General features: G+C 44.0%; 56 protein-coding genes and 1 tRNA gene (2 of these 57 cut by a window edge). 27 read left to right on the forward strand and 30 right to left on the reverse strand.

Annotated features, from left to right (window positions below; translation table 11 throughout):
* The 4 genes in view from GL182_RS21980 to GL182_RS21995 are tightly spaced (at most 12 nt apart) and all read right to left on the reverse strand, a layout consistent with a single transcriptional unit that may run on beyond the window.
* A protein-coding gene (locus GL182_RS21980; protein WP_317167825.1) for a glycoside hydrolase family 16 protein crosses the window boundary here: on the reverse strand, positions 1-787 show its 5' portion. It extends 338 nt beyond the left edge of the window; 787 of the gene's 1,125 nt are visible here — the first part of the coding sequence; its start codon is at positions 785-787; the stop codon falls past the left edge of the window.
* A gap of 5 nt (positions 788-792) precedes the next feature.
* Positions 793-2,280 carry a PKD domain-containing protein gene (locus GL182_RS21985; protein ID WP_163381955.1) on the reverse strand — a complete coding sequence of 496 codons (1,488 nt, stop codon included), beginning with the start codon at positions 2,278-2,280 and terminating at the stop codon, positions 793-795.
* A gap of 12 nt (positions 2,281-2,292) precedes the next feature.
* Complete coding sequence (locus tag GL182_RS21990; RefSeq protein ID WP_163381956.1) at positions 2,293-3,765, reverse strand: RagB/SusD family nutrient uptake outer membrane protein; 1,473 nt, start codon at positions 3,763-3,765, stop codon at positions 2,293-2,295.
* A gap of 5 nt (positions 3,766-3,770) precedes the next feature.
* Positions 3,771-6,851 carry a SusC/RagA family TonB-linked outer membrane protein gene (locus tag GL182_RS21995; protein ID WP_163381957.1) on the reverse strand — a complete coding sequence of 1,027 codons (3,081 nt, stop codon included), beginning with the start codon at positions 6,849-6,851 and terminating at the stop codon, positions 3,771-3,773.
* A 251-nt stretch (positions 6,852-7,102) separates the two neighbouring features.
* Between GL182_RS21995 and GL182_RS22000 the strand changes: the two genes are divergently transcribed.
* A complete protein-coding gene (locus GL182_RS22000) occupies positions 7,103-9,958 on the forward strand; it encodes a triple tyrosine motif-containing protein (RefSeq protein WP_163381958.1) in 2,856 nt (951 codons plus the stop codon).
* Positions 9,959-10,133: 175 nt separating this feature from the next.
* Here the strand turns inward: GL182_RS22000 and GL182_RS22005 are convergent, their stop codons facing one another.
* The 6 genes from GL182_RS22005 to GL182_RS24420 form a co-directional block, all read right to left on the reverse strand.
* Positions 10,134-11,306 carry a PepSY-associated TM helix domain-containing protein gene (locus GL182_RS22005; protein WP_163381959.1) on the reverse strand — a complete coding sequence of 391 codons (1,173 nt, stop codon included), beginning with the start codon at positions 11,304-11,306 and terminating at the stop codon, positions 10,134-10,136.
* Entirely contained in the window at positions 11,306-13,696 is a 2,391-nt protein-coding gene (locus tag GL182_RS22010) for a TonB-dependent receptor (RefSeq protein WP_163381960.1), read from the reverse strand. Before GL182_RS22010 ends, GL182_RS22005 begins: the two co-directional genes overlap by 1 nt.
* A gap of 98 nt (positions 13,697-13,794) precedes the next feature.
* Positions 13,795-14,145: a nuclease-related domain-containing protein gene (locus tag GL182_RS22015; protein ID WP_317167826.1), complete on the reverse strand. Its 351-nt coding sequence runs from the start codon at positions 14,143-14,145 to the stop codon at positions 13,795-13,797.
* Between the two features lie 6 nt (positions 14,146-14,151).
* Positions 14,152-14,298, reverse strand: coding sequence for a hypothetical protein (locus GL182_RS22020; protein ID WP_163381962.1), 147 nt, complete (start codon positions 14,296-14,298; stop codon positions 14,152-14,154).
* Between the two features lie 84 nt (positions 14,299-14,382).
* Positions 14,383-14,580 carry a hypothetical protein gene (locus GL182_RS24415; RefSeq protein ID WP_410267177.1) on the reverse strand — a complete coding sequence of 66 codons (198 nt, stop codon included), beginning with the start codon at positions 14,578-14,580 and terminating at the stop codon, positions 14,383-14,385.
* Between the two features lie 187 nt (positions 14,581-14,767).
* Entirely contained in the window at positions 14,768-14,899 is a 132-nt protein-coding gene (locus tag GL182_RS24420; protein ID WP_262889353.1) for a hypothetical protein, read from the reverse strand.
* Between the two features lie 380 nt (positions 14,900-15,279).
* Between GL182_RS24420 and GL182_RS22025 the strand changes: the two genes are divergently transcribed.
* The 7 genes from GL182_RS22025 to GL182_RS22055 all read left to right on the forward strand — a co-directional run bounded on the left by GL182_RS22025 (position 15,280) and on the right by GL182_RS22055 (position 20,621).
* Positions 15,280-16,641, forward strand: a complete 1,362-nt coding sequence (locus GL182_RS22025; RefSeq protein WP_163381963.1) for a site-specific integrase — start codon at positions 15,280-15,282, stop codon at positions 16,639-16,641.
* A gap of 131 nt (positions 16,642-16,772) precedes the next feature.
* The gene (locus tag GL182_RS22030; RefSeq protein WP_205603708.1) at positions 16,773-16,979 is read left to right on the forward strand and encodes a hypothetical protein; all 207 of its coding nucleotides are present in this window, start codon (positions 16,773-16,775) and stop codon (positions 16,977-16,979) included.
* Positions 16,980-17,010: 31 nt separating this feature from the next.
* Complete coding sequence (locus tag GL182_RS24175) at positions 17,011-17,226, forward strand: type II toxin-antitoxin system RelE family toxin (protein ID WP_262889354.1); 216 nt, start codon at positions 17,011-17,013, stop codon at positions 17,224-17,226.
* A 1,238-nt stretch (positions 17,227-18,464) separates the two neighbouring features.
* The gene (locus GL182_RS22040) at positions 18,465-18,647 is read left to right on the forward strand and encodes a hypothetical protein (RefSeq protein ID WP_163381964.1); all 183 of its coding nucleotides are present in this window, start codon (positions 18,465-18,467) and stop codon (positions 18,645-18,647) included.
* 368 nt (positions 18,648-19,015) lie between these two features.
* A complete protein-coding gene (locus GL182_RS22045) occupies positions 19,016-19,495 on the forward strand; it encodes a hypothetical protein (RefSeq protein ID WP_163381965.1) in 480 nt (159 codons plus the stop codon).
* Positions 19,496-19,623: 128 nt separating this feature from the next.
* Complete coding sequence (locus tag GL182_RS22050) at positions 19,624-20,121, forward strand: hypothetical protein (protein ID WP_163381966.1); 498 nt, start codon at positions 19,624-19,626, stop codon at positions 20,119-20,121.
* A gap of 44 nt (positions 20,122-20,165) precedes the next feature.
* Entirely contained in the window at positions 20,166-20,621 is a 456-nt protein-coding gene (locus tag GL182_RS22055; protein WP_163381967.1) for a hypothetical protein, read from the forward strand.
* 258 nt (positions 20,622-20,879) lie between these two features.
* Here the strand turns inward: GL182_RS22055 and GL182_RS22060 are convergent.
* The 4 genes from GL182_RS22060 to aroQ all read right to left on the reverse strand — a co-directional run bounded on the left by GL182_RS22060 (position 20,880) and on the right by aroQ (position 23,169).
* Positions 20,880-20,954: transfer RNA gene (locus tag GL182_RS22060), tRNA-Pro, on the reverse strand.
* A gap of 131 nt (positions 20,955-21,085) precedes the next feature.
* On the reverse strand, positions 21,086-21,667 hold the full coding sequence (locus tag GL182_RS22065; protein ID WP_163381968.1) for a MarC family protein: 582 nt from the start codon (positions 21,665-21,667) through the stop codon (positions 21,086-21,088).
* A 12-nt stretch (positions 21,668-21,679) separates the two neighbouring features.
* Positions 21,680-22,735, reverse strand: a complete 1,056-nt coding sequence (locus GL182_RS22070) for an aminotransferase class V-fold PLP-dependent enzyme (RefSeq protein WP_163381969.1) — start codon at positions 22,733-22,735, stop codon at positions 21,680-21,682.
* A gap of 5 nt (positions 22,736-22,740) precedes the next feature.
* Complete coding sequence (gene aroQ, locus GL182_RS22075) at positions 22,741-23,169, reverse strand: type II 3-dehydroquinate dehydratase (RefSeq protein WP_163381970.1); 429 nt, start codon at positions 23,167-23,169, stop codon at positions 22,741-22,743.
* A gap of 128 nt (positions 23,170-23,297) precedes the next feature.
* Here aroQ and xerD point away from each other — a divergent pair, with 128 nt between their 5' ends.
* The 3 genes from xerD to GL182_RS22090 all read left to right on the forward strand — a co-directional run bounded on the left by xerD (position 23,298) and on the right by GL182_RS22090 (position 25,348).
* A complete protein-coding gene (gene xerD / locus GL182_RS22080) occupies positions 23,298-24,203 on the forward strand; it encodes a site-specific tyrosine recombinase XerD (protein ID WP_163381971.1) in 906 nt (301 codons plus the stop codon).
* Positions 24,204-24,305: 102 nt separating this feature from the next.
* A complete protein-coding gene (locus tag GL182_RS22085) occupies positions 24,306-24,791 on the forward strand; it encodes a Clp protease ClpB (protein WP_240469927.1) in 486 nt (161 codons plus the stop codon).
* A gap of 92 nt (positions 24,792-24,883) precedes the next feature.
* A complete protein-coding gene (locus tag GL182_RS22090; RefSeq protein WP_163381972.1) occupies positions 24,884-25,348 on the forward strand; it encodes a MaoC family dehydratase in 465 nt (154 codons plus the stop codon).
* Positions 25,349-25,431: 83 nt separating this feature from the next.
* On the opposite strand, the gene GL182_RS22095 is transcribed toward GL182_RS22090, so the two are convergent.
* The 4 genes from GL182_RS22095 to GL182_RS22110 all read right to left on the reverse strand — a co-directional run bounded on the left by GL182_RS22095 (position 25,432) and on the right by GL182_RS22110 (position 30,386).
* Complete coding sequence (locus GL182_RS22095; RefSeq protein ID WP_163381973.1) at positions 25,432-27,867, reverse strand: outer membrane beta-barrel protein; 2,436 nt, start codon at positions 27,865-27,867, stop codon at positions 25,432-25,434.
* A gap of 215 nt (positions 27,868-28,082) precedes the next feature.
* Entirely contained in the window at positions 28,083-28,688 is a 606-nt protein-coding gene (locus GL182_RS22100; RefSeq protein ID WP_163381974.1) for a superoxide dismutase, read from the reverse strand.
* Between the two features lie 115 nt (positions 28,689-28,803).
* Positions 28,804-29,256, reverse strand: a complete 453-nt coding sequence (locus GL182_RS22105; RefSeq protein WP_163381975.1) for a nucleoside deaminase — start codon at positions 29,254-29,256, stop codon at positions 28,804-28,806.
* Positions 29,256-30,386, reverse strand: coding sequence for a hypothetical protein (locus tag GL182_RS22110; protein WP_163381976.1), 1,131 nt, complete (start codon positions 30,384-30,386; stop codon positions 29,256-29,258). The genes GL182_RS22105 and GL182_RS22110 overlap by 1 nt, the downstream gene beginning before the upstream one ends.
* Positions 30,387-30,696: 310 nt before the next feature.
* On the opposite strand from GL182_RS22110, the gene GL182_RS22115 reads away from it, so the two are divergent.
* Positions 30,697-31,899: a Na/Pi symporter gene (locus GL182_RS22115; protein ID WP_163381977.1), complete on the forward strand. Its 1,203-nt coding sequence runs from the start codon at positions 30,697-30,699 to the stop codon at positions 31,897-31,899.
* Here the strand turns inward: GL182_RS22115 and deoC are convergent.
* Complete coding sequence (gene deoC / locus GL182_RS22120; protein ID WP_163381978.1) at positions 31,865-32,533, reverse strand: deoxyribose-phosphate aldolase; 669 nt, start codon at positions 32,531-32,533, stop codon at positions 31,865-31,867. The two genes, GL182_RS22115 and deoC, sit on opposite strands and share 35 nt — an antisense overlap.
* A gap of 32 nt (positions 32,534-32,565) precedes the next feature.
* Between deoC and GL182_RS22125 the strand changes: the two genes are divergently transcribed.
* A complete protein-coding gene (locus tag GL182_RS22125; protein ID WP_163381979.1) occupies positions 32,566-33,153 on the forward strand; it encodes a methyltransferase family protein in 588 nt (195 codons plus the stop codon).
* Complete coding sequence (locus GL182_RS22130; protein WP_163381980.1) at positions 33,150-33,335, forward strand: hypothetical protein; 186 nt, start codon at positions 33,150-33,152, stop codon at positions 33,333-33,335. The genes GL182_RS22125 and GL182_RS22130 overlap by 4 nt, the downstream gene beginning before the upstream one ends.
* 193 nt (positions 33,336-33,528) lie before the next feature.
* Here the strand turns inward: GL182_RS22130 and GL182_RS22135 are convergent, their stop codons facing one another.
* The 3 genes from GL182_RS22135 to GL182_RS22145 all read right to left on the reverse strand — a co-directional run bounded on the left by GL182_RS22135 (position 33,529) and on the right by GL182_RS22145 (position 37,205).
* The gene (locus GL182_RS22135) at positions 33,529-34,089 is read right to left on the reverse strand and encodes a gluconate 2-dehydrogenase subunit 3 family protein (RefSeq protein WP_163382003.1); all 561 of its coding nucleotides are present in this window, start codon (positions 34,087-34,089) and stop codon (positions 33,529-33,531) included.
* Positions 34,090-34,117: 28 nt separating this feature from the next.
* Positions 34,118-35,797: a GMC oxidoreductase gene (locus GL182_RS22140; protein WP_163381981.1), complete on the reverse strand. Its 1,680-nt coding sequence runs from the start codon at positions 35,795-35,797 to the stop codon at positions 34,118-34,120.
* A gap of 127 nt (positions 35,798-35,924) precedes the next feature.
* Positions 35,925-37,205 (reverse strand): MFS transporter, encoded by a 1,281-nt coding sequence (locus GL182_RS22145; protein ID WP_163381982.1) that lies wholly within the window; start codon positions 37,203-37,205, stop codon positions 35,925-35,927.
* A 237-nt stretch (positions 37,206-37,442) separates the two neighbouring features.
* On the opposite strand from GL182_RS22145, the gene GL182_RS22150 reads away from it, so the two are divergent.
* Genes GL182_RS22150 through GL182_RS22165 form a run of 4 tightly spaced genes read left to right on the forward strand, consistent with a single transcriptional unit; the run spans position 37,443 to position 40,873 of the window.
* Entirely contained in the window at positions 37,443-38,609 is a 1,167-nt protein-coding gene (locus tag GL182_RS22150; protein ID WP_205603710.1) for a Gfo/Idh/MocA family protein, read from the forward strand.
* A 15-nt stretch (positions 38,610-38,624) separates the two neighbouring features.
* Positions 38,625-39,680, forward strand: a complete 1,056-nt coding sequence (locus tag GL182_RS22155; RefSeq protein WP_163381983.1) for a sugar phosphate isomerase/epimerase family protein — start codon at positions 38,625-38,627, stop codon at positions 39,678-39,680.
* A gap of 17 nt (positions 39,681-39,697) precedes the next feature.
* Positions 39,698-40,132, forward strand: coding sequence for a c-type cytochrome (locus tag GL182_RS22160; RefSeq protein WP_163381984.1), 435 nt, complete (start codon positions 39,698-39,700; stop codon positions 40,130-40,132).
* 3 nt (positions 40,133-40,135) lie between these two features.
* Positions 40,136-40,873: a DUF1080 domain-containing protein gene (locus GL182_RS22165; protein WP_163381985.1), complete on the forward strand. Its 738-nt coding sequence runs from the start codon at positions 40,136-40,138 to the stop codon at positions 40,871-40,873.
* Between the two features lie 280 nt (positions 40,874-41,153).
* Here the strand turns inward: GL182_RS22165 and GL182_RS22170 are convergent, their stop codons facing one another.
* Together GL182_RS22170 and GL182_RS22175 are read right to left on the reverse strand one after the other, a co-directional pair.
* Positions 41,154-41,549: an endonuclease domain-containing protein gene (locus GL182_RS22170; protein WP_163381986.1), complete on the reverse strand. Its 396-nt coding sequence runs from the start codon at positions 41,547-41,549 to the stop codon at positions 41,154-41,156.
* A 301-nt stretch (positions 41,550-41,850) separates the two neighbouring features.
* On the reverse strand, positions 41,851-44,085 hold the full coding sequence (locus GL182_RS22175; protein ID WP_163381987.1) for an NADP-dependent isocitrate dehydrogenase: 2,235 nt from the start codon (positions 44,083-44,085) through the stop codon (positions 41,851-41,853).
* A 171-nt stretch (positions 44,086-44,256) separates the two neighbouring features.
* On the opposite strand from GL182_RS22175, the gene GL182_RS22180 reads away from it, so the two are divergent.
* The 8 genes from GL182_RS22180 to GL182_RS22210 all read left to right on the forward strand — a co-directional run bounded on the left by GL182_RS22180 (position 44,257) and on the right by GL182_RS22210 (position 51,577).
* Positions 44,257-44,796 (forward strand): CAP domain-containing protein, encoded by a 540-nt coding sequence (locus tag GL182_RS22180; protein ID WP_163381988.1) that lies wholly within the window; start codon positions 44,257-44,259, stop codon positions 44,794-44,796.
* Between the two features lie 139 nt (positions 44,797-44,935).
* Positions 44,936-45,094: a hypothetical protein gene (locus GL182_RS22185; protein ID WP_163381906.1), complete on the forward strand. Its 159-nt coding sequence runs from the start codon at positions 44,936-44,938 to the stop codon at positions 45,092-45,094.
* 61 nt (positions 45,095-45,155) lie between these two features.
* Positions 45,156-45,503, forward strand: coding sequence for a hypothetical protein (locus GL182_RS22190; protein WP_163381989.1), 348 nt, complete (start codon positions 45,156-45,158; stop codon positions 45,501-45,503).
* Positions 45,467-46,270, forward strand: a complete 804-nt coding sequence (locus GL182_RS22195) for a 6-bladed beta-propeller (protein WP_240469930.1) — start codon at positions 45,467-45,469, stop codon at positions 46,268-46,270. Before GL182_RS22190 ends, GL182_RS22195 begins: the two co-directional genes overlap by 37 nt.
* 550 nt (positions 46,271-46,820) lie before the next feature.
* Positions 46,821-47,036 (forward strand): hypothetical protein, encoded by a 216-nt coding sequence (locus tag GL182_RS24180; RefSeq protein WP_205603711.1) that lies wholly within the window; start codon positions 46,821-46,823, stop codon positions 47,034-47,036.
* 68 nt (positions 47,037-47,104) lie between these two features.
* A complete protein-coding gene (locus tag GL182_RS24185; RefSeq protein ID WP_073095581.1) occupies positions 47,105-47,344 on the forward strand; it encodes an AAA family ATPase in 240 nt (79 codons plus the stop codon).
* Positions 47,345-47,809: 465 nt separating this feature from the next.
* On the forward strand, positions 47,810-48,727 hold the full coding sequence (locus tag GL182_RS22205; protein WP_163381990.1) for a sugar phosphate isomerase/epimerase family protein: 918 nt from the start codon (positions 47,810-47,812) through the stop codon (positions 48,725-48,727).
* A 198-nt stretch (positions 48,728-48,925) separates the two neighbouring features.
* Positions 48,926-51,577, forward strand: coding sequence for a PVC-type heme-binding CxxCH protein (locus GL182_RS22210; protein WP_240469928.1), 2,652 nt, complete (start codon positions 48,926-48,928; stop codon positions 51,575-51,577).
* On the opposite strand, the gene panB is transcribed toward GL182_RS22210, so the two are convergent.
* From panB to GL182_RS22240, 6 genes are all read right to left on the reverse strand, one after another.
* Positions 51,571-52,392, reverse strand: a complete 822-nt coding sequence (panB, locus tag GL182_RS22215) for a 3-methyl-2-oxobutanoate hydroxymethyltransferase (protein WP_163381991.1) — start codon at positions 52,390-52,392, stop codon at positions 51,571-51,573. The genes GL182_RS22210 and panB overlap by 7 nt on opposite strands.
* A 1-nt stretch (position 52,393) precedes the next feature.
* Positions 52,394-52,897, reverse strand: a complete 504-nt coding sequence (locus GL182_RS22220; protein WP_163381992.1) for a phosphoribosyltransferase family protein — start codon at positions 52,895-52,897, stop codon at positions 52,394-52,396.
* Positions 52,898-53,035: 138 nt separating this feature from the next.
* Positions 53,036-53,959, reverse strand: coding sequence for a ribosome small subunit-dependent GTPase A (gene rsgA, locus GL182_RS22225; protein ID WP_163381993.1), 924 nt, complete (start codon positions 53,957-53,959; stop codon positions 53,036-53,038).
* Positions 53,944-55,194, reverse strand: coding sequence for a 3-deoxy-D-manno-octulosonic acid transferase (locus tag GL182_RS22230; RefSeq protein WP_163381994.1), 1,251 nt, complete (start codon positions 55,192-55,194; stop codon positions 53,944-53,946). Before GL182_RS22230 ends, rsgA begins: the two co-directional genes overlap by 16 nt.
* Before the next feature lie 9 nt (positions 55,195-55,203).
* Positions 55,204-55,851, reverse strand: coding sequence for an alpha/beta hydrolase (locus tag GL182_RS22235; protein WP_163381995.1), 648 nt, complete (start codon positions 55,849-55,851; stop codon positions 55,204-55,206).
* Positions 55,851-56,339, reverse strand: coding sequence for a cytidine deaminase (locus GL182_RS22240; RefSeq protein ID WP_163381996.1), 489 nt, complete (start codon positions 56,337-56,339; stop codon positions 55,851-55,853). Before GL182_RS22240 ends, GL182_RS22235 begins: the two co-directional genes overlap by 1 nt.
* Positions 56,340-56,660: 321 nt before the next feature.
* Between GL182_RS22240 and GL182_RS22245 the strand changes: the two genes are divergently transcribed.
* Positions 56,661-57,671 carry the start of a SusC/RagA family TonB-linked outer membrane protein gene (locus GL182_RS22245; protein WP_163381997.1) on the forward strand. Its footprint extends 2,085 nt past the window's final position, so the window shows 1,011 of its 3,096 coding nt (coding positions 1-1,011); it begins with the start codon at positions 56,661-56,663; its stop codon lies off the right edge, out of view.

Genomic DNA, 57,671 nt, shown 5'->3' on the forward strand with positions numbered 1-57,671 from the left:
CATCGGCATTGCCTCCGATCATTTCCATGATATCAATCTCCCCACAGGCCGGCCAGGGGATCTCGGTTATATTTTCTCCCAGCATCCAGAAAGCCGGCCAGATGCCCTGACCCTGGGGCAAAGCGGCACGGATATCTATCCTTCCAAACTGAAAGTTTTGCTGCCCCTGGGTTTTGAGTCTGGATGAGGTATAGTTTTTACCTCCCCTACTTTCCTCTTTGGCCGTGATGACCAGATAGCCCTCCTTCAACTCCGTATTTTCCCTCCGGTAATACTGCAGTTCATTGTTGCCCCAGCCGCACAGGTCCGGGCACCCATCACCGATTTCAAATACCCAATCATTGGAAAGGGTCTCTGCTTCAAACTCATCATTCCAAGCCAAGCTATACCCCTCATAAGCCATCGGAGAGGAAAATCCTGAGTCCGGAAAGCCTATGCCCAGCATTTGCTCGGTTATGGTAACGACCAGTTCCTCTTGGATAAAATCTGTTTCAGTCGCATGCGCCTGCACCGTAATCGTGTACTCGCCGGGCGTATTATAACGAAAACTGGCTTCATTACCGCTCACCCGTTCCGGCATTTCGCTTTCTTCTCCAAAGCTCACCCGAAAAAAATTAACCTGATCTGCGGTAAAACTCAGCGCAACCAAACCATTTTCTCCCGCTTCTACGATCACCTCCAGGTTCTGCGGCAGCATCACCTGCTGATCCACTTCCTCCTGACTACAGCTTCCGGCTGTTAATAAAGTGAGTAGAAAAGAAACCATCTGCAATACCTTCATCATCATAAGCATCATGATTCATCTTCAGGAATAAGGACAAAGGTCCAGAAAACCGCACCGGAGTCGGTGATGTCAATGGTCAAAGTCAATTCTTCCTGACCGCCTTCATTGATATAACTGATTACCTCATAGGTAACCGACCTGTCTTCCGCCGGAGGTCCTGCTTCATATTCTCCCTGGTTAAAGGCCTTTGGAAGCGCAATGAATGCGCCGGTACCAGTGACTGTTATTCGGGGGTTTTCAGATTCGCTCCCTTCGGTAAAACTAAATGCATGGGTCCCCGATCCCCAGGCTTCCCCTGCGGTGCCGGTAAGGTTGCCTACAGGCTGGCACCCTTCTTCCAGCCCCATATAAGCCTCTCCAAAGATATCATCCACCGGATCATAGGCATAAATGCCCCCTTCCTGAAAGATAAAACGGTCGTTGAACAAACAAGTACGGTCTCCGGAAATGTCCTGTCCATTGGGAAAGAATTCATCACTTCCAGGAGCTGGGCCTACGCCAAATGCGCCTGCGGCAGGCTTAAGTTTCCAGGCCTTGCTACCCTCGCCTATGAGGCTTGCCAAGGTAAGTGTACCCGGATCTACCGGCTCTGGCTCGGGTTCAGGAATAACTTCTTCTTCAGGTTCAAAATCCTCGGGTATGAGTCGGATATACCATGCCAATTCAGTGTTGGCCTGATCCACAAAGCGGAGGAGTATTTCATTTTCCTCAACGGTAACCAGCTGATAGGTTCTGCCTCCAGCAAAATAACCCAAAAACCCACCCTGGGAAATGGTCAATTCCGGATAGCCGTCCTCAGGCTCGGCAATAGTCCATTTGAGGCCATCCGGAGCTTCGTAGGGCGCAGAAAGGTCACCTACTCCGGGATCGAATGCACCTGAAAACTCACCTCCCTGGGCAGCATTCAGGTATACCAAACCGTTGGTCTCCATATCGAAATCAAAATCAGCCAGATAGAAAGTATACCGATCGGTATACATCCCCGAGCCCTCCTTTTCATTGGGTTGGGCCTGATACCACTCAGGGAAATCACCTGCCTGAGACGGATTAGGACCCACACCAAAATGCCCTGCCCTGCCGGCATCCACTTTCCAGGTTTTTCCTTCGGTAGCTTCCGCCCCTCCGGTCAGCATATTATAAAGGGGTTTGTCGAGCAAGAGCGGGTCCGTTTCGGCGATCTCAATATCCTTACTGACAGAGACACTTCCACCAGCGTTGAATACCGTCAGGGTAACCGTATAGGTTCCTGCTGAAGGAAAAGTGCCTGTAACCGTTTGACCAGTTCCTGAGCTGCCATTCCCCAAGTCCCAATTCATGATAAAGAAATCATTGGCAGCGGTAAACTGAAGGATATTGTCACTTTCTTCCGTGGCTTCGAAACTGAAATCTGCATCTTCCTGAGAAGGCGGGGTTTCCTCCAGGGTATATTCCTCAATACAAGCTGCCATAAAGAATAATGGCAGTATAAATTTGATATAATTGATATATTTTTTCATGGGTATTACTGTTTAATAGCCTGAATTTTGTTCCCAGATACCTCCTGCCAGGTCAATCTCTACCTGTGGTATGGGAAAAACTTCATGTTGACCTGAGATGAAACCACTGATCCTGTCGGCTGCCTGACCGGTCCTGACCAAATCAAAAAACCTGAAGCCTTCTCCGGATAATTCCAAGCGTCTTTCTTCCAAGATGGCCTGGTATAAAGCTTCATCGCTACTGTTGACTTCCGGCATATCGACCCGATCCCTGACTTTGTTGAGTTCTGTCCTGGCTCTGTCATCATTTCCGGATCTTTGGAATGCCTCGGCGGCCATCAACAAAACATCCGCCCAGCGAATGGCCCTGTAGTTCAGGGGACTGGTCAAATCATCATCAGGTAAGCCCCGCTCATTCAGCCTCTTGATGTATTTATTGTTGTAATATCCGGTATGGCCTCCACCTCCAATGGCGTAAGTAATTTCATCCGGATTGGGCTGAGCGGCAATGAACGCTTCCAGGTCCAATATTGTGGCCTCACGGCGGATATCACCTTCCTCAAAAGCATCGTAAAGATCCTGAGTTGGTAGGTTGTAGCTGTTGCCATCGGCATACAGGGGTCCGTCGTATTGTCTGATACTCTGGAATCCTACGGCTGCATTGCCATTCAAGCAAACCAGGCAGCCATAATCTCCTCCCTGCAATCCGCTAAACTGAATGGTAAAAACATCCTCTGACACATTCCTGTTTTCATTGTAAAAGAGCGTACTGTAATCAGAGAAAAGGGCATATCCCCCCTGATTGGTATCTATCAGCTCTCCCAATATTGCTGCGGCTTCAGTATGTTTGCTTTGATACAGCAGTACTTTGCCCAGCATGGCCATGGCAGCACCTTTGGTCAATCGACCGGTTTCATTAGCAGTCCAGGGAAGTACTTCCATGGCTTCCTCTAGATCGGTTTCAATCTGTTCATAGATGGTGGCCTTTGGAGTCCGCGCCGCATTGGTTATTTCATTGATGGAGATTCTCCGGTCTACAATAAGTGGCATATCTCCAAAGTAATTGACCAAATTGAAATAGAAATAAGCCCGCATAAATTTAGCCTCTGCAAGGATAACTTCCTTTCCTTCAAAATCAACATTTTCCTGATTTTCAAAAATGTAATTTGCCCGGGCGATGCCCGTATAATTGACACGCATCACTGCCCTTAATTCTTCATTAACCCCTCCATGCGTCATGTTTTCTATTTCATGCAGTCCTCTGGAATCATTGACACTTTCTCCGCCGGCAATGGCATTGTCTGAGGCAATTTCACCTATCCACATGTTGAGGTACGCCGGCTGCATCATGTCATAAACTCCGATGATGGCCCGGTCAAAATCTTCTTCCGTATTGAAGAAGTTTTCCGCATCCTGGGTAAATTCAGGATCTATATCCAATAAACTATCGCATCCTGTCACCATCCCTAATGTCAGGATCAGTAACCCTTGATATATTTTTTTCATTTCGTTTAGAATTTAATATTTAAACCAGCCATAAATGTCCTTGCCTGTGGATAAATTCCATTGTCAACACCGGCAAATAGGGGGTTACCTGAACCAACATCCGGATCGAAGCCCTGGTATTTGGTCAGTGTAAGCAAGTTATTGGCCGCCAGATAAAAGCGGAAATATTGAGTCCCCAATTTCTGGCTGACCGGAAGTGGTAGCGTATATCCCAGTTGCACATTTCTGAGTCGCATAAAGGAGCCATCTTCAACAAAGAAATCCGAAAAGACATTGTTTCTCGTAGCACCTGTAGTCAATCTCGGGTGGGTATCTGTTGTTCCCGCTCCTGTCCACCGGTTGAGGTTGTAAGCCAACTGGTTGGCAAAAGGTTGTTGCCGCTCGTAATTTCGTATGATTTCCTGGCCTAAGGCAGCATACACATTGGCTCCGATATCGAAACCCTTAAAATCTGCTGTCAGGTTGAAACCCATGACCATGTCAGGTATGGGAGAACCTATCTGGGTACGGTCCGCATCATCTCCAAAGCTGATCACCCCATCCCCGTTATGGTCTACGAAACGAAGGTCTCCGGGCTGTGCACCAGCCTGAACCACCGAACTGGAGGCAATTTCCTCTTGAGACTGGTAAATGCCATCGGTCTGGTATCCGATAAAATAACCAATAGGAAAGCCTTCCTGAAACCTGCTGGCCACATTACCTCCCACACTAAACCCGGCACCCGGAATGAATTCAAATCCTTGCGGCACGGCGGTAACCTCATTCTTTAAAAAAGTCATGTTATAGTCCGCACTGAAATTAACGCCGGTTTCCCTATTGCTAGCATATCCCAGTTCAAGTTCAACACCGCGATTCAAGACATCTCCGGCATTGATTACAGGTGGTGCCCCGCCTGGGCCGTAAGCCCCCAGAAGCGCAGACACATCGGGTTGAAAAAGCAGGTCCTTTGTATTTTTGATAAAATAATTAGCTGTAAAATCCAGGTTACTGAAAAGAGAAAAATCCAATCCAATATTCGTTTGGTAGGTAGTTTCCCATTTAAGATCCGGATTACTGGTGTTACCTATAGCTGCTCCATTGACTATGAGGTCGTTGAAAACGTAGGTTGCAGAGCCATTGAGTAAGCCCCTGTAGCGAAACAGGCCAATTTGGTCATTTCCTGAAACCCCAAAACTAGTTCTGAGCTTCATGAAATCTATGGCCCCGGAATTGAAAAAAGGTTCATCAGAAATCACCCATGCGCCTGAAATGGCCGGGAAATATCCTATCCGGTTGTTTGGTCCAAAATTAGTGGAACCATCCCGCCTCAGTATGGCAGAAAAAAGGTAACGCTGCTTGTAATCATATTCGCCCCTTACGAAAGCGGAGGTCAATCTTTGCCGGCTTTGAAAGGAACCAACTCCATTTAAAAATCCACCCGGTGCTTGATTGGCAGAAATATCTGCAAATGCGAGGTCGTTATTCGGAATATTAAAGCCGGTACCATTCAGTCCTTCACTTCTGTTTCCTACCAGCGAGAGACCTACCATTCCTTTTACCCTGTGCAGGTCAGCAAAGGTCCTGTTGTAATTCAGGAAAGTTTCCAGGTTATAGTCCAGGAAGGTATTTCTGGATTCAAAAACATTGGCTCCCCTTTCAATCTCCAAACCGCCCACATCTACCAAAACCGGATCCAAATCAGCATTTCTCGCTGAATTGGCAAATTTCCCGGGACCATACCAAACCAATGGATTAAAGGTTTTGGCATCTACCAGGGCATAATTGTAGCCGGCTCGGCCGGTCCAGGTAAAATGGTCGCTGATGGCATATTCCAACTCTTCTTTTCCCACCAGTTTATTGACATAGGAATCGTTGTAAGCATTTTCCATTTGAGCCAGGGGGTTGATGATGTCATTGACATTCTCCAGATAGGAATACCTGTCTCCTACCCGAATGGGTTCGGTGGGATAAGCATTGATGGTGTTGTACAAAACAGACCCGATCCCTCCTTGTGGTAAAGTACTGCTCTGTTCTCTTGTGAAAAGTAAAACATTCGTAAATTTAAGTTTTGGAGCAATTTCCGTGGTGAAGTTAATACGGGCATTGTACCTTTCGAAATTGGCCTTTGGCCCACCCACGATTCCTTCCTGAGCAAAATAACTACCGCCTATAGAATAGGAGGTCTTTTCAGAACCACCGGTAACGGTCAGGTTATATTCCTGAATGGGTGATTCCTGAAATACGGCATCCTGCCAGTCTGTACCCTCTCCCAGTTCCACATTATTAAAGGGAAGGGCCTGACCTCCGGCTGCAAAGGCCTCATTTTTTAAAATGGCAAATTCCCTGGCATTCAGCAGGTCCAATCTGCGGGCAGTTTGCTGGACGCCGTAGTAGGCGTTAAAGTCTAATCTGGGTTTGGTACCCAGGTTGCCCTTTTTGGTTTCAATCAAAATCACCCCGTTGGCGGCCCGAACGCCATAAATTCCCGCAGTACCATCTTTCAGTACATTCACCGATTCAATGTCATTTGGATTCAGTGCATTCAGACCTGCTGCATCATAGATGACCCCATCCACAAGGATCAAAGGGTCATTGTCTCCAAAAGTACCGATACCTCTGATCCGGATATTGGAAGTACCACCTGGTGCACCGGAATTGGTACTGATATTTACCCCGGCCATCTTGCCCTGAAGCGCCTGGTCCACCCTGGGCATGTTCATTTTTTCTATGGCTTCACCCTTGACCTGAGCGGTAGCCCCGGTCAATTCCCTTTTGGTGGCAGAGCCATAACCTATTACGACCACCTCATCTAAATTGGAAACATCTTCTTCCAATACCACTTCCAATTCTCTGTTTGATCCGATAGTAATCACCTGGCTCTTAAAGCCCAGGTAAGAAAACTGCAACTCTTCCCCGGAACTGGCATTGATGGAAAAATTACCATCAATATCTGTCACGGTACCTACGGTGGATCCCACTTTAAGAATACTTACTCCCGGTAGCGGAAACCCTGATTCATCTGTTACCTTTCCAACGATCTCATTGGATTGTGCCATCCCGATCAGAGACAAGCACATGGCAAAATACAGTAATAAGACTTTTTTCATTTGAATTAATTTGGATTTACATCGTCCGAAATTAGGGCATTTGGCGCCTCAATAAGAAAATTACTACTACAACAATACTACATCATGTCTGTTTTCTCTTTTTCTCAAAAACCCTACAAATACTCAAAAAATGTCCATTTAAACCCATTAGAACGGTGCTTTTATTGTTGCCTAAATATCATCTTTATTGGAAACTTATTACATCACACTGAAATTTGGTATATTGGCTTTCAGAAAAGATCCGTCCTGAAATGAGAACCACTTCCTGCCTGCTGTTTTTATTCCATCTGATACAAGCTGCCTTTCCGCAGACTCCAGATCTCCCCTTTTCCAGGTACTACTCCAGTCAGGATTACCAGGGGGGTATTCAGAATTATGCGATCACCCAGCACGCCAGTGGTTTGCTTTACGTGGCCAACAATTATGGTTTATTGGTACATGACGGAACTACCTGGAGAAGGTATTCGCTTCCCAATAGCACGAAAGTCCGGCATGTACAGGCGGATGAAAATGGTTTGGTATATGTATCCGGGCAGGGGGAATTTGGAACCTTCAGCCCAAATGAAAGGGGACAACTGGTTTTCCAGTCTCTAAAAGACTCCCTTCCGGAATCTTTTCAAAACCTGGAAGAGGTTTGGAAGGTTTTCCTGGGTAATGAACACATCTATTTTTGTACCTCCAATCGAATTTTTGCTTTCGACCATGAAAACCGCTTTGATTTCAGCTTGGAAAGCCCTTCGGTTTTTGAAAGCTTCCATTTTATCAGCAACACCTTATTTGTCAACGATAGGGATAAGGGTTTGCAGAAAATCGAGAATGAATCTTTTACCCCTGTAAATGCATACTTCAGCAACTTTCTGGTGACCGGTTTACTACAGACTGGATCTGACAGGTACCTTGTTTTTACCAGGGACAATGGCATTTTCTCTCTCAGCGGAGAAACCGTAGAAACCTGGATGGCTGCACCCGAATTGAGCATAAATTCAGTATTGCGTCTCAGTAACGGGAATATTGCCATTGCCACTCAGCTAAATGGCTTACTATTGATCAATGCGGAGGGAGAAGAGTTACTGAAGCTAGATAAGGAAAGTGGATTGAACAACAATTCAATCGTATCCCTTTTCGAGGACCTTTCGGGAAACCTCTGGATTGGACATAACAATGGCTTATCTATGGTTCAATTAAGTCTGCCTTTCAGTAAAATCAATCAGTTTTCCGGCCTTACCGGTACAGGTTACCATGCCTCTAATGTAGATGGAAAGTTATACCTGGGCACCAATAATGGGGTATATGTAACCCCAGCCCAATCGAATGGAACTCACAAAAAGCTGGATTTGATTCCCCATACCAATGGTCAGGTCTATCAGGTCAATTCCATACAGGGTTTAGTGTTGGTCGCCCATAATGATGGGGCCTTCACCATAAAGGAAAATAAGGCAGAAAAAATAAAAGGTCCGGAAGGCATATGGAATTTTCAGCTCCTGAAAGATCATAACGACTTGATTCTTGCCGGAAGCTACCAGGGCCTGCACCTTTACGAAATAAAGGATGGAGAGCTCACTTATCTTAGGAAAATCAATGGATTTGAAGAATCCAGCCGCATCATCGAACAAGATGAAAATGGGGATATCTGGGTAGCACATGGCTATAAAGGATTGTACAAACTTCGTCTGGATACTGCGATGACTGATTTTGAGGTAAGCTATTATGGCACAGAACAAGGTTTACCCAGCAACATTTTTAACAATGTCTGGAAGATCAATAACAGGCTGATCTTTACCACACAGGCAGGGGTATTCCGATACAATCAATCACAGCTTGGTTTTGAAAAAGACCCTATTTTTGACCCTTACTTTGAGAATGATTTTCTGATTCATTATCTGCTGGAGGATCAAATGGGTAATGTATTTTTCATAGGAGAAACTGAAATGGGGGTTTTAGAAAAAAAAGTAGATGGCAGCTATCAAAAACATTTCCAGGTATTCAATCCCCTGCTACCCCTGCTCAATGATGACCTGCCGAATATTTCTGCCGTCAGGGGAAATGAGGTGCTTTTTGCTGCCAATGAAGGGTTTATACGGTTTAACCTTAACGAGAATAATTTTCAGCCTCCCGTGTTTCCCACGCTGATAAGAGCGGTATATCTCACCGGTGCTTCCGACTCTTTGATTTTTGCGGGAAATGTCGGTCAGCAATTAAGCCTGGATGAAATGCCCGAAATCTCCTACAACAAAGCCAATATCCGTTTTGAAATCAGTAATCCGACCCCCAATAATGAAAAAGACCTGAGGTACCAATATTGGCTGGAAGGATTTGAGGAGGGCTATGGAGCTTGGGTAGATAAACGAGAAAAAGCATATACCAACCTGAGAGAGGGTAAATATATCTTCCACGCAAGAAGCAAAAACATCTATCATGCCATCAGTCCTGAAACTACCTTTGAATTTGATATTTTACCTCCCTGGTACAGGAGCAGGTTGGCTTACATTTTTTATGCCCTCCTACTTCTGATTAATTTCTTTCTGGCCTACCGGATCATTGAAAAAAGATACCAAAAGAAAACCTTGCAAATAAAAACAGCTTCCAGGCAGGCCATTGAAGCCAAGGAATCCGAATTGAAGGTAAGCCAAAAGGAAGTGGAAAGGCTGAAAACAGAAAAACTAAAGCAGGAAATTCAAATCAAGAATAAGGAACTGGCAGCTGCCACCATGCACCTGATTAATAAAAATGGTTTTATTGACCACATGCGCAATAACCTAAATGCCATCACCAGAAAAAGCAGAAACCAGGAGGTAAAGCAGGAGATCCAGAAAGTCATCAAAACCATTGAAAAAAACATTGCTGAAGACAGGGATTGGGAGCAGTTTGAGATCCATTTTGACCAGGTGCATGGTGATTTTATGGGTAGGTTTAAAAAGGAATTTGACCAGCTAAGCCCACAGGAAATAAAGCTGAGTGCCTATCTGCGGATGAACCTATCCACCAAAGAAATCGCTTACCTGATGAATATCTCTATTCGGGGGGTGGAAATAGCCCGTTACCGCCTGCGCAAAAAACTGAACCTGGAGCGCAGTGATAACCTGCAGGAGTATATTCTGAAGTACTAAGCTCAAAAATATTCAAGCCCCTCTACCGGGCTGCCAATAGGAACCAATTCCTCTCCCTGCATGGGAGATCCAATGATTCAGTTGTCCTGGTCCGATTCAACACCCATTTTAACCCGGATTAGGTATTAGGTTTCGTTATGAAGACTGAAATGGCAAGAAAATAAAAAGCAACTACTTAATTTAAAACCGCTACTCTTTTCTGTTCTTGATTTTCCACTTTTTCTACTTTTCTGCTTTTCCTGACCTTGACTTTTCTACCATACCACAATAAAAATCCAGTGATGGGCAAAGAGGCAATAATCAGGCTCAGGAAAAATGCCAGGACCTTACCGGGAAGACCTAAAATCGCACCCACGTGTACGTCATAATTGACCCGCATGAGTTTTTGGGCTACCGAGGCTTCATGGAAGCGATTCCACATGTGGTCCACGGGTAATTCTTCCAGGGTATGGGGGTCAAAATACCGGTAGTCCATTTTCCAGTAGGTGCCGGCATCCGGGTTGGCGTTGGCGGCAATCGCCCCGTTTTCCGTTTCAGGAGGATGTACTTCTATCCAGTCGGCATCCGGATATGCTGCTCTCATGTTTAGCCAAACCTGATCCAGTGCCGGTATATCTCCCTCGTAAGATTGGGTAGAAGTGGATTCAGGGGTATAGTATTCCACATAATCCTTCCCTCCCGAAGCCAGGCCGTATACCCCGTCCCTAAACCAGGTAAAACCCCAAACCAGACCGGTAATGGCAAACACCAGACCGAAAGTCATCACATAAAAACCAACTACACTGTGTAAATCATAGTTTTTTCTTTTCCAACTCCCATTTAGCTTTAAGGAAAAGCGTTGACTTTTCGCCTTTTTATTCTTTGGCCACCAAAGTACCAGTCCTGAAATCATCATGACCAAAAAAATCAGGGTAAAGGAGGCCACTACTGGCTGCCCGATCTCAGGAGGAAGCCAAAGGTAAAAGTGACCGTCTAAAACCAGCCGAAAAAAGTCAGCAAACTCATCCTTGACTTTCAGTACCTCTCCGGTATATGGATTGACATAAACGAAATAGTAATAATGGTCTTCAAAACTATAATAAATGGCCTGCGCAGATCTATCCGGTTTGGGATAGAGTACCGCATGCAAATGTTTGTCCGGAAGTGCTTCATCTGCCTTCTCCCAAATTTTTGTAGGAGGTAGAATAGGGGCTTGCTGCGGTTCTACAAACCTGTATGATTGGGTTAAATCCTGAATTTCTGACTGAAACGCATAGATACAACCTGTAATCGCTACAATAAACACCACAAGCCCGGACAAAAGACCTAGCCAAAGGTGAATTTTTCCAATTGCTTTTCTAATCTTCATTAAAATCTGTAATTGAGGCTAAAGGCTACATTTCTTAATTGTTGGGGTGTCACCGTAGACCAACCGGAATAATACCGTTCATTGGTCAGGTTATTGACCTTCAACGACACCAGATACTGATTACCGATACCTGCATAAGACACTGCGGCATTAAATACCTGGTAGGCGGGCAAGGCAAAAGTACCAATATTGGCCCTGTTTAAAGTAAGGTGCTCACTTGCCGCATTCCCACCAAATCCAAGCCCTATACCAGCTAAGGGTCCGGTTGGAATGGTGTAGCTGGCCCAGAAATTGAGCAGTTCGGCCGGCCCTGATTCCTCCGGTCTGAGACCCAGGTATCCACTTTCCATATTGTCTTCCGTTACCTCAGTATGGTTGTTACTGTATCCGGCTACCAGGTTCAACCCATCTACCGGATTGGCTATCAGGCTTAATTCAAATCCTTTACTCACTACTTCTCCACCTTGAATGGAGTTATTGATATTGTCAGGATCTGTCATCAAGCGATTTTTAACCCCTATATTGTAATAACTTGCGGTGGCGGTAACTTTATCTTTATATACATTGGATTTAACCCCGAATTCATATTGGTTGGCTTGTTCGGGATCCAAGGCCTTAAGTCTGGGATTGGATCCATCGACATTGCTTACATTTACCGGTGCCAGGTTGACAAATCCGTTCATATAATTACCAAATACCGACACTTTCTCCGGCACTACCTGATAGACCAATCCCAATTTGGGAGACAGGGATGTCTGGCTTTTGGCTTCCTCTTCAACCCAGTAATCGGTCTTTCCATTGAAATTGTCCACCCGAAGGCTGGCCATCAAGGAGAGGGCATCGGTAAATTGAATTACATTGGAAATGTAGGCACTGAGCACCTCGCTGCTTCCGGTAGAATTGCCTTCAAACGAATCCTTCACCAGGTCATCTACACCTGCACGAGTCAGGATTCCGGTATCGTTGCCATCCGAAAGGGTAACTACTCCATTTCCTACCCAGCCGGTACTTCCGTTAAAGATAGAAGACCGGAAATAATCCATCCCAATAACCATCTTGTTTCTGAATGACCCTAACATAAAATCCCCGATAAAATTCTGCTGTATATCGGTGGTAATAGTTTGGCCATTCCTGTCAGAAATAAACCTGGTAAATGAATCCCCATCGCTGTTGTCAAACAGGTAGTGGTAATAGCCGTCCGTTTTGGTGGAACTTCGGGACAAAACCGTTTGAGAGGTCCAGGAATCATTGATTTCATAAATCGCCTGTGCCTGTATGCCGTAAGAGGAATTCTTGATATCCAATCCATTACCAGTGAAGGATGTCTCATAGTTTCTGGCAAAAAGATCCATATCGGAAAAAGTCAAGGGGTTGGAGCGATTGAGGAAAATCATCGGTGCATTCACGGAAATGGCATCCAGAAACTCCGTATTTATCAGAAAACTGAGTTTTTCGCTGGCCTTGAATTTAAATGAGGGTGCAATAAAAAATGATCTGCTGCTTCCTGCATCCTGAAAGCTGTTCCGGGTTTGGTAAGCAGCGTTTAACCGGACAGCGGAGGATTCTGATACCGGCTCATTGATATCTGCTGTCAATCGGTTCAATCCGAAACTACCTGTCACAAAACCAACTTCACGTCTTTCCTGCGCCAGGGGTTTCTTGGTGGTAATGTTGATCAGCCCACCATAAGAGATCATGGGGCTACCGAAAAGGGTTCCTGAAGGCCCTTTGATTACATCCACACTTTCTACGTTCGCTGGATCAAGCCCCCCGTTATTCACACTGGGCATCCCATTTACCATGGTAGGCTGCACCGAAAAGCCTCTCATGGTGTAATATTCTGCCCCATCACCGCCGCGTCCGGTAGATTCCCATAAGCGGGTTACACCGGTAGCGTTCTTGAGGGCATCATTCATATTCGTCACTACCTGCTCTTTCAACAGTTTGTCACTAATCGACTGGTAGACCTGGGGATTCTCCAGGTCTTTCAAGGGTAATTTGGAAACAGTAAAATTGCTATCCGAATAGAAGCGATTGGCATTCATGTCAGTTACCAAAACTTCGGAAAGATCAGTGGAACTTTCTTCCAGTTTAAAATCTACGGTTAATCTCTGAGCCTGCTTTAATTCAATCCGCTTTTCCTGGCTTTTTATACCCACAAAAGACGCTTGAAGGGTGTAGGTCCCGGCTTCCAGATCTTTGATCAAAAAACGCCCATGCCTGTCGGTGGTGGCCCCTTTGGCCTGACCGCTGACAGCTACATTAACAAATTCCAGGGGTTTGTTATCCACGGTAATTACCCTGCCACTTACACTTCCGGTCTGCGCATAAGCTGCGGAAAGCGTAAAAAATATTAAAACTGCAATCAATAAGGAGTACCTGTTCTTCATTCTATTTTCAATTTTGACAGGACAAAAGTATTAATAAGATTAATTCTAAACAACGCTATTTGGAAATAATCTTAATTAATTGAAACGATAGAAATTTTCTATTCAAGGGGCCTATTTTGGCTCAGGCCGGCATTTTGGGATTTTGATAGCAGGAATAATGGGTTAAAGCCAAAATCAATTGATTGAAGATGGGATTGGGTTGGGATGTTGTAGTCGATAACTGAATATGCACCAAAAATGGCTACAGGGGATACACCATCTTGTAAATATTCAATGTGAAGGTCAAATAAATTTTCCTTGTATTGTACTACCTGATTAAGGGGTGATTTAATATTAAAACTCTGTCCTTTAACTTTCCAATTCCTTCTTTCGTCAAGTTCATAGCTATCCAGGTGGTAGTCCTTAACTTCAATGATCAATGCTCCGTGGTTTTCCCTTAAAATAACAATATCAGGTCAGTCCCCATTCATAAAGGGATTAAAAAATACTTCAAAAGAATTATCAAGCTCACTTTCTAAAAATCGAAGCAACCGTAGTTCACCAGGTTCCGGTTTAACTTTTGCGGTAAGTATTTTTTCTAAAGGTGGAATATGAATTGCCATAAAGGATAAAAAATGATTTATTTTTAATTCAATATTTTCTCAAGATCCCTCAGATCCTTTTGATTTTCCAAATTGTCATTTCGTCTAATTATCATAAGTCAGTGCATTGATCAAGAAAGGGTTGATGTAATAGTTGGGCCGTCCTTCCCGCTTGATCAAAACGCCATCTGTGGAAAGCTGATTGAGGTATGTGGCGGCGGTTTGTCGGGATTTGAGCATCAGCGCCTGCTGTACATACTCGATCCGGGTTTGCCAATCCTTTGAGCTGTCCCAATGCCTGATGAGCCGTAGTCAATGCCTTAAGCACCACACGGGATTCCAGGTCATTTGCGTAAGGAAGGTTTGCCGGTTGCCAACTCATAAAACCAATTTTAGTGTTAATGTAAGGAAATAACTTTAACACTATTTCAAACAATGTTAAAAAAAACCGATTTTTTTAACATTAACCGCTGCCCATGTAAAACATTTCTCATTTCTTTAACATTAGCTCAAGCGCTTCCAAGTCCTTCCGGTTTTCCTCCATCAGTTCCTTCAAGCCTTTTGCATCTTTTTTTCCATTGATGATTTCTTCCGGTGTATCGTATTCCACCGCTTCATACACGATTTCCTTGTAGCGGTTGATGCTGAGGTCCCAGTCATTCGAAGCATCAGAGAAATAAACAACCGTTCGGTGCTGCCGTGCATCACCTATTTCGAAATGCGGTTCTCATCCTACTCCCATTTATAATGGGAAGGTAATAGACACAAAAAAACCCACCTCGAAAAGGCAGGTTTTGTTGGTATTTGTCGGGGTGGCAGGATTCGAACCTATACTTATCACCTATACAATATTTTACACAAATGGCTTATATACATATATATAGATATATCAATCCACCATTCCTGACATTTAAAATGGTATTTTGATCACATAATTAGCCCCACAAATAGCCCCACAAAAATAAATTCTTTATATTTATACCTTCAATCAACTAAAGGCAGATGGAAGCTACCCTACGATTCGAGTTACGTTTGGATACGGTGAACAAAATAGGGGAACACCCCCTAATTATGGTGCTTAGAATTGCCGGGCAGCGAAAAAAGGTGTCTACAGGAGTCAAGTTGTTTCCTGAGTTGTGGAATAATGAAAACCAACAAATAATAACTCTAACAGGAAAAATTAAGGACAAGCTGACCAAAAAGTATAAAGAGCATCTTCCCACCAAGAATCAACTGATCACCTGGCAAAATGACCTCCTCAAGCTCAAAAACCAGGTCATCGGAATTGAATCCCGCTATTCTTTGGATGGCAAAGCCTACAGTGCAGCAATGGTGGTGGAGCTATTAAAGCAATTGAAAACGCCTAAGGTAAAAAAGGATGAACCCTCCAATCAAATCTTTGCATTAATTGATGAATATATCAAGGAAAACGAACATACACGTGCTAAAGGCGGATTGAAGATTTATTCGTGCTTGAAAAATCACCTTCAAAATTACCATGCAAAAACCAAAACGAGCATAAGGATCGATGAAATTGATTATGGATTTATGCAATCCTTCCAGAATTTTTTGATTGGATGGGAGAAAGTTCACAAGACTACCAAAAATGTGAAATGGCTTAACAATATAACCATTGCCAAGCAGTTAAGTACCTTAAAAGCCTTTCTAAATTATGCCAGAAGAAGGGGCTTTAAAGTTAACGACGGATATAAGGATTTTTCCATTAAACGCCATAAACTCGAGGTAATCGCATTGAACCAAATGGAGTTGAACTCCTTACTCGATTTGGATCTAACATCAAATAAAAGATTAGACCAGGTAAGGGACGTTTTTTGCTTTAGCTGTGTAACAGGGTTTAGGTATTCCGACTTGGTGCAATTGAAAAGAGAGCATATCAAGGAGGATGAGATAAGGCTTACCGTGAAAAAAACAAAAGAACCTCTAATTGTACCATTAAATATTTACTCCCATGAGATTTTAAGAAAATACAACCATATGGAAACTCCTTTGCCTGTCATTTCTAACCAAAAATTCAATAATTATATAAAAGAGCTTTGTGAAAGGGCAGGAATAAGTGACCCCATAGAAAGGATTCGGTACAGAGGCGCAGAAAAAATCTCCAACATTTATCCTAAACATAAGGTGATCAGCGCCCACACTGGAAGGAAAACCTTTGCCACTCTCTCCCTGGAAAAAGGTATCCCCGCAGAAACGGTGATGAAAATTACAGGGCATGCCGATTACAAAAGTTTTCAGCGGTATGTAAAAGTTACAGAAGAAAGAAAAAGAAACGAGATGCAGAAAGCATGGGGAGCCCCTGTAAGGAATTTAGCTATTATTGAGAATTCGTCACAAAAAAAATGATAAAGATTTCCGTACAAAGCGGAGAATACAAACTGACATGGGTTGGGGAGCTAAAGCAGGAGATATTGAAACGCCACCCGGACGGGTGAATCATTTTGTTATATTAATTCGTTAACTTTAATGGAAAATAAATGAATCTGATGAAAGGTATCAATTACGTTACGGACGATAAAAACAGAAAAGTAGCCGTTCAAATAGACCTGAAAAAGCACGGGGACCTATGGGAGGATTTTTACGACAACTTGATAGCAGAGCTGCGCAAGGGTGAGGAGAAGATCCCGCTGGAGGACGTTATTAGGGACCTGAAAAAGGACGGCAAGCTGGATGAGTCAATATAAAGTATTGGTCAGCAAGTCAGCCGCAAAGTAATTGGCCAAATTACAGTCATCAATCAATAATCGGATTATAAAAGGCGTCATGGACCTATCTGAGGACCCAAGGCCGACCGGATCAAAAAAACTCAAGGGAGGCTCCGAAAACTGGCGCATCAGAATTGGGAATTACAGGGTTATCTATTCCATTGATGATGAGATACTCATAGTGGATGTTCGGAAGGTAGGCCACAGAAAGGATATTTACGAATGATGTTGTCCCGGCTTTTGGAGAATTTTTAGTTTGGGCATGACCCCCTCAGGTAAAGCGGCGTTTGTCATCTGGAACATGCAAAAGGCTGTTACAGCCTGCCATGAATTTTGGGCTCCTTCCTCTTTATCGGGAATCCCCTCCCAATTAAGGGTTTTGCCACTTGATGAATAGGTCACGACCTTCCCTGAAATGCGAATTACAGTTAAAAAAAATCACCCTACTACTTACTACAAACAGGTTTCAAATTAAAGAAAATCAGCTCCTTAACCTGTAGTAAGATAAAATAAATCAAGTTACTACACCTTACTACAAAAAGGACTTTTGTAGTAAGATGGATTTTGAGTTATAATACCCATAAAACACTGATTATCAATTCCTAAATCGCAAAATGTAGTAATGTAGTAGGTGTAGTAGGTGGTTTTCACGAAAAATTAAACTTTTTAAAATAAATGAAAATGAATCTGGCTTATTTTGTATCAGAAGCTTGGAATGAAAGGGATCCCTAAGGGTATACACTTTTTTCTTCATCAGCCAGTTATTCTTTGGATGGATTATCCGATGGAGAGTCTCCCGGCTAACCGATCATAAAAAACAAACCGGATGGACGTGATTCCGCTAGAGGATTAATATAGCATCACGGAATAAGGTATTTTGGGGTTGGGCTATCCACCTGTCCAGATATTGTTCAAATGTCTATATATTCCTATAAATAGCTTTGTACATATTGAAATAACCCATACCTGAATACATAGTTTTGTCAGAGTGTAATGCGAAAACAACACACATAGGAATTATTAACTATACTTATAATATTTACCTGGATATACCCATATTGAAATAAAAAGTATTCCTAATATTAAGTAAAATTGAATATTGATCCTGTGGAAAAACCGTCCTCGATTTCATTTATCCAGCAAAAAACAACCTTTTGGATACACCACCCATTTGCTGTGCACGGTCCTTGCAAGTTGTGTCTTTGTCCGACAAAAAACCTATCGGTTTTATTGTGCCAAAAACTTACTTGCCCCACCTGATTTCCATTAGATGGGGAGGGGAAAAATCCTCGCAACTCGAATTTTCAAAATTTTAATACTTAAGAAAGTCTCACTAAATTAAATTGGGAAAGGGCGCTGGAAACAAAACTGATGATAATACAACAATGTAATCAGAGATCGCCAAAGAAACACTTCGAGCAGCTAGATGCTAGCTGTCAGCTGTTGCCGGAGCATAACGTGACCATGAGAGTTAACCGTGTGGACAGGCTAAATGCCGACCGGGGCCGGGTGCTGGGTCCTGCCAGGACGCAGGAAGTACAAAAGGGCCCAAAGGTGAAACTTTTTATCCATGGCAAATATGAAGTTGCCCACCAAGACAGGCTTGAAGCAGGTATATATCAGCATGGGGATAGAGGACAAACCTGATCCAAGACCACCACTTTATCTATTGACAAACCTATGTTTTTAGGTATTATGATGAGCGCATAGTCTTGGATAAATTGATGAATAATAAAATAAATTTTAACCCACCATCGTAATTATCAACTTAAATTCCCTTATTTTTAAACGGTTTTTTAGAATAAAAATTCGACTAAGATGCTTTTTAGGAACTTGATTGTTTTGGGTATAGTGATAGTATATGGCAAGAATGTTTGCGCCCAGGCCCCAAATAGGTTGCCCTCTTCAGGAAATCCATTATCAGGATTACCTACTGGCAGTAACTCCCATCCATCCGGTTTATTACAATTCACCAGGTTATGATTCTTGGCTAAGAACAAAATATTATTTTTGGTATGGGAAGTTATTTGTTTTTTATTTCAATTTTATTGGCATTTATGAAATGTTGTTCACAAGGTGAAATCAACGTGTCTAAGGAATTACTGGTTGGAAGTTGGGCCTCGTGCCATGATGATGGATTATATTTAGAGTTACATTTTACTGAGGTAAATGATTATGCCTATCATTTAGATGGTGATATACTGGATTTTAATGTAGGAAAGTATATCGTTTGTTCAGATAAAATCCATATTTCAATACAGGAAAATGACCTAAACTGTGCACAAAATAATGTGGAGCAGATAGATATAACTTTCAAGTCCGGTGATGAGTTTGAAAGTAAGGAGATGGGTAAAATTTACAACTTTAGGAGATTATCAGATAAACCGATTATGAATTACAGGTTAGGAACCAAGGTACTTGAACGGGAGGGATATATGGATGGTTTTAGATTTCGAAAAGATACTTTTAATTGTTCTAATAATATTATCAAATAAACCTCTATTTTATCACCCGTTTTATTTATTTCCCGACTAACTTATAAATACCCAAATGTTTGATGATTTATATAATGATCCAGGATGGTTAAATTAACACGTCATAACCACAAAAATTTACAACTATCATGGCTGCTAATTCAATATACAGAACCGAGGATTTTGAATTTGACTTTTCAAAAAAAGAAATACGATTTTTTCGAAAAGGATATAACTATACCACCATTTCTTTTACCGAAGTGAATAATATTGAGGTGCGAAGGGGGAGTACTGTCCGAAATGTATGGTTTTTGGCCATAATTACTGGATTGCTGATTTTATTAACAATCGTTTTGTCGGGCAATTTGTTCGAAAGGTTAAATGAGGTCGGGAATTTTGCTCCCTTAAATCATAGTGACATAAGAAGGATTGGTGCAAATATTATTATTTTGGCTTCCTCCCTGTTTTTTGCTTCTTACATTTTGTATGCTATTACAAGGAATGAAGTTGTTTTGAAAATTAATCGCAAAAACAAACCCTATCCTCTTAAAGAGTTGGAAAATGTAAGGATGCAAGAACAATTTTATAAGGACTTAAATGATGTTTTTCCCTTTATAAAATTTGATTTAAATTTAGGCGAAAACTAATTGATTGGGGTCGAGTATTTGTAGGCGGATGGAATTAATGAATAATGGAGATAGTAGATGTAAATTTTAAGGTGACCTCAGAAGGTGTACACTTGCTTAGAAATAAATTTTCTTACCAAATCTTACCTTTTAATAAAATTGAAAATGCTTACATGGTAAGAGGCAAATCAGTAAAAAACTGGATTGTAATCTTAAGTTTTGGATTACTATTTTTGACCTTGTCAGCAATTTTACTTTATTATTTAATAAATAGTTTGTCAGTTGATGATAAACCCGTGAGATTTTATAACATGTTCGGAAATGGTTTAATTGGTGTAATTATTTTGGGAGTATTAGGAATAATCTCAATTTTCAACGCAGGCAAAACTATTCCAATAATCGTAATTGTTTCAAGCAAAAGAAAAATTGAACTCAGGATTTTAAAGAATCGAAAAAACTTGGATGAATTATTGCACTTTTTTACTTCTCACGGAATAGAAGTTGAAAGGAAGGGCTTTTAACTATTGAATATAACCCAGGAAAGACTTACACCAATTCCTGAAGGATAATGTTTCCTTTAATGAACCTTTAAAACCATCAACACCGAATTCTTAGTTATATTCATATACCTATCCTAAACCTGTTATAAGTCCAAGAAAACAGATTGAAATCATCTTAGAAACAAAAAAATCATAAAAGATTTGGCCCCACAATTAGCCCCAGACCAAAAACAAAAAACCCTAACTATCTAATTTACAGATAATTAGGGTTTTAATCAGTCGGGGTGGCAGGATTCGAACCTGCGACCTCCTCGTCCCAAACGAGGCGCGATGACCGGGCTACGCTACACCCCGAAAACTTTCAGTTTTGCTCCAAAAGCGATTGCAAAAGTAATCCTTTTTTCTTCAAATCAAAAACCTAAATGCGAAAATATGGGATAATTTAATTGTAAAATCCTACTGCCTGTTAACCTGCCAAAACCCCATTATTGCATTTCCGGAAATACATTGCTTTTAAAAATCTTGATCGCTATGGATAACAAAATGATCCCAAATATCCTGCGCAATACATCCAGGCCCGTCTTCCCCAATTTCCGCTCCAGCCAGTTGGTGCTTTTGAGTACCACAAATATAATGATCAGGTTCAGGATGATCCCTACGGCAATATTGGCCTGTGAAAATTCAGCCTTCAGCGTGAGGATGGTCGTCAGGGTACCTGCTCCAGCTATCAAAGGAAAGGCTATGGGTACTATAGAGGTACTTGTGGAGCCTGCTGCAGGATCGGGTTTGAAAATCTCTATACCCAGAATCATCTCCGCTCCCAGGGCAAAAATGATCAGGGCTCCGGCAATGGCAAAGTCCTCCACTCCTATCCCAAAGAGCTGCAGAATGGATTTGCCCAAAACCAAAAACAATACCATCAATACCCCGGCAACTACGGTAGCCTTGCCGCTTTGGATATGCCCTACCTTTTTGCGGAGATTGATGACAATGGGAATGGAACCCAAAATATCAATGACCGAGAAAAGGATCAGGGTTACTGAGAGTATTTCTCTGAAATCGAACATGCATGCAACCTATCAATAGCTTTCTAAAAATTGAATCAACTTTTCAAATTCTTCATCGGTAATGGCCGGAAAATTCGCAATTCGGAAGCTGGTAGGCTTCAATGGACCATAACCGCTGCCCATCTGCATGCCCTCCTTTTCTGCAGCCTGCTTGATGGCTTTGATAAAGGCTTCCTCGCCCCCAACACCCAAGACTGTTCTGCTCCGGGCCTTCGCATTGGTAACCAAAAAGGCCAGGGCGGCTGATTTGTCTACCAGGCCCTCCAGCGCCTGCATTCTGCTTTCGGTCTTTGCCTGTACCTCCCAAATGGAAGGCATGTCCTGCAATACCCTGTTCAGGAGATAAATACCCAGCACATTGGGGGTATAGTGGGTTTGGTAATTATAGGCGTTTTCCAGCATAAAGTTCAGGCTATTGTATCGGCCATATTCTCCCTTGCTTTTTGCCTTGGCAATGGCTTTAGGAGAGAGAACCAAAAGCCCCAGCCCTGCCGGCATACCAAAGCATTTCTGTACGGAGGCATACCAGACATCAGCCAATTTGAAATCCAGGTAAATCCCGCCCATGGAAGAAGTGGTGTCTACGGCCAGCATCTTATCGGGAAATTTCCCAGCCAATGCTGCAATGGTTTCGTTGGTCACCTGGCTGGCATTCGATGTTTCGTTTTGGGTGATGGCGATGACATCAAAAGCATTCGAAATTGTCAGATCAGCTACTTCCAATACCGTGTTTTTATCCAACTTCAAGGAGGCGGTTTCTGGAATGATATTTTGGGCGAAATCAAACCATTTCTTACCAAAAGATCCGGAAAATATATGAAAGGAAGCCTGTTCTACCAGGGACTGGGAAATGATTTCCCAGTTTTCGGTGGCACTGGAGGTAAACAACAGCTTGTAATCTGCAGGTATTTCCAGCCTTTGTTTCAATAGGCTTTCGGTATCCTTATACAAGTCCATAAATACCGCACTGCGGTGGTTGGCACTGAGGATCCCCTGGCTAAAAGCATCCTGAAAATATTCAGGTAATTTGTCAAAAACCTTAGACGGTCCCGGAGCAAAAGTGAGCATAGACATTATTGTTTTTCTTTCTGTATAAAATATTGCAATCCCAATTCATATCCCTGCAATCCCAAACCCGCAATCATTCCCACACATTCCTTGGATATGATGCTCTTGTGCCGGAATTCCTCTCTTTTGTAAATATTGGAAATGTGTACCTCCACCACGGGGGTTTGGATTCCTGCAATGGCATCTGATAGCGCCACAGAGGTGTGGGTATAGGCCCCTGCATTCATTAGTATGCCATCATGATCAAAACCCACCTCGTGAAGCCGGTTCACAAGCTCACCTTCTACATTACTTTGGTAATAGGAAAGCTTCAGTTCAGGATATTTTTTAGTTAATTTTTCAAAATAATCTTCAAATGAACTGCTTCCATAAATTTCTGGCTCACGCTTCCCTAAAAGGTTGAGGTTCGGACCGTTGATAATTGCGATTTTCAATTTTCAGTTGATTTAATTGTCTGTAAAAGGAATGGCAAAGTTAAGCAATCGGCCAATAAGTAAGGGGGATAATTTATTGTTTTTAAGAAAATGGCAACAAAATACCAGCGAAGGATTAATTTTACTACATGACTTGGGAAAAGGAAATCAGGGCTTTTGGCTATTACCTGAAAATTGAGCGCTCGCTCCAGGACAATTCCATTCTGGCTTACCGGCAAGATGTGGAAAAAGTGGCTGCCTATATGGGTAAAAATTTTCCCCATATCGCTCCGGATAAAGTACAACTGTACCACCTGAGGCAATTTGTAAATGATTTGGCTGCACTGAATATTTCAGAGTTTTCACAGGCGAGAATCATTTCCGGCATCAAAGCCTTTTACAAATACCTGATGTATGAGGACAAAATTCTGGACAATCCCGCCCTGCTTTTGGAGGCCCCAAAACTTACCAGGACTTTACCTGATACATTAAGTTATACTGAAATTGAAAAACTGCTGGATGCCATTCCTTTGGGAGAGCCGGAAGGGCATCGCAACAGGGCCATGCTGGAGATGTTGTATAGCAGCGGGCTACGGGTATCCGAACTGACTCATTTGAAAACGGGGCACTATTATAAGGATATTGGATTCTTACGTGTAACCGGAAAAGGCGATAAGGAAAGACTCGTGCCTGTAGGCAAGTCTGCTGCCAAATACCTGCGCCTGTACCTGGAGGAGGTCCGGCTGCACCAATCCATAGCTAAAGGAAATGAAGAGTACATTTTTCTAAACCGCAGGGGAAAAAAACTCTCCCGAGTGATGGTTTTTCTCATCATCAAAAAACTGGTCAAAGCAGCCGGAATCCAAAAGAAAGTAAGCCCCCATACGTTCAGGCACAGTTTTGCTACCCACCTAGTAGAGGGTGGGGCAGACCTCAGGGCAGTGCAGGAAATGCTGGGTCACGAAAGCATTACCACCACAGAAATTTACACCCACCTGGACCGGGATTACCTCCGGCAGGTCTTGAACGAATTTCTTCCCGGTAATAAGAAATAAGGTTTTGAAATAGGAGAAACCTGTCACCTGATTTCAGGCATGTTTTTTGAAAGCGGGTATCTCAAATACTGAATCAGTCAATTCAAAAAAGGCAGCAATACCATGAATAATAAAGTATTATATTTCCTTGGATTAGTCATCTGGTTGATGACCCTCCCTTTTTCGGCAGATGCCCAGGAAAAGCTCAATAAACTGGTGCAGGAAAGAAAAACCCTGCACCAGGAATGGCAGGCCTCTGAAAGTCAAAAGTCTGGTATTTTTGGCAACCGCACCAAGAAAGACATGAAGGCCACCAATGAATGGATGAACCGGATCATCCAAAAAGACAACCAGATCATGCAGGAACTGGAAATGCTCAAAGACATACAGACCACCACCATCGGCTACGAAAAAGAGGACTACAAATTCATTGCACACAAAGCAGAGGCGGATATTGTGAAACTCAAACGGGCCCTCCGTGAAAAAGACGGTGATATATTGGAAGAAAAAGAGAAAAAACGAACCTATGAATGGACTACTTTGATATTTTTTCTAAGCAGTATGGTTCTTGGTTTCATGTATTATCGAAAAAAATCTAAAGGTTCCTGATCTTCCAATGAATCAATTCGGGGGTTTTATTTCTTTTTTGTTTTAAAATCCGGGGGGTTTTGATAATTTCATTTTTTAAAACCCATCAACACATGAGCAAACTGATCATCAATAGTTTTGAAGACTTTCAACAATATATTGGCAAAGACCTCGGAATATCGGATTACCACCGGGTAAGTCAGGAACAGATTAACCTTTTTGCTGATGCCACTTTGGACCACCAGTGGATCCACACTGATCCCGAAAAAGCCAAGGCAGAAGGCGCATTTGGCGGCACCATTGCACATGGATACCTGACCCTTTCCCTGGTACCCTTTTTATGGAACCAGATCGTACAGGTCAATAATCTCAAAATGATGGTCAATTATGGTATCGAAAATCTGAGATTTGCAAACCCTGTGAAAGTAAATGACGAGATCAGAATGAAGGCAAGCCTCGCCAATATCAGCGATCTGCGGGGAACTATCAAAACAGAAATGCAGGTGAAAATCGAGATCAAGGGAGAAAAAAAACCTGCCCTTTCAGCCCATTTGATTTTCTTATACCATTTTCAATAATTCTAAGATAGACACTGACCTATTAAATAAAAACAGCACCAACGAGGTGCTGTCTTTATCATTGTTAAAAACCTAATCTAAACTTATTCCAGTCTATTTCTTTCCTCCGTGCTACCACTTCTCTGAGAAACTTTGAATTGTTCTCCCTGAGCAAATTTCCAGCGTAGGGTAAACCGTACACCTTGCATGCTGTTGTACTGCTGCACATCGGTATCAATGCGATGAAAGTCTATATTGCCCTTAAATTTCATGGTCCTGAAAATATCTGTCCCATTTACAGTTAAGCTTAGCTTGTCATCGTAAAATGTTTTAGTTACCCCGGCATCCACCCAGCTCATGGCATTGATCTTTAACTGTCCGTCCCGAAAGGGGCTTCGGTAAATTCCAATCAATTCCAACCTGAATCCTTTAGGCAGGTTAATGTTATGTTGGGTCCTGGCCATAAAGGAAAATTGTTTTTCATCCAACAGCTCATCTCCTAGCTGGGACTGGAAAGTATTCCCGTTAAATTGCAACATATTGCTGGTACTGTACCAGGAGGCAAACTCAATCGGAAGTATGGCTCTCAGGCTAAGGTTCTGCGTCCGGTCCAGGTTTTGCATCTGAATGCGGGTTTTTCTGGTTTCATCATCCTGCACCATGATCTGCCCAAATGCATTTTCGGTCTGGGAATAGGAAAGGGAAACCTGATAGGCGTTTTTGATGATGTGGTTCATCTCAACATTATTGGCATATTGCGGCCTCAATTGGGGGTTACCTTCCTCGGTGGTAAGCGGGTCGATGTAAAACACATAAGGATTCAATTGCCGGTAATGAGGCCTGGTAATCCTGCGATTTACATTGTAAACGATTTGGTAATTCTCATTTACCTGATGCTGCAGGTACAGGCTGGGAAATAGGTTCAGGTATTCCTGGCTGTTGACCTGAGAGGAGCTTACTGAGTTTCCTTCAATATCTGCATATTCTGCCCTCAAGCCTGCCTGGAAATTCAATTGCTCACTTATCGCTCCCTTATAGGAGGTGTAGGCTGCCAGCACCTGCTCCTTGTAAATGAAGTGGTTGCTGTTTGGGTCAGGGTTAAAGGCTCCTTCTTCCACACTTTTGGAAATGTCCAGCCGGTTATCTGAGTTTACCCAACTGCCTTTCAGGCCTGCTTCCAATTGCTTCCCTTCCCCTAGTGGCCGGGTAAAATCAGCCTTGGCCGTATAAATGGTATAGACCATTTCATTTCCCGTCCGGATCCTGTCTGAGGTTCCTTCCTCCGTATTTTCATTCAACCAGTAACGGTTGTTCAGCATGCCCAGGCTGTTGGCATCCATTTGGGTATAATCCAGGTCAGCGGTAAACTTGGTTCCCAGAGTATCCAGGGTGGCAATATAATGTAGATTACCAAAAATCCGGTAATTGTCAGAATCCGAATCATTGCGTGCATTCAGGAAATTCCTATCTGTATTTTCCGGATTTGAAATATTGGTGAGGGAATTCCCATCCTCGGTACCTTTCTGAGCAGAAGCCTGAAGGTTGATGCCCAGGCTGTGTTTGTCATTGATTTGATAATCAGTACCTCCGGAAAAAAACAGGTTATTCCTCAAAAGCTTTAATCTGGCCTCCTGGTCAAATTCGGAAAGCCCGTTTTCCAATTGAAACCTCCTGAGTATATCCAGGTCAATGAACCTGCCCCATTCATTGTAATTCAGACTGGCATTGGAAGTCCATTTGTTTCTTTTGACATTCAGTGTAGCTCCTGCGGAGGGAGTATGCAGTCCATTGTATTGGTTTCCTATATGAATATTTCCATTGGTACCATTAAAATTATTTTTCTTTAATACAAGGTTGATTACACCAGCTGCGCCCTCGGCATCATACTTTGCGGGGGGATTGCTGATTACCTCTATGCTCAGGATATTGTCTGCCGGCATGGCCCGCAGAAAGTTGGCCAGGTCAGATGCACTCATATAGGTTTGTCGCTCATCTATGAGTACAATTACCCCGGATCTGCCATTCAGGCTAATGTTGCCATCAGCATCTACAAATACCCCTGGTGAACGGCCTACCACATCCAAAACCGTATTTCCTTCAGCCATCACTGTCCCGGCCACGTTGACGATGGTTTTGTCTGCCTGTACCAATACATTGGGCTTGGCCGCATTCACCGTAACTTCGTCCAGTGCCGACATTTCATCGGTCAATTGAATTTTTCCAAAGTCCTTTTCTAAACCGGCTTCTAGCAAAAAGGGCTTACTTCTGTAAGGCGAGAAACCCAATGTAGAAATGCTGAGGCTAACCTCTTTAATGACATTCGTTTGCAAGGTAAAGTGACCGGATTCGTCAGAAATCACAGCTGTTACCAACGCTTCAGATGGCATTTCCAATAAGACAACATTGGCAAAGGGCAGGGGATCTCCCTTTTCATCTATTAAGGTGCCAATTACAGTAGCTGATGGCTGTTGAGCAGCCAGGTGGCTCCATCCAAGCAAAAATAACAATGCGGTAGCAAATAAGTGCTTTTTTAAGTTCATGGTCATAGGTATCAAATCGTTCTATGCCATGATAAGGGAAAAAGGTGCCAAACCCCAAAAAATAGTTTAAAATACTGTATTTCAATGCTTTATAAAACAGGCTGTTCGATTTACTGTCTCAAAACCGAACACCTTCATTGTTCGCTAACCGAACAATAAAAAACCCCCAGGGAAATTCCCGGGGGGTCAGGTATGATACATTAAGCTACCTCCAGTTATTTGGCGGCAGCGAATTTTTTAGCCACTTCCTCCCAATTCACCACATTCCAGAAAGCTGCAATGTAATCTGGTCTCCTGTTTTGGTAGTTCAAATAGTAAGCATGCTCCCAAACATCGAGTCCAAGAATAGGCGTACCTTTGGTCTCAGCAATATCCATCAAAGGATTGTCTTGGTTTGGTGTAGAACTTACCTGTAATTCGCCATTGCTTACGCTAAGCCAAGCCCATCCGGAGCCAAATCTGGTGGCAGCTGCATTGGCAAATTCTTCTTTAAACTTATCAAAAGAACCAAATTTCTTATCTATAGCAGCAGCCAATTCTCCGGAGGGTGTTCCACCGCCCTTAGGAGATAGGATGGTCCAGAAAAGTGAGTGGTTGTAATGTCCACCCCCATTGTTTCTGACGGCGGCAGATGCGGAGGATATCCCCTTCATGATTTCTTCAATGCTTTTAGATGCCAGATCTGAGCCTTTTACAGCATCGTTCAACTTGGTCACATAAGCATTGTGGTGCTTGCCATGATGGATCTCCATTGTCTTGGCATCGATATGTGGTTCCAATGCATTTTTCTCGTAAGGTAAACTAGGAAGTTCAAAAGCCATTATTTTATTTTTTAAAGTTAAACATAAAGTTAGTTGATGGTATTGGGTTCATTTTAAAAACCTACCATTACAAACCAATGATCTCCAAAAATGGTTCTTTTATTCCTTTGAATCTCTAATTTCTGAGATTTCTGAAAAATGCCTGCAACAAAATCTGGGAATTCTCCTGCAATAGTCCAGCTGTAACCTTTGTCTTGGGATGGAGCAGGCTGCTGCCCAGACGGGTAAAACCTCTTTTGGGGTCTGCGGCACCATAATGCAATTCCCCCAGCTGAGCCCAGTAGGCGGCACCGGCGCACATGGCACAGGGTTCGAGGGTAACATATAACCTGCATTCCGGTAAATACTTGGAGCCAAGTGTATTGGCAGCAGCGGTAATCGCCAGGATTTCCGCATGTGCGGTCACATCGGTGAGCCTTTCAGTTTGGTTATAAGCTTTGGCAATGATTCGGTTTTTCACTACCACCACAGCACCGACCGGGATTTCCCCTTCTTCAAAAGCCACCTGGGCTTGCTTCATGGCTTCCTGCATCCAGTATTCATGAGAGTAAATTACAGGTTCTGCCATTAAAAAAACATATCAAAAATTTCTTCCCTAACTCCTTTATTGATAATGAGTGCCAGGATAAGGGAAACTATAAGCCCTATGCCGGCTTTGACCAAATCATTCTTGGCCAGTCTGTATGCCCTGACCAAACGGGCCTTTCTTTTTTTCAGCTTTTTGGATTTAGCCAGGGCGATGGATAATTCCCTGCCTCCCAAAAGACCTATAAACACCCAGGTGGTACTCATAGGCATGTTGCTGTATGCCTTGAAATAAAAGAGAATTACAGCATAAACCAGGTCTACAATGGTGGCAGCCCTGACATCTGTGACACGGGTTTTTTCATTGACGATACCCTGAATTTTATCGCCCTTCATATAGAAAAGTACTCCCAGTCCCAGAAAAACGAAGCCGGTATAGGCTGAAAATTCCCATACATTGAGCTGCCGGGGTAAAAATACAGCTATATTAGCTGCATCCTGCATGATCCATACTGCCCACAGACAGCCGGAAGTAATCCACTGTAGGAAATACCAATAATTCCGGGGCTTTCCCTTGAGGTAATTGGTCACAAATTTTTCCAATACATACCAAACAATGATGGCCAATATAAAGGCTACAAAATACCCGATAAAACTTTTTTGCATGACACCCAGTATGGTGCCCGCCTTGTAGGTAAATACATTCAGCAACAAAAAGGTGGTAGAGACAGGCATTCTCAACCTGGTCATGACCAGCAATACAATCGGAGCTGCAATCTGCAGAAATACGAAGCTTTGAGGTGCCTGATCCAGCCCATCTACCTGAAGTCGCTGGTAACTCACATCCCCATTGTAAGTAAACCAACTGTAGGTAACCGTTCCGACAAAAATCAAACCCATAAAAAGCCAAAGAAAATACCATTTCCGGTTTTGGTTGGAAGCGATGAAAGTGCCTATGGTTTGTATGCTGTCATTGGCAATGGCGGAATAAGCGGCCAACATAAAACCAAACCACATGGCGGCGTAGGTGTATGGGGTGATGATACCCGCCACGGAAATCAAAATACAAATGATCAGCAAAAATGACTTTTCCTTTTTTGTAAAATCAAACAGGGAATAAGCTGCTTTGGATAAAGCATCCTGGTTTATATTTTGATCTTTTAGTTTGGCCATAAGTTGGTTTTGGCTTGGATTAAGGATGCAAATTAAACAAGAATTTCTAAGGAAGTTGTTACCAAATTGTTAAGTCCCACGCCATGCCTACAATAAAACATTCCCAAAATCATCTGGAAAGATCCCGATGCTTGCCAAAAATATAAAGATTTTATCTCTAACCCATTCAAATGCGTGTTTTTTAATCAAATCTACCGGTGCTAATCCGAAATTTCATTTTTAACATAAGTTTTACCTGAAAAGCGTGTAATTCTCTTTTCTCTATACGTATTTTGCAGCTTCAAATAGCCTGAATATCTAGCATTTTTAAATGACCAAAACTCTGGAAGGCAATACCTATAAAAGAAATGTGATCATGGCAGCCACTGTGGTTCTAGGCTTGTTGTTTTTCATGTTTTCCATCGACTTTTTGACTTATGCACTGGCCAGCCTTAACAATGATGTCGCCAATACCCTATTTATGGCCACCATCAACCCCTTCGTAGGACTGTTTATTGGTTTGCTGACAACCGCTTTGATCCAATCCAGCTCTACCGTTTCTGCCATGGTGGTGGTACTGGTAGCATCCGGAAACCTGAGCCTGGCGCAGGCGGTTCCCCTGATCATGGGGGCAAATATTGGTACTACCCTTACCAGTACCCTGGTGGCTTTTGGATATATCATGAAGAAAAAATCATTTCGAAAAGCACTTTCTGCAGGTGTATTGCATGATATATTCAATATCATATCCGTCATCATCCTATTGCCTCTTGAAATCTATTTCGGGGTTTTGAGTGAGATGGCTGCCTGGATTACACTGGGCTTTGTCGGGGAAAGCCAGCTTCTGAATGGAGAAGCCGTCTATCAGGGCTTTTTCCTCAGACCACTCAGCATTTACCTTTCCCAGGTTTTGCACTGGCCCTTGCTTTCCCTCTTTGCCGGAGTTCTGATCCTGGTAGGCTCCATCAAAATGCTATCCGCCCTGGCTTACAAATCACTGATTACTCCCAATTTTAAAAAGGTCCGGAAACACATATTCCATTTCCCTTTTCGCTCTTTTGCCTATGGCATGTTTTTTACCGCTGCGGTGCAATCGAGTACCATTACCACTTCCCTGATGGTAACAGCCGTAGCTACCGGAAAGGTAGCTTTGCGAAGGGTTTTCCCTTTCATTATGGGGGCCAATGTGGGCACCACCATTACAGCAGTAATCGCCGCCTTGTACAAAACTGAAGCAGCCATCAGCGTAGCCATTGTTCATGTCTTGTTCAACCTTATCGGCAGCCTGATTTTCCTGCCCTTCCCTGGCATTCGGGAGATTCCGGTTAGACTGGCAAAAAATTTCGGCAAAACCACCGCCAATACCCGGGTGGTAGGCTTTGCCTATATCCTCCTTACGTTTTTTGTGATCCCCTTCTTTCTGATCTATTTCAACCAATCGGAGGCCAAACCTGAATCGGTGGATAAATCAAAGCAACCGGTCGCAAGGGAAATCTCAATTACTCCGATTGATCCCCCAGGTAAGCATCCATGATTTGTACCCCACTACTGGTACCAATCCGATCTGCTCCGGATTCGATCATTTCAAGGGCCTGATCAAGGGTTTTGATGCCTCCACTTGCTTTGATGCCTACCTGGCTGGGCAGGTATTGCCGCATCTGTTTAATAGTGGCGGCTTTTGCACCCTCTGGAGCGAAGCCTGTAGATGTTTTGACAAAGTCCACTCCGGCATCCCTACATAGGGTACAGGCATCACGCAATTCTTCCTCATCCAGATAGGCTGTTTCCACAATTACCTTCAGAAACCGTTCTTCCTCATGGCAGCACTTGGCCAACTGGGCCAATTCTATTTTAGGCCAGTTCATGCCAGATTTAAAAGCGGATAGCGCCCAGACCACGTCCAATTCATCTGCTCCATCACTGATGGCCTGTTGCGTTTCAAATACCTTGGTTTGAGTCATGCCATATCCCAATGGAAAACCGATAACCGTCACCACTTGAATGTCCTCCCCTGACAGTTCCCGCTTTACCTTCTTTACCCAAAAAGGAGGTACGCAAATACCCCTGAACTGGTATTTTCTGGCCTGGTCTGTCAACAATCTTATCGCCCGCTCATCCACTGTAGGATGCAAGGCCGTGTGTTCAATATATCGATGCAAATTTTTCATTAGTCAATCAAATTGTGGATATTCGTGTGTTTATGGAATACTTGATCCTCGGCCTGGGCTGGTTGTTTTTCTATGTCAGCCATACCTTCCTGGCAAGCCTCAATATAAAAAGAAAAATCAAAGCCTGGATGGGTAATGGGTACAAATGGTATCGATTGTGCTATAGTCTGTTTGCGACCCTCACCTTCTTTGCCCTTTTGCTTTTTGCAGGAAGCATCGATCCCCTTTGGTTGTTTGTTTCGACCAACTGGACTACCTATCTGGGTTTTATGCTGGCCACCTTTGGAACCATCATTGCCATGAAAAGCATGAAAGGGGTCTCTACAGGCAAGTTTATCGGGCTAAAGCCACATGATGACCTGAAGGAAAAACAACCGCTGATCACCGGGGGATGGTACCAATACATGCGGCACCCTCTCTATGCAGGCCTGATCCTCATCTTTTTAGGATACCTGTTCTACTTACCCAATCTGGCCTCTCTGATCCATCTGCTGGCACTTTTGTTCTACCTTCCTTTTGGCATTTACCATGAAGAAAGAAAGCTACTGGAACAGTATGGTGAAAGTTATGCCAACTACCAAAACAAGGTTCCCCCACTCCTACCCCGATTCAAAATATGAATGAACTTATCCTATATTCCGTCCTCTTACTCCTGGTATTGACCCACCTGGTATTGGCCAGCCTGCTGTACAGAAAAATCAACAAAGACACCCGGCTCGACTTCCATGAAAAAAATGACTGGCGCCTGAAAGCCCTGATATTTCCCGCCTACTATTGGTTTAAGTATAAAAAACAAACCTAAACTCCTGATTCTTTTCCAGGAAATAGCATTGACCTCAGGAAAGGTTCCAATCCACCAAACCGATTAAAATCTAAGGTATCCGGAAAAACCATTCATTTCCCGCCATTTTCCCAAATTCCAATTTCAGAAAGTTCTCCACAAAAAAAGCCCACCTGTGCAGTGGGCTTTGATTAAATTGAAGGCAGCGATGGTTTTAAATGGCCCAGGCTTTGTCTCCTTTTTTGTACTCCATACAAGGGTCATACCTTCCCGGAGTTTCCACAAAACGCAAGGCCTGTGTAGCACCAATTTCTGAGGTAAAGTAACCCAAGAGGGTCAAATCCTTGATCATCAGAATATATTTTGCTTCTTCGTTGTTATCAGCATTCTGATCCATGGCAGCTTTATTAAGCTGGTTCAGAAAAGCTGTCCTTTCTTCCACAGAAGCCTCCATAAAATCTTTGCCTACTTCAGATTTAAAATTGCTTTTCAGGCTATTGAGACCATTGATAAAGCTTTTTTGTTGTTCCTCTGTGTAGGTATCTTTGACCATCATCGCCATAAAAGATCCGATGCCGGCTGCTTTGGCTCCCGGGGTATCCGTTGCAGGAATGATGGCTTCTCCGATTTCGTCCATGTAGGCCAATTCCTCCTCCGAGAAATCCAATCCTTCGATTTGCTTTTCGGGCGCACAACCGGTGAGGATTACATTGGCCCCTACCATGGTACCTCCCATCATGAGAACCACACTCTTGAGGGCCTCTCTTCTGTTCATTATAGTCATCTTGATTCTTTTTTGGGTTTTACAAATTACCTTTCTTCAGTTCTTCCACAGCAAAACTCGCCGCTCTGGCTGTCATGGCCATGTAAGTCAGCGAAGGGTTTTGGGCTGCGGCAGAAACCATGGCTGCACCGTCTGTCACAAAGACATTTTTGGCGTCCCATACCTGATTGTTGCCATTCAAAACAGAAGACTTGGGATCTCTCCCCATCCTTGCTGTACCCATTTCATGGATTCCTTGTCCGAAGGTATATCCATTGTCATACGTGCTTACATTTTTAACTCCGGCAGCTTCCAACATTTCTGCAGCATCGTTCATCATGTCCACCCGCATTTTCTCTTCATTATCCCGGATGGCTGCATCCATTTCCAAAACATACATCCCCCATTTATCCTTCTCAGTTTTACTGAGCTTGATGGTATTGTCGTGGTAAGGAAGGATTTCTCCAAAGGCAGTCATGCCCAAGGTCCAGGCTCCTGGTTCGGTAAGCTCTGCCTTTAAAGGAGCTCCAAAATCCAGCTCAGCGACGGTTCTGCTCCATCCCTGTCTGCTGGCTCCTCCCTGATAACCAAATCCCCGGACATAATCCCTGCTTTCATTACCCACATTCCTGTACCGGGGTACATAGAAGCCACCCGGCCTTCTGCCAAAGTAATACTTATCCTCATAGCCTTCTACGGTGCCATTGGCTCCCAGACGGAAGTGGTGGTCCATTACATTGTGGCCCAACTCACCGGAACTGCTGCCAAGACCTTCCGGCCAGATATCGGTAGCAGATCGCATCAATACTGCCGTGGAATTGAAGGCTGACGCACAAAGAAAAACTATTTTGGCATCGAATTCATAAGTCTCGTTGGTTTCTCCGTCAATGATCTCCACTCCGGTAGCCTTTTTGCTGTCCTTGTCATACAGGACCCTGGTAACAATCGACCATGGCCGAAGTGTCAGGTTTCCTGTGGCTTCAGCCGCAGGAAGTGTAGAAGACTGTGTACTGAAGTAGCCCCCAAAAGGACATCCCAAAGAGCATTTGTTTCGGTACTGACAACCCGGTCTGCCCGGAAGGGGCTGTGTAATATTGGCCACCCGGGCATTGGTCATTACCCTGGATCCATCAAAGTGATTTTTCAGCCGCTCTGCTACATCCTTTTCTACGCAGTTTAAAGGAATAGCCGGCATAAATTCTCCGTCAGGTAAGATATCCAAACCATCCTTGTTACCGGAGATACCGGCAAATTTCTCTACATAACTGTACCAGGGCGCCAGGTCTTTGTAGCGTATGGGCCAATCCACGGCGATGCCTTGTTTGGCATTGGCCTCAAAATCTATGTCTGCCCAACGGTAACTTTGCCGTCCCCAGAGCAGGGAACGACCCCCTACCTGATAGCCCCTAAACCAGGTAAATGGTTTCTTCTCTATATATGGAGAGTCATCTTCATGTGCCCACCAGTCCAGATTGAGTTCGTTCAGCACATAATCCCTCCGCAGGTTAGGATGGTTCTCCAACATTTCAATGGTTCTCCTACCCCTGTGTGGAATTTCCCAGGGTGCTTTGGTTGCATTTTTATAGTCCTGTACATGTTTGACATCAGGTCCCCTCTCCAAAAGAAGGACTTTCAAACCCTTCTCAGTCAGTTCTTTTGCTGCCCATCCGCCGCTGATTCCGGAACCAACGACAATAGCGTCATAACTTTGATTAGCCATATATATAAATTGTTTATTTTAGGTGTTGCAATACTATTGATATTTTTAAAGAATTCGTATGATTTTATCCTTTTACTCTTTTTATTCCACGCTATTTATAAATACTCTAAATTATTTTATCCATGATTTACTCCGTAGATAACTCCCTGGATTGCTGAATGTTTTTCCTGTCCCGGCGAAGGGCATTGGCCTTCCTGAAGTCATTGTCTTTGAAAAAAATCACAAACAATATGGTGACAATGAACGCAATTCCTGAGGGTATCAGCCAGATTTTTTTCCAATCGTGTACACCGTCGGCAAAATACAAATCAGAAACAAAGCCCGCAATCCAAAAACCAATCAACATCCCTACGCCATAAGTGGCCAGGGTGATCAGGCCCTGAGCCGCACTTTTGTATTTAGGACCTGCTTTGGAGTCCGTATAAATCTGACCTGATACAAAGAAGAAATCATAACAGATCCCATGCAGGGCAATACCGATAATCAGCAGGTAAGTCCCCTCTCCGGCATCCCCAAAAGCAAAAAAGACATAGCGCACCACCCAGGCCAGCATGCCTACCACAAGGGTGACTTTTAAGCCAAATTTCCTGAAAAAGAAAGGCATCAGCAAAAGAAACAATACTTCTGATACTTGCCCGATGGTCATTTTGCCAGTAGGATTAGAAAGCCCCACCTCAGAAAGGAAAGGATTGGCATTCTGGTAATAAAAGGCCAGCGGAATACAGATCAAAACTGAGGAAATAAAGAAGATGGCAAAATCTTTGTCTTTTAGTAACTTCAGGGCATCCAAACCCAGCAATTCGGAAATGGATTGCTTTTCATTACTTCTTGCGGCCGGAGGAGTGGCGGGTAAGGAAAAAGCAAAAAGCCCCAGAACCAGCGAAGAAACAGAAGACATCAGAAAAGTATTGCGCAGCATACCCTCTCCAATCGCAGCTGAGCTGTCCCAGACAAAGAAAAAACTGATCATCAGACCGGAAGCTATCCAACCAATGGTACCCCAAACCCTGATGCTGCTAAACTCTTTGGAAGGATCCTTCATTTGGCTGAAAGAGACGGAATTGACCAGGGCCAGGGTAGGCATGTAAATCAGCATGTAAAGGAATACATAGGGATAGAAGGCAGCAAAACTGTCTGAAATAAACATCAGGTACATCAGCACTGCCCCCAGTAAATGCAAAATACCCAGAATCTTTTCCGCATTGAAATACCTGTCAGCTATCAAACCTATCACAAAAGGTGCAATGATGGCCCCAAATGACTGGGTAGAAAAGGCGGCCGCCAGTTGGGCCCCATTTGCCTCCAGATTATTACCCAAAAAAGTACCCAAAGTAACATACCAGGAGCCCCAGACAAAAAACTCCAGAAACATCATCAGGGAAAGCTTAAATCGGTTATTGGTCGTCATGTTTATACAGGATTATAGTTTCTGTCGGGGGTAATCAGCCTTCAAACTATTGTGGGATTTATTTAAATTTAAGCCAATTTAATGTAAATTTATCATTTCAGAAAGTGAGAGAGCTAATCTCAGTCTGGCATTTGGGTATTTTAATTCAAGCAGACATGCATTGCATTTCTTACACCTGAAAATAAATATAGAAGTTTAAATCGAACTAAAAAAACCAGTAAACCAAAGATCAGAATAATGAGCAACAGAAAACTTAAAATGGGGATGATAGGTGGTGGTCCGGGCTCTTTTATAGGAGCCGTACACAGGATATCAGCTGCCATGGACGGAATCATTGAACTGGCTGCAGGAGCTTTTAGCAGCAATCCCGAAAAGTCTGCTGAAACAGGCAAAGAACTATTTTTGCCTGCCGAAAGGGTATATGGATCCTACGATGAAATGTTTGCCAAAGAAAAGCAATTACCCGAGGAGGAAAGAATAGATTTTGTCGCCATCGTTACCCCCAATCATGTGCATTTTGATCCTACCAAAAAAGCTTTGGAAAATGGCTTCCATGTGGTATTGGATAAGCCCATGACTTTTAATTACGAGGAAGCCAAAACACTCAATAAAATTATTGAAGAGACCGGTCTTCTATTTTGTCTGACCCATACTTACACCGGATATCCCATGGTCAAAGAAGCAAGGCACCTAATAGCTACCGGGGTATTGGGTAAGATCAGAAAAGTTTATGTAGAATATCCACAAGGCTGGCTCTGGACCTCTCTGGAGAAAACGGATTACAAACAGGCCATCTGGCGAACTGATCCCAATAAAAGCGGCATCGCCAACTGCATGGGCGATATTGGCACACACGCCTTTAATCTGGCAGAATATGTAAGTGGACTAAAGCTGACAAAGCTTTGTGCAGATTTAAACATAGTGGTGGAAGGCAGGACCCTGGACGATGATGGTGCCGTATTGTTGAAATTTGATAATGGTGCCTCAGGGGTATTGATGGCCACCCAAATTGCCTCCGGTGCAGAAAACAATATTAAGATCAGGGTGTTTGGTGATAAGGCCGGGTTGGAATGGGAGCAGGACAATGCCAATTCCCTGATCGTTAGGCATCCGGAAGCCCCGGATCAGATTTACCGTACCGGCGGGAATATCCCCTACCTTTCTTCCTGGGCCATGGAGAATATCCGTACCCCGGGTGGGCATCCGGAAGGCTACCTGGAAGCTTTTGCCAACCTGTACCGCAATTTTGCCAGAACCTTGTATGCCAGAAAGAATGGAGAGCAGCCCTTAAAGGAATGGGAAGACTTTCCGGGAGCCGAAGATGGACTCCGAGGCATGGCTTTTGTAGAACATGTGGTGAAGAGTGGGAAATCTAACGAAAAATGGACTAAATTTGAACTTTAAAAAACAAAGACCCTTATGAAAACCATTAAAGGACCAGCCTTATTTTTGGCGCAGTTTGCAGATGATGTAGCACCTTTTAATAACCTGAAGGACATTTGTACCTGGGCAGCAAGTATTGGGTACAAAGCGGTACAAATCCCTACCTGGGATGCCCGCCTCATTGACCTGCAGAAGGCAGCTGAAGACATGAATTATGTCAAGGAAATTCAGGCTACCGTCAAAGCTGCGGGAGTGGAAATATCCGATTTTTCTACCCACCTCCAGGGACAGCTGGTGGCCGTACATCCAGCCTATAATGAATTATTTGATGCTTTTGCCCCGGCAGAACTGGCCGGAAATCTCAAAGGAAAGCAGGAATGGGCCGTACAGCAATTGATGTGGGCAGCCAAAGCCTCCAAAAATTTTGGTATGAATACCCATGCTACCTTTAGTGGCGCACTGATGTGGCATACCGTTTATCCATGGCCACAGCGTCCTGCAGGCCTGGTGGACACCGGATTTGAAGAATTGGCCAAAAGGTGGCTTCCCATCCTGGATGAATTTGATAAATATGGCGTAGACGTCTGTTATGAATTGCATCCGGGAGAGGACCTGCACGATGGAGTCACTTTTGAACTGTTCTTAGAAAAGGTAAACCACCACAAAAGGGCCAATATCCTGTATGATCCCAGTCACTTTGTGTTACAATGCCTGGATTACGTGGAGTTTATCGATATTTACAAAGACAGAATCAAAATGTTTCATGTCAAGGATGCCGAATTCAACCCAACCGGCAGGCAAGGCGTCTACGGCGGCTATTCCAGTTGGGTGGAAAGAGCCGGCAGGTTCCGTTCCCTGGGAGATGGACAGGTAGATTTCAATGCCATTTTCAGCAAACTGTCTCAGTATGGTTTTGACGGTTGGGCAGTATTAGAATGGGAATGTGCGCTGAAACACCCTGAAAACGGTGCCATCGAAGGTGCCAAATTTATCAGTGAAAAAATCATCCGGGTGACGGAGAAAACATTTGACGATTTTGCTTCTACGGGAGCGGATGAAGGATTGAACAAAAAAATATTAGGAATCAATTAATCTATTTATAACAAACAATGAAGTTAAATATCAAGCTAAGCCTGGCTATCCTTGCAAGTGCAATGATGGCAGTATCCTGCGGGGGTTCCGGTGGCGGAAATTCGGAATCTGAATCAACAAGCAGCACACCTACGCCTACTCCCGAACCTCCAAAAGAGGTCAATCTGGAAGAAAAGTACAAAGACGATCCCATATTTATCAAAGGGGTGGAACTGATGCAGCAAAATGACTGTCCCAGTTGCCACATGATTGAAAGAAAAATAGTGGGTCCATCTTATGCCGATGTAGCCGCAAAATATGAGAGTACCGAAGAAAATGTAGAATTGCTTGCCGGCAGGGTCATTGCAGGTAATGTGGGTGTTTGGGGAGAAATTCCTATGCCTGCCCATCCGGCTTTGTCTGAAGAGGATGCCAAAGACATGGTAAGGTATGTACTCTTGCTAAAAAAATAAATAATGCGAAAAAGAAACCTATCATTGGCGGTATTACTTTTGGCCGTATGGAGCTGTGGCCCTGCTAACCAGGAGAATACCGCGAATGAGGAAAATATCGAGGAAATTATTGTGACGGAAGAAGAATGGATCAGCCTTTTCGATGGCAACAGCCTTACCGGCTGGACCGGATTTGGCAAAGACCAACCCGGGGAAGCCTGGGAAGCAGCGGATGGTGTGCTTTACTTTAATGCCCAGAAGAAGGAAGATGGCGCTACTGGAGGTGATTTGGTTACCAAAGAAGATTTTGGGGATTTTCACCTGGAGGTAGAATGGAAAATCTCTGAAAACGGCAATAGCGGTATCATGTTTCATGTACAGGACAATGGTGAATACGGGGCTCCCTATTTCACCGGACCCGAATACCAATTGCTGGACAACGATGGCCACCCTGATGGAAAGATCGTCACGCACCGTACCGGAGATCTGTATGACCTGATCGAATCCACAGAGGAAGCTTCCAAACCTGTAGGGGAATGGAATAAATCAGAAATCAAAGTAGAAGACGGTCAACTGCAGTTTTTCCTGAATGGGGTAAAAACAGTAGAAACCACACTTTGGGATGATCAATGGAAAGCCATGGTGGCAGATAGCAAGTTCGCCCAATGGGAAGATTTTGCTACCTTCAAGGAGGGTAAAATCGCCTTGCAGGACCACAATGACGATGTCTGGTTCAGAAATATCCGGATCAAAAGATTGTAGTATTAGTTTTTTATTAAGAATAGAAAAGCCGCTGAAACCAGCGGCTTTTTTTATGGAATGAAAATAATATTTCGCCATCCATTTTCAATTTTGGTAAAAAATCCCCCTACCCCCTTAGTAAGGGGGAGTTAGATACGTAGGACCTAAAGGTCACGGTATTACCGCTGGATTTAATCAGCACTTTTCAGTGGCTCCAATTCAGTATTAAATCAGCACTTCAGCTATTCCCCCTTTTTAAGGGGGCAAGGGGGATTTTTACGAGCATTTCTAAATGTTTAGCTCAAAAACCTGTATGAGGAACTCCATTTTTATCTTCCCAATCATCCATAAATGCCCCAATTTCCTGAAGAACAAAAGGCATGGATTTCTTAACTTCGGTATCTAGAAACCTGAGAAAACGTAAACCCATGTTTTCCAAAATCAATTGCCTGTTTTGATCCTCTACGACAGATTCAGCATAAAAGTGGCTACCCCCATCAATCTCAATTACCAATTGCAATTTCCTGCAGTAGAAGTCTACAATATAATTTCCCAGCGGTCTTTGCCTGTTGAATGCATGCCCTCGAAATTGACTTGCCCTTAACTTTTGCCAAAGTAAAACTTCGGAAAGGGTAGCATGAGATCTCAATTCTCTTGAGAATTCTTTCAAATTCTTGTTGTAAGGGACAAATCGCATGAAATAATTTAAAAATTATCGCTTAAAATTCCAGGGTTTTTTTCTTTAAAATTGGGATAAAGGTTAAAATAATATTTGGCGATCGTTTTTCCATTTTGGTAAAAAATCCCCCTTTTTCCCCCTTGGTAAGGGGGATTTTGATACGTAAGGATTTATAAGCACGGAAATTCCGCAGGATTTGCTCAGCCCGTTGAAATGGCACCCATTCAGCACCACTACTCCTGGATTTTCTATATAAACACCAAAAGCCGCTGAAATCAGCGGCTTTTGGTGCGTAAACAATTAAAAGAACTTTATAAATTTAAGCTACAATGGCCTCCAAAATTTTATTTAACGTAGCACTGGGTCGCATCAATTTGGAGGTCTTTTCTCCATCCGGCCGGTAATAACCTCCAATATCCATGGGTTTTCCCTGAGCTGCAATCAACTCCTCATTGATGGCTTTTTCTTTCTCTACCATCTCTTTGGCTACCGGTGCAAATATTTTTTTCAATGCCTCGTCATCATCCTGATTGGCCAGGGCCTCTGCCCAGTACATGGCCAGGTAAAAATGACTGCCCCTGTTGTCTATCTCATTTACTTTTCGGGATGGGGATTTTCCTTTTTCCAGGAATTTGGCCGTAGCCTGATCCAGGGTTTTGCCAAGGACCTTTGCCCGCTTGTTATCAAATGTATCCCCCAGGTGGTCCAGAGAAACTGCCAATGCCAGAAACTCTCCCAGAGAATCCCACCTGAGATGGCCTTCTTCTACAAATTGCTGCACATGCTTGGGCGCAGATCCACCCGCACCTGTTTCAAACAATCCTCCGCCATTCATCAAAGGAACGATGGAAAGCATCTTGGCACTGGTGCCCAGCTCCAGGATAGGGAACAAATCGGTAAGGTAATCCCGAAGCACATTGCCAGTAACCGAAATGGTGTCTTTTCCAGCTTTGATCCTTTCCAGAGAGAATCTGGTTGCTTCCACCGGAGACATGATCCGGATATCCAGTCCACTGGTATCATGGTCTTTCAGGTATTTTTCAACCTTTTGGATCAATTCAGCATCATGTGCCCTGTTTCTATCCAACCAGAATACGGCAGGGGAACCGGTAGCTCTGGCCCTGTTAACGGCCAGTTTTACCCAGTCCTGAACCGGCGCATCCTTGACCTGACACATCCTCCAGATATCATTTTTTTGAACTTCATGCTCCAGAATCACTTTTCCGGATGCATCCGTTACTTTGACCGTTCCATCTGAAGGGATTTCAAAGGTTTTGTCATGAGAACCGTATTCCTCAGCCTTTTGTGCCATGAGACCTACATTGGGTACAGAACCCATGGTGGTAGGGTCAAAAGCACCATGCTTCTTGCAGAAATCTATGGTTTCCTGGTATACGCCTGCATAAGAACGGTCCGGGATGATGGCTTTGGCATCCTGCAATTGATTGTTTTTATTCCACATCTGACCGCTGGAACGAATCATTGCCGGCATGGAAGCATCGATGATCACGTCGCTGGGCACATGGAGATTGGTAATGCCTTTGTCAGAATTGACCATGGCCAGGTCCGGACTGTCTGCATAGCAAGCCTCAATATCGGCTTCAATGGCTTTCTTCTTATCAGCCGGCAACTCGTCCAGGGCGGTTACCACCGCTGCAAACCCATTATTGGGATCTACGCCAAGATTCTTTAAAGTGGCCGCATGCTTTTCAAAAACAGGGGCAAAAAAGACGGTCACCGCATGACCGAAAATGATGGGATCGGACACCTTCATCATGGTGGCCTTCATGTGCAGGGAAAACAGTACGCCTTGCATTTTGGCCTCTTCTTTTTGTTCCTGCAAAAATTTCCTCAGGGCCCAGCTGCTCAAAACAGCCGCATCCACGATTTCTCCGGCCTGAAGCTCCAGCTTCTCCTTCAGTACCTGCTTCTTGCCATCTTTGCTGGTCAATTCTATTTTAACCGATGTGGCTTCAGGGATGGTAACAGATTTTTCGCTACCGTAAAAATCACCCTCCGTCATACTGGCCACATGGGTTTTGGAACCGGAGTCCCATTTGCCCATGCTATGGGGATTATTTCTGGCAAACTGCTTGACAGCCTGCGGGGCCCTGCGATCTGAATTACCTTCCCGCAAAACCGGATTCACAGCAGATCCTTTGACCTTGTCGTATTTAGCCTGAATGTTTTTCTCTTGTTCATTTTGTGGATCATCGGGATAGTCCGGAAGGGGATACCCCTGGGATTGCAATTCCCTGATCGCTGCCTTCAATTGTGGCAGGGAAGCGCTGATATTGGGCAATTTGACAATGTTGGCTTCAGGGGTTTTGGCAATATCCCCCAATTCCGCCAGGGCATCCTGGATCCTTTGATCTGCTTTTAAAAATTCCGGAAAAGTAGCAATGATCCTACCGGAAAGGGAGATGTCTCTGGTTTCTACCACTACCCCGGCCGAATCGGTAAAAGCTTTGATGATGGGCAATAAAGAATAGGTGGCCAGAGCCGGCGCCTCATCTGTAAGGGTATAAAGAATTTTTGGGGTTTTGTCACTCATATGTTTATCTGTTTTCTGATTTTCATTAAAAATGAATGTTGATTTACAATCAATGGCTAAAATACGAAAAAAAATGTATTGAAAGGCCAGGATAATATAATAAACCAAATTCATACAGGTCCAACAAATTTGAAACCATCACGTTTAGAATAGCGACAATCACTTATTCCTATGGCAATTTATCTGATTTTATTTTGGCTTTTATTGACAGGGGGAGAAAGCAAATCATCTGAAGATCTTACTGTTTCCCCGAATGAAAAACAACTGTTTGAGCTGATCAACACCTATCGGATAAGCCGGGGGCTGGAGGCGGTTCCCCTGTCACCTGCCCTGACCCGGGTCGCTCAGGTGCATGCCAAAGACCTGATGGACAATTACCAGCAAAGCAAGCGCTGCAACATGCATTCCTGGTCAAAGGAAGGAGCCTGGACGGACTGCTGCTACAAGGACAATCACAAGGACCCCAACTGCATGTGGGAAAAGCCAAAGGAAATCGCCGGATACGACAGCCCCGGATACGAAATTGCCTACTGGCACTCTGCCGCCGCCCTGCCGGAAGATGCCCTGGAAGTATGGAAAAAAAGTCCGGGTCACCATGCTGTCCTGGCCAATCTGCCACCTTTTAACGCTGCCAACTGGAAAGCCATGGGGGTGGGAATATATAAAGAATATGCGGTGGTCTGGTTTGGGGAGATGGAGGATATTCCATAAAGCCTTATAAAAAGTTGCACCACAGATAGCTCAGATTAATATAGTATTCTCATATCTTCACATTGAAAAGGTAGTTCTTCGAAAGTTTTTCCTAAAGGTATTTTTTTTATATTTAAAGAGGTGTAAAATAAGATAAAGCATGAACTACGACAAGTCATTTCAGGAAAGTGCCAGGTTAGGTTTGGAGGAACTATCCAAGCAATCACCAGTCACCTTGGAACAGGCCCGTCTTCAGGTTCAAAGGCTGAGAAACCAAAACAAATCCGCAATAAGGAAGAAGAAAGTCTTAACAAAATAATATTTGAAAATAACCTTTGGATAAATGATTTAGATTTCTCCAAATTTATCAGTCAAATACAATGGAAATCAGGAATCTCTTGTTTTTATGTAGCCTATGTGTTTTTTTATCAGCTTGTTCTGATAAAAAAGAGGATGTATTTGGGGCAAATGAAAGAATCATTTCTTTTTCCTCGTTCGATATCAAGCAAACGGATTATTTCCCAGAAGAATTTATCCGGGAACTGAGATACATTCCCATCAAGCGGGATTTCGATAAGGATTATTTTACATTTATAGACAAGATAAAATACAACAACGGTAAGGTTTATATCCTGGATAAATCAAAAAAATCCTTAGTATATTTGATGAAAGCGGCCAATTCTTACAAAATATCGGAAGGCAGGGAACAGGTCCCGGGGAATTTATGAATCTTTCGGATTTTGATCTGACGAATAATGGTCAGGTATACCTGCTGGATGGGTTCAGGGACAAAGACCGCCTGTTTATTTATGATGCCGATCATGATCTTGAGGGATCGAAAGAGTTGTCCTTTGAAGCGGATGTGGTTAAAGTTTCTGAGGATGGATCACTTGTATTTGGCCTTTCCTCCTGGAATTTTGGCGATTTTAAAGGCAAGAAAATTCTCAGGACGGATAACCAACTGACAGACAAATTCGCAATGCTTGACTTTGATGAAGGCTTAAATGAATCTATTTGGATGGATTATCAATTTGGAAGCAATGGGTCTGAGATCTACTACAACAAGCCCATAGATAATCGAGTCCATGTTTTTGATCAGAAAGGAGATTTAAATCAGGTGTTAAAATTCGACTTTGGCTTGCTGAATGTTCCGGATCAACTCAAGCAAAACCTCGAAGAAAATTTCGAGGAAATCAAGAACTTTAGATACATGCGAAATTTCCTGGTTGGTTTTGACAAGGGGTATCTGGGAAGCCTATATGATCAGGGAGGCTATCGGATTTTTTTGACGGATACACTTGAAAACGAGCTTTACTTAGGAGCCAAAACCGATTACTATGGGTTTTTGGGTCAATTTGTGGGCTTTGATGATGGCTATGCCTTGTCCTATCTTGATCCGGAATACATTGGCGAAGAGACGATGAAGTATTTACCCGAATGGGTAAAAGACCACCTGAAGGGAGACGAGTTTGTCATCCGTCTTGTTAAATTTTAGCGGGCACTGAATCCAGGATGGCACATTTCCCCAGTTTCGGTGAAAAAGTGTGCCACAGATTACTCAGATTACCACAGAAAAAAACGCCACTGGGTGAAGTATGCCACTTCACCCTGATATCGTCGGGATTACAAACAATTTAGACCCGCCAAAAAGCCATTTGCAATGGCTAAACTTGCCCGCTTCCAGGAATGATTTTTTAGACGGTCTGTCCATAGGACCCGGCATTACAAATGCCTCACCGGCGTAAACTAAATACTACAAGGGATGTAGATGCAATCACCCACTCAGAAGCTAAGAAACACCAGAAAAAATCTGTGAGAATCTGTGAGAATCCGTGGTAGAAAAGCGCGCTATCGATACCACAGATTCGCTGCAATAGAAAAACCCCGCCCGAGGAAGCTTTTCACGATCTGAATAGGACAAACGAGGTAGAAAAAGTCAAGAGCTTATCCAAAGACTTCCCAAAATACTTTTTTCAGATAGCATTAATCAATATTGCTTTTTATAAAAACTATTTTGTAATTTTACTTTTTGTAAAAATCAATCTATGGAAAGTCTGATTCGAAAATCTGAGCGTAAAGCCAGTTTCGTCAAAGGGAAAAAAAGAAGATACCTCTATGGACAAATTGATTGGGAGCAAAAACTGATCATTGTTCTTGGCTACAGGGGTTCTGGCAAAACAACCCTTCTTTTGCAATACCTTTCTGCTATCCAAGGGAAAGGTATTTATTTAAGTCTCGATGATTTTTTACCAAAGGGGTAAGCTACCTTCAGAAGCCGGAAAAGATCTATTTGCAAAACCCCAACTTTATTTACCTCTTTTCTCCTACAATGGCCAATATAGGTAACGTACGTGAAACATTTTTCCTCAATCAACTAACAGCAGTTCATTCGGTGACGGCTCCCAGGTATGGCGACTTTATGGTCGATGATACCTATGTATTTGAGGTGGGCGGAGCTTCCAAAACCAGCGAACAGCTTCAGGGAGTCCCCCAGTCTTACCTGGCACTAGATATAGCCGGGGGGAGTAATCGGAGAATCCCCCTTTGGTTATTTGGTATGTTGTACTAGGAGAATCCCTGCCTGCAAATAGGGTCGCAGCACAGATTCGCATAGAGGAAAGGTCAATTTTGGAAGCTAAAAAATTGTGAAAATCGGTGTGAATCCGTGGTGAAAAAAAAGGATGCACCACAGATTACTCAGATTAACACAGATTAAAACAGGGGTGGCGGTACTATCTTTGGAGTCATAAACAGATAGAAACCGTCTAAAAGCCATTTGCAATGGCTAAACACACACGTTTCCAGGAATGATTTTCTAAACGCCCTGTCCAAGGGACCCGGCATTGCAAATGCCTCGCTGACTTAAATAAAAACGATAAAAGGGATGTAATTACACCCAGTCAAGTAGGAGTGAGCTAGTGGCTTGAGCCTGCTTTCAATTAACCCAAAATAATAGACCATGAAGGATTTATGCTGCAAAATACTCCTCCTGATTTGAATTTTTAGTACTTTAGGAGACGATAAAAAGTAGATCATGAAACACTTAAACCTTCAGGATTCGACGCATGACCGGCGTAATTTTCTTAAAAAAGCGGGTCTGGGAGTAGCAGGCCTGGCATCTTTTCAGGCAGCACCGCTGGCAAATTCCCGGCATTCAACAAGCCAATCAAAAAAAGTGGAATTGGCCATTGCCACCATTACCTGTGACGGTTTTGGGGACGAAAACTTTGAAAATGCCTTTGAAATCATTCCCCAACTCCCTTTTAAAAATGTAGAGTTCAACTGCTGGTATGGCCGTAACCTTACCCCTTCGGGCATTGGCAGCATACAGCAACGCTGCTACGAACATGGATTGACCCCCATCTGTGTGCAGGGCAGTTCCTTTGGGGCAGAAGGAAACATCGTAAAGGATGTTGCCCATAAACTGTGGCTGATGGAAGCGGCAAAAAAACTCGGTTGCCGCCGGGTCAAATGCACCGGAGCAGGCCGGGGGAAAGCTGGAGGTCCCGAAGCCGTGGTGGAAATCGTGCGTGAACTGGCCCCCGCAGCAGAAGAAATGGATGTACTGCTCCTGCTGGAAAACCATGCCAATAACAACATCGAATTCATTGAGGATTATGAGAAAATATTTGATGCCATCAATTCCACCCATGTAGGGATGTGTATGGACAATGCGCACTTCAATGGTTCCAACGTGGACCTGATGGAGGTGGTGGATAAATTTCATGAAAAAATCCTGCACATTGACATCAAAGATACGGAGAAAATGGGTGTTCATAAGGTGGTCAATTTTGGGGAAGGAGTAACCGACAACGATGGGGTGATTCAGAAAATGCTAGACCATGGTTATGAAGGCTACCTGCTGGTCGAAATGGCCCCTCCCCTGGATGAAACTACCCTGGTAAAAGACCTCACGCGTGCTTACCAATTATTCGAAAAATACCAGAAATAGTGATTGCTTTTTACCATCATCCGTCAACACTAGTTGCGTTTTAATGAATAAAATCCTGTCAAAAAAATAAGAAAGCGTAAAACCTGTCGGGTTTAATCTTCTCAACGTTTATTATTGGTTGAAAACCAAAAAAACCTGACAGGTTTCCGAATTTCAAATAGCAATCAAAGCACTTCCAAAAGAACAAAGTACTCCGTTATGCATTTAAAAAAACCAGACCTGTTCCTAGTTGCATTTTTCATTTTATGGGTACCTGTTATTTTCTCCTGTGAAAACAGTAAGGTAAAAAATGAGCCCATGGTAGTGGACGGCGTTACCATTTTGGACGAGCGGCTGGAATTGACCCTGATGAAGCAGGATCCGGAAATTGTCACGCCTATTGGTATTGCCGTGGATGAAAAAGACAGGGTATATGTCTTGGAATCCCATACCCATCTGCCACCTAAAGACTACCAGGGTCCGGACCATGATATCATTAAAGTATATGAAGACAGCAATGGAGACGGGACCTGGGACAAGGAGTCTGTCTTTGCAGAAGGATTATTTGAGGGTTTGAATATCGCTTTTTCTCCGAAAGGACATTTGTATGCGGTTACCTCTAAAGAGGTGTGGAAATTTTATGATGAAGATGGGGATGGATTCAGCGAAAGAAGCGAAAAACTAATGGCTTTTACCAAACCCGAACAGGTTTACGCCCATGCGGCGATCTTGAGTATTACCTTTGACAACGAAGGCTGGATGTACATCGGCAGGGGAAATACCGGAGCAGCCCATTGGATTTTTCAGGGCAGTGATGGCAAGGAAGTGTCGGGTTATGGAGATGGCGGCAATATCATTCGTGCCAAAACGGATGGAACGGAACTGGAAATATTTTCTACGGGATACTGGAATCCCTTTGACCTGAAGTTTGATAACTACGGTCGCTTGCTGGTAGCCGACAATGATCCGGACAGCCGTGGCCCCAACCGGCTGGTTCATGCGGTAAAAGGCTCCGACTTTGGCTACCAATCGCTGTTTGGCGGAAGCGGTATCCACCCTTACCTGGCCTGGAATGGAGAATTGCCCGGAACCCTACCCTATGCTGTTCCTTTGGGTGAATCACCGTCAGGACTCCTCAATGCCAACCTGGCCAGACTACCTCAAGATTATGATGACCAAATCCTTTGCTCCATCTGGGAAGAGAGCAGCATCGTCCGGATTGCCCTGGAAGAAAAGGGGCTTTCTCTGACCGGGTCCACCGAGGTGATTTTACAAGGGGGCGAGGACTTCAGACCGGTGGCTTTTGCTGCTGACAGTAAGGGCAATATCTTTTTTACCGATTGGGTGGAAAGGGTATATCCCAATCACGGGAAGGGTAAAATATGGAAACTTTCAGCAAAAGAAAATACAGAGCGTTTGGCACAAAGAAGCCTGTACGAGCCCCCTATAGCCAACGAAAAGGTGAAGCGTTTAAACCAATTGCTTTCCGACCCGACTAATTTTGATCAGCATTTCAGAAACCTGCATTCCGATGATCCCTATGTAAGACATGCTGCGGTGATGGCCTTAAGTAGTAGTGAGCACAGGGAAAAACTGGAACAGGCCATACAGGACGCATCAGCTGATGTAAGGTTGGGCGCACTTTTGGCACTCCGGCATTCTGATCATCCCAGGGAAGCCGCCCTGGCCCCGCAATTTTTAGAAGATCCTGATCCAGAAATAAGAAGAATGGCACTGATCTGGATCGGCAGTCATGGACTGGCATCCGAAAGGGAAAACCTGGAGCGGGCCCTTACGGCCGGAGACTTTACGACCCAATTGTTCGAAACCTATCTGGAAACGGTAAAACTACTGGAACCACAATTCCAGCAGGCTTACCAAAATAAAGAGGAAGAAATCTCCAAGCGGATCCCTTTAAAATTGCCGGATGAATTCATTGCTGGAATAGTCAGTGATCCCTCCAATCCATCTCAAATGAGAGCCTATGCCCTTCGGTATCTCGAAGATCCGGCCGATCAGAAGGAACTTCTGCTGGAATTTTTATCCCAGGAAGCAGCGGAAGACCTGCAATTGGAAATTATCCAGACCCTGGCCAATGTACCTGATCCGGAAGTGGCTGACGCACTGCTTCAGGTCAGTTTATCAACAAATAAACCCGTCAATCTACGGGCAGAGGCCTTGTCAGCACTCTCCCGGCAGCCTCAGGAGGTTTGGAAAGAGGTAATTCCATTATTGGAGGTTTCCAATGAAAACCTGGCCATAGCTGCGGCAAGGTATCTTCGGGCCAAAAGTGGAGAAGAAGCCGTAAAGCTAGCCATGGAGCGGGTCTTGAATGATGGCAGCAGTTGTGACAGTGAAGGCCTGCGACAACAGCTGATGCTGGCCTTGTCACAGGATACCGGCAAACGACCTGATCCTGAGGAATTGGACGAGTGGGTATCTCTGCTGGCTGGTCCTGCCGACCCGGACCGGGGCAGGAGGGTTTTTTACTCCAGCAGCTCCCTATGTGCTACCTGCCATGTGGTCGGAGGCCGTGGTGGGGACCTGGGTCCAGACCTGAGCAATGTAGGCAAATCGAAGAATAGAAAAAGTTTGATCAGTTCCATCCTTTTGCCATCCGAAGAAATGAGTCCGGAATGGCAGGGCTGGTTCATTGAAATGAAAGATGGTACCCGATATGATGGCCGCCAAATAGATGTAGGATATGATGATGTCAAGTTGTATACCCAGGCGGAAGGATTTATACAGTTAAAGAAGGCGGACATTGAGGCATATGGCATGGCCGATCGCTCATTAATGCCGGCAGGTTTGGAGCAGCGGCTAAGCAATCAGGACTTGAAGGATTTGTTGGCTTTTCTGGAAAGTCAATAGCTCTCCTTTTCGTTGGGAAAATCTTTTGCTTTTACATCTTTGATGTAATTGCTGACGGCCTCGTGCATGGTGCTGCGTATATCTGCATATTGTCTGAGAAACCTGGGCTGAAATTCCTGGGTGATGCCCAGCATATCATGCAATACCAGCACCTGTCCGTCTACATCCGGGCCGGCGCCAATTCCGATTACTGGAATCGCCACCTGCTCGGCCACTTTTTTGGCCAGCTTGGCAGGAATCTTTTCCAGGACCAGGGCAAAACAGCCGCATTCTTCAAGGATTTTGGCATCCTCCAGCAATTTGTTGGCCTCATCTTTCTCTTTGGCCCTGACGGTATAGGTACCAAATTTATAAATGGATTGGGGAGTAAGACCCAAATGGCCCATCACAGGAACGCCGGCACTGAGAATACGTACCACCGATTCCCTGATCTCTCCTCCACCTTCCACCTTAACGGCATGCGCACCGGACTCTTTCATGATCCGGATAGCTGATCGAAGGGCTTCAGAACTGTTGCCCTGATAGGATCCAAAAGGGATGTCCACTACTACCAATGCCCGTTCCACTGCACGCACTACCGAAGTAGCATGGTAAATCATTTGGTCCAGGGTAATGGGCAGGGTGGTTTCGTGCCCAGCCATGACATTGGAAGCCGAGTCGCCCACCAATATCATATCAATGCCCGCCCCATCTACGATTCCGGCCATGGAGAAATCATAGGCGGTAAGCATGGAGATCTTTTCTTTCCGCTTTTTCATCTCCTGAAGGATATGCGTGGTGATCCGTTTCAGGTGGGTAGATTGGTGTACAGACATATCAGTGCAGGTGGACGGTGGAGGCTTCAGGATTTAAATCTACGGTAATGTGTTCGCTAAGGGTAGTAGCCAGTTCGAATCCGGTGTAGTCCGGGGATACGGGAAATAACTTGTGACTTCTGTTCACCAGTACGGCCACTTCTATTTGTTTGACATTTTCTTCCAAAAAGGGAACCATTGCATAGGCAAGTGTTTTACCCGTGTTGAGCACATCATCCACAATGATGATGCATTTTCCATTAAAGGGTCCCTTATCCGACAGGGTTACCTCTCCAATTTGAGGATTCGATTTATCCAGGGTCACGGCAATCAGGTCCACTTTTATGGGAGCTATTTCGCTCAGCTTTTCAGCTATCAATTCTGCCAGGACAAGTCCCATGCCTGTCAGTCCGGCAAAAACCAATCCTTTTTCTCCCACATTGCGTTCATAAATTTCGTAGGCTATCCGCACGATTTTTTGTTGGATTTGCTTGTGGTTCAGCACCAGGGTTTTTGTTTCACTCATGGGACAAATAGGATTTTAACCCGAAGATGTATCCGGATGGAATAAAAAAGAAAATTACTTTAAAAGAAACTGATTTCAAAGGATTGCTGATTTTTTACACTCAGGATTTACGGCTGCCTCCACAGGATCTCCGGAAAACTAGCGGTGGTCATCCTCTTCATACAATATCTTCAGGTAGCTATCATAGCGATAGGGGTGGATGTACCCCTGCTCCAGCACCTCCAAAACCTTGCATCCCGGCTCATTGACATGCTGGCAATTATTGTACTTGCATTGGCCCAGGTATTTTCTCAATTCCACAAAGTAATGGGAGAGCTCTTCATCACCAATATCCAATATGCCAAATTCTTTGATGCCGGGCGTATCCACGATGTATCCATCCTTGCCAAAGCGAAACATTTCGGCAAAGGTGGTGGTATGGGTACCCTTCGAAGTGGATTTGGATATTGGCTGGGTGGTTTGTCTGGCAGCAGGTACCAATCGGTTGAGCAGGGTAGATTTGCCCACTCCGGAATGTCCGGTTAACAGTGTGGTCTTACCTTCCAATTGCGAACCCAGGGCCAAAACCATTTCCTTATCATAAAGTGCTGAAATCAGAATTACCGGATAGCCCAAAGGCTCATAAATTTCCTTTATCAGCGCTGCATATTCCTTGTCCTTTTCCTTGATGATCTCATCCGATTTATTGATGATGATGCTGGCAGGAATTCTGAAGCTTTCCGTACTTACCAAAAACCGGTCAATAAAACCAAGGGAGGTTCTGGGTTGGCGCACCGTCACGACCAGGTAAGCCTGGTCCACGTTGGAAGCGAGAATATGCGAAAAGTGCTGCTTTCGGGTAGATTTTCTGATGATGTAGTTTTCACGGGGAAGGATTTCACTGATTACTGCAGTCTCCTGATCCTTTTCCTTTTGCAAACTGACATAGTCTCCCACCGCAATGGGATTGGTGAGTTTGAGTTCGTCCTGCTTGAACTTTCCCCTAAGCCGGGCTTTTAGCAGGCCCTGATCGGTTTGCACCTCATACCAGGAGCCAGTAGTTTTGATTACCCTTCCTTCCATGTTTTTTCCTTAATGGTGTCTATGGTCCTGGCGGCACTGCCCAAATTGGCATGGAGCAGACTTTTCGCAGCCTTACAGGCCTCTTGATAGGCTGCCGGGAGCTTTAATCGGGCCATGGTTTCAGCCAGCATTTCTTTGTCTTTTACCGGAAACCCACAGCCATTTGCTTCGCTGATCCCTGCTTCCGGAAACCTGGACACCTGCTTCAATTCTCCAAACAATACCGGGATGCCAAAAGCCAGGGGTTCAAGAATATTGTGGAGACCCCTTCCAAATGCACCTCCCACATAGGCCCACTGGCCAAACTGATAGAGGGAGGACAACATGCCAATGTTATCGATGATCAATACCTTCCAGCCGGTTTGGTTCTGAATATATTCCGAATACCTGACGCATGGCTTCTCAATGGAATTCTCCCATCGCCTGATGGTAGGCCCATGTATGTCATGCGGGGCAAGGATAAATTGCATATTCTCCGACTGGTTGATCCAGGGAATCAGCAGGTCCATGTCTTCCTGCCAAACGCTGCCCAGCACCATCAGGGGAGCCGTTATCCCCTGTTTGATCTCCGGAAAAGACTTCGGCTGCGCACTGATCCGGGCTACATTATCAAATCTAGGATCTCCCGTGATACTAACCTGGTTATAATTGATGCTTTCCAATAGGTCTTTTGAGGCTTTGTTCTGCGTAAAAACTTGGTCAAAATTAAAAAGCCTGCGCCGGAAAAAGCCACCATACCACTGAAAAAACACCTGTTCCTTCCTAAAGGCAGCTGCCGCCAGAAAGAGAGGAATGTCCTGTTTTTTCAGTTCGTCCAAATGATTGGCCCAAAGGTCATATTTGATAAAAATGGCCATATCCGGAGACAGGATTTTCACAAACCTTTTGGCATGGAAAGGAGTATCCGTGGGAATATAAGTGATGTAATCTACCCACAATTGCTTTTTTTTGATCACCTGTTCATAGCCTGAAGGGCTGAAAAAAGAAACCGCCACTGCCCAAAAGGGAAATTTCTCCTTAAAAGCGGAGATTAAAGGCTTTGCTTGCTCGTATTCTCCCAGGGATGCCACGTGAAACCAAACCAGGGGGCTGGGGTGTTTTTTTCTAAACCCTTCCAGTCTTTCAAATAAACCGACCCTGCCTTGTACTCCCTTTTTCAACTTGGGAGACCAACGGCTGCCCAGCTTCATCAGCCCATCCATCAGCAACATCCCGAGATGATATAAAATCTTCATGGGGCAAAATTACATCAAAAATATCTCTTTGAGCAATCCGGGTTCCAGTTCATGCCCACCCGGATAATATTTGATTTGTAACTGTGTGATACCTGCAGCTGTAAATTGTTTCATTTGCTCCTGAAAATTTTCGGTTTTCATAAAAGGGTCTTCGTCCCCCAAAGCTGCAATTACCCTGCTGTTTACCAGGCTGCTTTGAAATAATTTTGGATCCAGGTCATGTGCGGGAGCCCCAGCCCAGAAAACTACCTTATCTGGCAGTAGACCTGCCTGGCATATCCAGCGGCTCATGGTAGCAGCTCCCTGAGAAAAACCCAGCAAATGGATGCGTTGGAGGTCAGGAAGTTGCTTTTTCAGGCTTTTGATTAGGGCATTGAGGTAGCTGTTGGCATTGGCCATATCAGCCTCCCGCTCGTGTTTGGTCATCCAGTTGGCACCCACCCGGCCGGAAAAACCTTGCAGGTAAAAACGGTTGAGCCCCTCAGGAGCTACTATCAGGGTTTTAGGATCAAAAAGAGCAGAAAACTTCCTGAGAAAAAAATTTCCCAGTTGCCCGTAACCATGAAAAACCAGCCACAGTTCCTTTTCCACTCCGGTAGGCTGATGGCTCAGGTAATACAAGTGCTGTTGTTCGTAACTAAGATGCTGACGGACCATTATTGGTTCAGGTCTTCAAATTTGAAAGGCAATAATACCTCTACGCCATTGGCCTGCAGTACCGTTCCATCTGGCCGGTACATCAGTATTTCTATGGGCTTTTTAAACTTCATTTCATATTCGCTGATGCTCTGTCTGCAAAGGCCACAGGGCGTGACAGTGGCCAATCCACTGTTGTCGGACTTCTGGGCTACTATGGCCAGGATGTCTGGTCTCAAATCGGGGTGGTTGGCATGGGTATATCCCAGCAAAAGCCGCTCTGCGCATACCCCCACCGGGAAACAGATGTTTTCCTGGTTGTTAGCCCAAAAGGTTTGGCCATTTTCCAAAACAACAGCCGCTCCAACCCTGAAATTGGAATAGGGAGCATAGGCCAATTCAACCGCTTTGGTGGCCAGTTGGATCAAATCCTTCCGAATGGGGTCCAGCTCTTTCCATGGAATCACCTGCAAGGTGTTGGTATGGGTGATTTTTTGGTTTTCTTTCATCCGTTATCCTTAAATTCTCCAATTAACATTATTTCAAAAACTACACAAAATATTTGGATTTTCATTTTTTGGCGCGAACGCATTCCCTATAATTTTAAAAAATATTTGAGGCGTTTTAGACTAATTTATTTTTTTTATGTTTAACTTAATTTTTTAATTCGAAGATATTTTAAACCAAAAACCGATACAAAAGTTTCAAAACTTAGATTAGGGGTTAAAAAACGGCTTCAAAATTCGGCTCTTTTAAGAATCCCCTTCAAATTCGGCATAAAAATCAAGACCTGTAAATTAAGTATTGTTCATCCTTTAAACCATAAACATATGAATAGAAATTTTACTTATTGTTTGTTGCTAATAAGTTTGCTTTTGCTGCAAGTGCCATTAATGGCCCAGCAAAGGACTGTTAGCGGAAAAGTGACTTCTACGGAGGATGGAGAAGTACTCCCGGGAGTCAGCATAGTGATAGAAGGTACCACTACCGGAACGGTTTCAGACATTGACGGAAATTATTCCATAGATGTTCCCGGACCCGATGCGGTTTTGGTTTTCTCATTTATAGGTTTTGCTTCCCAATCCCAGCAGGTAGGCAGCAATCAGAGCCTGAATGTTGCCCTAAGCCCTGAAGCTGGAGATCTGGATGAGTTTATTGTCACCGCTTTTGGCATCTCGCAGGAGAAAAAATCATTGGGATATGCGGCCCAGAGTATCGATTCCGAAGCCATCACCAAGATGAAGCAGCCCAATCTGGTCAATGCGCTTCAGGGACAGGTAGCAGGAGTTCAGGTCACCAATTCGGGTGGCGCTCCGGGTCAGTCAGCACGAATCATTATCCGAGGCATTAATTCCCTGGATCCCGGTGCGGACAACCAACCCCTCTTTGTGGTAGATGGCGTGCCTGTAGACAATTCCACCATCGAATCCTCCGGCACTCCCAGGGGGCTTTCCAACCGTATGGCCGATGTCAACCCTAACGATATCGAATCGATGTCTGTACTTAAAGGAGCGGCAGCGACAGCCCTCTACGGGGTAAGGGCGGCCAATGGGGCAGTCATCATTACTACCAAAAAAGGTAAAGAAGGACAAATCCGGGTCAATTACAACGGATCGGTCGGATTTGAAGAGCTGAACCGCCTTCCCAAACTACAGGATCAATACGGACAGGGATTCAGCGGAGAGTACGATCCCAGCAGCTTCTGGCCGTCCTGGGGTGCTCCCATCAGCGAGGTGCAGCAGACCGTTCCCGATCACCGGTACCAGGACAACTGGAACAGGGCTTTCAACACCGGGGTGCAGATTGATAACAGTGTGAGTATCTCCGGAGGAAATGAAGTC

It is taken from the genome of Cyclobacterium sp. SYSU L10401, assembly GCF_010993705.1.
In the GTDB taxonomy this organism is placed as follows: Bacteria; Bacteroidota; Bacteroidia; order Cytophagales; family Cyclobacteriaceae; genus Cyclobacterium.

Coding starts and splice junctions, on each gene's coding strand:
- GL182_RS21985 (WP_163381955.1), bottom strand. CDS start 2,280: ATGAAAAAATATATCAATTATATCAAATTTATACTGCCATTATTCTTT.
- GL182_RS21990 (WP_163381956.1), bottom strand. CDS start 3,765: ATGAAAAAAATATATCAAGGGTTACTGATCCTGACATTAGGGATGGTG.
- GL182_RS21995 (WP_163381957.1), bottom strand. CDS start 6,851: ATGAAAAAAGTCTTATTACTGTATTTTGCCATGTGCTTGTCTCTGATC.
- GL182_RS22000 (WP_163381958.1), top strand. CDS start 7,103: ATGAGAACCACTTCCTGCCTGCTGTTTTTATTCCATCTGATACAAGCT.
- GL182_RS22005 (WP_163381959.1), bottom strand. CDS start 11,306: ATGAAGATTAGAAAAGCAATTGGAAAAATTCACCTTTGGCTAGGTCTT.
- GL182_RS22010 (WP_163381960.1), bottom strand. CDS start 13,696: ATGAAGAACAGGTACTCCTTATTGATTGCAGTTTTAATATTTTTTACG.
- GL182_RS22020 (WP_163381962.1), bottom strand. CDS start 14,298: ATGGCAATTCATATTCCACCTTTAGAAAAAATACTTACCGCAAAAGTT.
- GL182_RS22025 (WP_163381963.1), top strand. CDS start 15,280: ATGGAAGCTACCCTACGATTCGAGTTACGTTTGGATACGGTGAACAAA.
- GL182_RS22030 (WP_205603708.1), top strand. CDS start 16,773: ATGAATCTGATGAAAGGTATCAATTACGTTACGGACGATAAAAACAGA.
- GL182_RS22040 (WP_163381964.1), top strand. CDS start 18,465: ATGAGAGTTAACCGTGTGGACAGGCTAAATGCCGACCGGGGCCGGGTG.
- GL182_RS22045 (WP_163381965.1), top strand. CDS start 19,016: ATGGGAAGTTATTTGTTTTTTATTTCAATTTTATTGGCATTTATGAAA.
- GL182_RS22050 (WP_163381966.1), top strand. CDS start 19,624: ATGGCTGCTAATTCAATATACAGAACCGAGGATTTTGAATTTGACTTT.
- GL182_RS22055 (WP_163381967.1), top strand. CDS start 20,166: ATGGAGATAGTAGATGTAAATTTTAAGGTGACCTCAGAAGGTGTACAC.
- GL182_RS22065 (WP_163381968.1), bottom strand. CDS start 21,667: ATGTTCGATTTCAGAGAAATACTCTCAGTAACCCTGATCCTTTTCTCG.
- GL182_RS22070 (WP_163381969.1), bottom strand. CDS start 22,735: ATGCTCACTTTTGCTCCGGGACCGTCTAAGGTTTTTGACAAATTACCT.
- xerD (WP_163381971.1), top strand. CDS start 23,298: ATGACTTGGGAAAAGGAAATCAGGGCTTTTGGCTATTACCTGAAAATT.
- GL182_RS22085 (WP_240469927.1), top strand. CDS start 24,306: ATGAATAATAAAGTATTATATTTCCTTGGATTAGTCATCTGGTTGATG.
- GL182_RS22090 (WP_163381972.1), top strand. CDS start 24,884: ATGAGCAAACTGATCATCAATAGTTTTGAAGACTTTCAACAATATATT.
- GL182_RS22095 (WP_163381973.1), bottom strand. CDS start 27,867: ATGAACTTAAAAAAGCACTTATTTGCTACCGCATTGTTATTTTTGCTT.
- GL182_RS22100 (WP_163381974.1), bottom strand. CDS start 28,688: ATGGCTTTTGAACTTCCTAGTTTACCTTACGAGAAAAATGCATTGGAA.
- GL182_RS22105 (WP_163381975.1), bottom strand. CDS start 29,256: ATGGCAGAACCTGTAATTTACTCTCATGAATACTGGATGCAGGAAGCC.
- GL182_RS22110 (WP_163381976.1), bottom strand. CDS start 30,386: ATGGCCAAACTAAAAGATCAAAATATAAACCAGGATGCTTTATCCAAA.
- GL182_RS22115 (WP_163381977.1), top strand. CDS start 30,697: ATGACCAAAACTCTGGAAGGCAATACCTATAAAAGAAATGTGATCATG.
- deoC (WP_163381978.1), bottom strand. CDS start 32,533: ATGAAAAATTTGCATCGATATATTGAACACACGGCCTTGCATCCTACA.
- GL182_RS22125 (WP_163381979.1), top strand. CDS start 32,566: ATGGAATACTTGATCCTCGGCCTGGGCTGGTTGTTTTTCTATGTCAGC.
- GL182_RS22130 (WP_163381980.1), top strand. CDS start 33,150: ATGAATGAACTTATCCTATATTCCGTCCTCTTACTCCTGGTATTGACC.
- GL182_RS22135 (WP_163382003.1), bottom strand. CDS start 34,089: ATGAACAGAAGAGAGGCCCTCAAGAGTGTGGTTCTCATGATGGGAGGT.
- GL182_RS22140 (WP_163381981.1), bottom strand. CDS start 35,797: ATGGCTAATCAAAGTTATGACGCTATTGTCGTTGGTTCCGGAATCAGC.
- GL182_RS22145 (WP_163381982.1), bottom strand. CDS start 37,205: ATGACGACCAATAACCGATTTAAGCTTTCCCTGATGATGTTTCTGGAG.
- GL182_RS22150 (WP_205603710.1), top strand. CDS start 37,443: ATGAGCAACAGAAAACTTAAAATGGGGATGATAGGTGGTGGTCCGGGC.
- GL182_RS22155 (WP_163381983.1), top strand. CDS start 38,625: ATGAAAACCATTAAAGGACCAGCCTTATTTTTGGCGCAGTTTGCAGAT.
- GL182_RS22160 (WP_163381984.1), top strand. CDS start 39,698: ATGAAGTTAAATATCAAGCTAAGCCTGGCTATCCTTGCAAGTGCAATG.
- GL182_RS22165 (WP_163381985.1), top strand. CDS start 40,136: ATGCGAAAAAGAAACCTATCATTGGCGGTATTACTTTTGGCCGTATGG.
- GL182_RS22170 (WP_163381986.1), bottom strand. CDS start 41,549: ATGCGATTTGTCCCTTACAACAAGAATTTGAAAGAATTCTCAAGAGAA.
- GL182_RS22175 (WP_163381987.1), bottom strand. CDS start 44,085: ATGAGTGACAAAACCCCAAAAATTCTTTATACCCTTACAGATGAGGCG.
- GL182_RS22180 (WP_163381988.1), top strand. CDS start 44,257: ATGGCAATTTATCTGATTTTATTTTGGCTTTTATTGACAGGGGGAGAA.
- GL182_RS22185 (WP_163381906.1), top strand. CDS start 44,936: ATGAACTACGACAAGTCATTTCAGGAAAGTGCCAGGTTAGGTTTGGAG.
- GL182_RS22190 (WP_163381989.1), top strand. CDS start 45,156: ATGGAAATCAGGAATCTCTTGTTTTTATGTAGCCTATGTGTTTTTTTA.
- GL182_RS24180 (WP_205603711.1), top strand. CDS start 46,821: ATGGAAAGTCTGATTCGAAAATCTGAGCGTAAAGCCAGTTTCGTCAAA.
- GL182_RS24185 (WP_073095581.1), top strand. CDS start 47,105: ATGGCCAATATAGGTAACGTACGTGAAACATTTTTCCTCAATCAACTA.
- GL182_RS22205 (WP_163381990.1), top strand. CDS start 47,810: ATGAAACACTTAAACCTTCAGGATTCGACGCATGACCGGCGTAATTTT.
- GL182_RS22210 (WP_240469928.1), top strand. CDS start 48,926: ATGCATTTAAAAAAACCAGACCTGTTCCTAGTTGCATTTTTCATTTTA.
- panB (WP_163381991.1), bottom strand. CDS start 52,392: ATGTCTGTACACCAATCTACCCACCTGAAACGGATCACCACGCATATC.
- GL182_RS22220 (WP_163381992.1), bottom strand. CDS start 52,897: ATGAGTGAAACAAAAACCCTGGTGCTGAACCACAAGCAAATCCAACAA.
- rsgA (WP_163381993.1), bottom strand. CDS start 53,959: ATGGAAGGAAGGGTAATCAAAACTACTGGCTCCTGGTATGAGGTGCAA.
- GL182_RS22230 (WP_163381994.1), bottom strand. CDS start 55,194: ATGAAGATTTTATATCATCTCGGGATGTTGCTGATGGATGGGCTGATG.
- GL182_RS22235 (WP_163381995.1), bottom strand. CDS start 55,851: ATGGTCCGTCAGCATCTTAGTTACGAACAACAGCACTTGTATTACCTG.
- GL182_RS22240 (WP_163381996.1), bottom strand. CDS start 56,339: ATGAAAGAAAACCAAAAAATCACCCATACCAACACCTTGCAGGTGATT.